This is a genomic window from Nonomuraea sp. NPDC005983 (assembly GCF_040614375.1).
Taxonomy (GTDB): Bacteria; Actinomycetota; Actinomycetes; order Streptosporangiales; family Streptosporangiaceae; genus Nonomuraea.
Window position 1 is genome coordinate 1 of the sequence record NZ_JBEXUP010000078.1, and the last position, 41774, is coordinate 41774.

Genomic DNA, 41774 nt, shown 5'->3' on the forward strand with positions numbered 1-41774 from the left:
GTCTTGGTGTGGGCTGGGGCCCCCCTCGCCTCCCCCGCCCTCAGGGTCGCGGCCGAACCGCTCATGGCCGGCCGTGGTGGGGCTCACCTTGGGGGGGGCGGTGGGGCCGGGCCAACCGGCCACCACGCCGAGCGCGCCCAGGTGGGCCAGGTCGAACAGGGAGGTGTCGGAGACGATCACGTCGTCGGCGCCCCTGATCCACAGGATCGGCGGCTTGGGGTCGATCTCGTGCAGGTCGTCCAGCCGGAAGTTGGTCGGGGCGATGGCGTTCAGCACGCCGCGCTTGCCGGGCGACACGCCGGGCCACTCGGCCGACCCCGCGGCGTCGCCGGGGTAGTTGGCCTCGCCGACGTGCGTGGTGAGCATCGACCGGACGTAGAAGCCCTCGTCGGGGACGGGGTTCTTGACGTAGGAGCTGCGGAAGACCGACAGCGGGGAGGTCGGCGCTTCGGCGGAGACGTCGCCCGCGCTCAGCCGGGCCACGAAGTCGGGGTTGGCGGCGCCCGCGCCCGCGCCCGTCCCGTCGGGGTGCGTGAGGCGGCCGTCGGCGCCCTCGGTCCCGCCGAACCCGTACGGCGAGATGGGGTTGACCAGGGTGACGGACCTGACGGCCGCGGGGCGGTCGCGCAGCATCTGCAGCACGACGCCGCCGCCCAGGCTCCACCCGACCAGGTGGACGCCGTCCAGCTCCAGCGCGTCCACCAGCTCCAGCACGTCGTCGGAGAAATCGCGCAGCCCGCGCGAGGCGTCGACGGGCGCGGGGTCGGTGCCGCCGAACCCGCGCAGGTCCACTGCGAGCGGCCGGCAGCCCTGCGGGAGGGCGGCCATGCTGTCACGCCAGAAGGCGGCGGACGAGACGTTGCCGTGCACGAACAGGACGGCCTCGCCGCTCCTGCCCTCGACGGTCATGACGTGCTGCGTGAGCCGGGGGGTGGTGACGTTCACGCGTGGATCCTCTCAGCAAGGTCGCGGCCCTGGGTCTCCCTGGCGGCGAAGACCGCGACGAGGGTGAGCACGGCCGCCAGACCGAGGTAGACGGAGATCGGCAGGCTGCTGGAGTAGCTCTTGAGCAGGGCCACCGCGATGATCGGGGCGAGGGCTCCCGCCACGATCGCCGACAGCTGGGCGCCGATCGACACCCCGGTGTAGCGCATCCTCGTCCCGAACAGCTCGGAGAAGAAGGCCGCCTGCGGGCCGTACATCATGCCGTGGAAGAGCAGGCCCACGGTGATGGCGAGCGTGATGGCCAGGAAGTTGCCGGTGTCGACCAGCGGGAAGAACGCGAAGATCCACAGCCCGATCCCGGCGGCGCCCGCCAGGTAGATCGGGCGGCGGCCGATCCGGTCCGACAGCGCGCCCCACATCGGGATCGTCGCGAAGTGGATGGCCGAGGCGATGAGCACGGCGTTGAGCACGGTGGAGTTGTCGAGCTTGTTGGTCTTGGCGTAGGTGATGACGAAGACCGTGAGCAGGTAGAAGGAGATGTTCTCCGCCAGCCTGGCACCGATCGCGGTGATCACGTCCCGCCAGTGGTGGCGCAGCACGCCCACGATCGGCGCGGTCTCCACCGGCTCGGCCTGCTGGAACACCGGCGACTCGGTGATCGACAGCCGGATCCACAGGCCGATCAGCACCAGCACGCCCGACAGCAGGAACGGGACCCGCCAGCCCCAGGCGAGGAACGCCTCGTCCGACTGCCATGCGGCCAGCGCCGCCAGCACGCCGGTGGCCAGCAGGTTGCCGCCGGGCGCGCCCGCCTGCGGCCAGGAGGCCCAGAAGCCGCGCCGCCTCGCCTCGCCGTGCTCGGAGACGATCAGCACCGCGCCGCCCCACTCGCCGCCGAGCGCGAAGCCCTGCACCAGCCGGAGCGTGGTCAGCAGCAGCGGGGCCGCCGCGCCGACGCCCGCGTAGGTGGGCAGGCAGCCGATGAGGAAGGTGGCCGCGCCCATCGTCAGCAGGCTGACGACCAGCAGTGTCTTGCGGCCGAGCCGGTCGCCGAAGTGGCCGAAGACCAGGCCGCCGAGCGGGCGGGCGATGAATCCGACGGCGTAGGTGAGGAACGCCAGCAGCGTCCCGGTGAGCGGGTCGGCGTCGGGGAAGAAGAGCTTGTTGAACACCAGGGCGGCTGCCGAGCCGTACAGGAAGAAGTCGTACCACTCGATGGTGGTGCCGATCAGGCTCGCGGCGACGATCTTCTTGATGGAAGTGGCCATGCCGGTCACGCTAGGGAGTGACCGGCGTCACTCATATGGGGCCGGAGCCCACAGTCTGTCAGGTGGATGTGTGGCCGAGCCGGTGCAGCCGGAGGGCGAGCTGGATCTCCAGGGCCCGCTCCGGCTCCTGCCAGCCGTCGCCGAGCAGCTTGCCGACGCGGTCGAGGCGCTGGGTGACGGTGTTGACGTGGATGTGCATGGCCTCGGCGGTCCGCGAGGGCGAAGCGCCCGAGCCGAAGTAGGCCGCGAGGGTGCCGGCCAGCGCCGTGCCCCTGCGCGCGTCGTAGTCGATCACCGGGCCGAGCACCGAGGTGACGAAGCCCGTCACGTCCCGTCCGTCGCCGATCAGCAGGCCGACGAAGCCCAGCTCGGACGCGCTCGCGCCGTCTCCCACGCGGCCCAGCGCGTTGAGCGCCTCGGCGCAGCGCCGAGCCTCCAGGTAGGCGGTCCCGACCCCTGCGGTGCCGTTCCCCGACGCCCTCGACGCGCCCGCCGTGGCGGGGCTGTGCAGGGACGCGGTCAGGTCGGCGGCCACGCGGCGAGCCGCGGCGCCCGCGTCCTGCCCCGGCAGCAGCAGAACCACCTCGCCGGCCCTGGCGGCGGCGAGCCCGTGGCGGAGCGCGGCCTGGGAGGAGGCCCAGAAAGCGGCGCGCTCGCGCTGCCCGTCGTGCCTGACCACCACCACGATGTGCGGCGCGGACAGGTCGACGCCCAGCCTGCGCGCCCGGTCGGCCAGCCCCGGCGAGCCGGGCCGGGAGATCAGGTCGTCGAGCAGCTCGCCGCGCACCCGGCCCTCCGCCTCCGCGACGCTCCTGCGGAACAGCAGCAGCAGCGCGCACACCAGCGCGGCGCGCTCCAGGATGCGCTCGTCGGCGTCGTCGCTGCGCAGGATCAGCGTGCACAGCGGCTCCCCGCCGACGTCCACGGACGCGATCAGCAGGTCCGCCCTGCGTACGGTGCGGCCGAGCGCCCGCGACGCCTGGGCGGCCTCGAACACGCCCGCGTCCAGCTCGCCCACGCTGCCGCCGAGCGGCCCGTTGATCGGCCTGCCCAGGTCGTCGAGGACGGCCAGCGAGCCGCCGAGCACGTCGGTCACCACGGCGGCCACGTCCTCGATGCCGCCGCCGCGCAGCACCAGCGAGGTCATCCTGTCGTGGGCGAGCGCGGCCCGTTCGACGGCGTCGCCGTGCTCCCTGGCGGTGCGGTGCGCGGCCGACAGCTCCTCCAGCGCGTTCCTCGTCTCCTGGAGCAGCCTGGCGTTGTCGATCGCGACCGACGCGTGCGCCGCCAGGCTGGCCAGCAGCGACACCTCCTCCTGGTGGAACGGCCTGGCGCTGCGGTTCGCCGCGAACAGCACGCCGATCACCCGCTGGCCCAGCCGCAGCGGCACGCCCAGGATCGCGACCAGGCCCTCCTCCTCGACGGCCTCGTCGATGTGGCTCTTGTGCCGGAAGCGGGCGTCGGCGAAGTAGTCGGCCGTCGAGTACGGTGTCGCCGTCTGCGCCACCAGCCCGCCCAGCCCCGCCCCCATGGCCAGCCTCAGCGTCCGGAACTTGGCCGAGATCGAGCCGTCGGTGACCTGCATGTAGGTGTCGCCCCTGGCGGGGTCGTGCAGGGTGAGGTAGGCGGTGTCGGTCGCCAGCAGCTGCCTGGCGCGGTGCACGATCGCCTCCAGCACCGCGTCGAGGTCGCGCAGCGCCGACAGGTCGCCGGCCGTGTCGTACAGCGCCGACAGCTCGGCCTCGCGCCTGGCCCTGCGTTTCAGCAGCGCCCGCACCTGCAGCGCCTCGACCTTGGCCTTCTCCAGCTCCTCGATCGTCGCGGGGTCGGCGCCCTCGGCCCTGGCCTGGATGATCGGCCCCTCGAACTCCACCGCCGAGGCCTCCCGGGCGAGCAGTTCCAGGAAGCGCCTGCTCATGGCCTCACTCCGTGAGGCGGGCTCGGTCGCCGGATGCCGCCGCCTTCCCCCGTCGCTCTGGTCGCTGCGCTCCCTCGCACCACTAGCGCGCCGTCCAGCCGCCGTCTACGGGCAGCGACACGCCGGTGATGAACGACCCGCTCGGCCCGCACAGATAGGCGACCAGCTCGGCCACCTCCTCCGGCTCGATCAGCCGCTTGACGGCCGCGGGTTCCAGCATGATGTCCTCGACCACCTGCTCGGGCGGGATGCCGTGCACCTTGGCCTGGTCGGCGATCTGCCCCTCCACCAGCTCGGTCCGGACGTAGGCGGGGCACACGCAGGTGGACGTCACGCCGTGCGCCGCCCCTTCGAGCGCCAGCACCTTGGACAGGCCCTCCAGCGCGTGCTTGGCCGTCGTGTAGGCCGACTTGTACGGCGAAGCCCGCAGCCCGTGCACCGACGAGATGTTGACGATCCGGCCCCAGCCTCTGCCGTACATCCCCGGCAGGACGTGCCGGGCGATCAGGAACGGCGCCTCGACCATGACCCTGAGCATGGCGGAGAACACCTCGGGCGGGAACTCCTCGACCGGCGCCACGTGCTGGAACCCGGCGTTGTTCACCACGATGTCCACCGGCCCGTCAGGCAGCCGCTCCAGGAAGCCCGGCTCGCCCAGATCGGCCACCACGGGCAGCCCGCCGATCTCGGCGGCCACCTTCTCGGCCGGCTCCGCCCTCCGGTCCACTACCAGCACCTTCGCCCCGTCGGCGGCCAGCCGTCTCGCGCACGCGGCCCCGATCCCGCCCCCGGCCCCCGTCACCAGCGCAGTCCGCCCAGTCAGCTCCTTCGCCATGCTCCGACCCTAGGCGGTCGCGAGGCATGGACGCATGGGTGTGGGCGACATAGATCTTCGCCGTCCTATGTGGTCTTCGCCGGATGGCCCACCCGGGGTCGGTCTGCTCAGGCGCCTGCTACGGTTGGCCCATGAACGCGTTCGCGTACTCGTGGTGGCCCGCCTCCTAGGCGGTCTCACCGGCGCACGCGCATCCCGGCCGCCTCGACGAGGCGGCCGTTGGCATTTCCGGGCGTCCCGTCGGGCATCTCAGACAAAGTCGAGCACCTCAGACGAAAGGGCGCCACGTGACAACCTGGCCAGCACTGCTCAGCACGCTCCTCGACGGCGCATCGCTCACCTCCCACCAGGCCTCCTGGGCCATGGGGGAGATCATGTCCGGCGCGGCGAGCGACGCCCAGATCGCCGCCTTCGCCGTCGCCCTGCGGGCCAAGGGCGAGACCGTGGCGGAGGTGGCCGGGCTCGCCGACGGCATGCTCGCCCGGTCGGCGGCGATCCGGATCCCCGGCGACCCAGTGGACCTCGTCGGCACGGGCGGCGACCGCGCGAACACGGTCAACGTCTCGACCATGGCGGCCATCGTCGCGGCGGCGGCCGGGGCCAAGGTGGTCAAGCACGGTGGAAGGTCGGCGTCCTCGTCGGCGGGCGCGGCGGACGTCCTGGAGGAGCTCGGCGTCCGGATCGACCTGTCCGCGGCGGGCGTGGCGCGGGTGGCCGAGGAGGCGGGGATCACGTTCCTGTTCGCCCCCACCTTCCACCCAGCGTTCAAACGGACGTCGAGGCCGCGCCGCGAACTCGGGGTCCCCACGGTCTTCAACTTCCTCGGGCCGCTCACCAACCCCGCGCTACCGGCGGCGCAGGCGGTGGGCACCTTCCACCCGCGCATGGCCGAGGTGATCGCCGGCGTCCTCGCCGAACGCGGCGGCTCGTCCCTGGTCTTCCACGGCGACGACGGCCTGGACGAACTGACCACCACGGGCCCCTCGACGGTCTGGGTGGTGCGCCGGGGAAGGGCCACCCGGACTCGGTTCGACCCGGCCGACCTGTCCATTCCCCCGGCCACCGTCGAGGCTCTCAGGGGCGGCGACGCCCGGCACAACGCCGAGGTGGCCCGCGCCATGCTGGCGGGCAGGCCGGGCCCGGTGCGCGAGATCGTCCTGCTGAACGCGGCGGCCGCCCTGGTGTCCGCTGACGGCGCCCCGCCCCCGGCCGAGCTCACCGCCGCCCTGGCGGACGCCCGCAAGCGCGCCGCCGACGCCGTCGACTCCGGAGCCGCGGCCGCCCTCCTGGACCGCTGGAGCCTCGCCACCCAGCGCGCCGCCTAGTCCCGCGACTGCCGGGGCCGCGTCATCGACATCACGTCGAGGAGGTCGTCGAGCTGGGCTTCCGTGACCTTGCCCGAGGCCACGTGCCCGCGCTCGACGACCACCTCGCGGATCGTCCTGCGCTCCTTCAGCGCCTGCTTCGCCACCTCGGCCGCCTCCTCGTAGCCGAGGTACCTGTTCAGCGGCGTGACGATCGACGGCGACGACTCGGCGTACTCCCGCAGCCGCTCCACGTTCGCCGTGATGCCCGACACGCACCGGTCCGCGAGCAGCCGTGAGACGTTCGCCAGCAGCCGGATCGACTCCAGGATGTTGCGCGCGATCACCGGGAGCTGCACGTTCAACTCGAAGCTGCCCGAGGCCCCCGCGAACGTGATGGCCGCGTCGTTGCCGATGACCTGCGCCGCCACCATCGCCGTGGCCTCGGGGATCACCGGGTTGACCTTGCCGGGCATGATGGACGAGCCGGGCTGCAGATCGGGCAGGTTGATCTCGCCGAGCCCCGCGCGGGGGCCCGAGCCCATCCAGCGGAGGTCGTTGGCGATCTTGTTGAGCGAGACGGCCACCACCTTGAGCTGGCCCGACAGCTCGACGATGGAGTCCTGGGCGCCCTGCGCCTCGAAGTGGTCCAGCGCCTCGCGGAAGGAGATGCCGGTCGCCTCCCGCAGCTTCGCGATCGCCTTCTCCGCGAACCCGGGCGGCGTGTTGATGCCGGTGCCCACCGCGGTGCCGCCCAGCGGCAGCTCAAGCACGTGCCCCAGCGCCGACTTCACGCGTACCGCGCCGTGCTCCACCTGCGAGGCGTACCCGCCGAACTCCTGGCCGAGCGTCACCGGGGTGGCGTCCATCAGGTGGGTCCGCCCGGACTTCACCACCCCGTCGAACTGGATCGCCTTGGCCCGCAGCGTCGCCGCCAGGTGTTCCAGAGAGGGCAGCAGGTGGTAGGCCACCTCCGTCGCCGCGGCCACGTGAATCGAGGTCGGGAAGACGTCGTTGGACGACTGTGACGCGTTCACGTGGTCGTTCGGGTGCACGGGACGGCCCAGCCGCTCCTGGGCCAGTGTCGCGATCACCTCGTTGGCGTTCATGTTCGACGAGGTGCCCGAGCCGGTCTGGAAGACGTCGATCGGGAAGTCCGCGTCGTGCTCGTTGTCGGCGACGTCCGCGGCGGCCTGCGCGATCGCCTCGGCCATGTCCTTGTCGATCACGCCGAGCTCCGCGTTGACCTCCGCGGCTACCGCCTTGATCAGCCCGAGCGCGGCGATGTGCGACGGTTCCAGCGGCCGTCCTGAGATCGGGAAGTTCTCCACGGCCCGCTGGGTCTGAGCACGCCACCTGGCCCCGGCAGGGACGCGGACCTCGCCCATCGAGTCATGCTCGATTCTGAACTCGCTCATGCCTCCCAGTCTGGCCCACACCTTGTGGATCAGCCGGAAATGATCGCCACGATCAGGATGGCGATCACCACGGCCGCGCCCGCCGCCACGCCCATGAGCACGAGCATGCCGTTGCGGTTGCCGCCGTCACGCTGCTCCGGCTGCCCGGCGATGGCGAACAGGTCGGTTCCCAGGCCCTTCGGGACGGGCAGGTCGGGCATCATCGGCTGCGGCATGGGAGGCGACATCGGCGGCGCGGGCAGCGGGTAGACCTGCTGGCCCGGCGACCCGTTCTGCGGCAGCGGCACACGCCTGGTGGTGACGGCCCCCTCGTCGCCCGTCCGCTGCTGAGGCGGCGGCTGGGGCGGCCTTGCCTGCGGGGGCGCCGGCTGGGGCGGCGCGCCGCGCTGCGCCATCCCCTTCGGGATGGGCGTTTTGGGACGCGCCACGGTGATCGTCTGCTCGGGGTCATACGGCTGGGGAGCGGCTCCAGGGTCGAACGCCCCGGCGGGGGACACGCCCCCCTGGGCAGGGCCGAACGCCCCGGCGGGAACCCCGCTCGACGGGGCCGAGCCGAACGCCCCGGCGCGGGGCACGCCACCCTGAGGTCCTGCCGCGGGTGGCCGGGAGCCCGGCGCGCCCCTCATCGGGCCGGTGGCGGCGGGACCGCCCTTGGAGACGGGGGAGGACGGGACGCCGGGCGCCGCGTCCTTCGCGTTGGGCACGGGTGGCTCCTGCTTGTTGGATGCCTCGACGTTGATCACCGGCATCTCGCTCGTGGGCGTGTCGGCGACCATCCGCAGCATGGTCTCGGCCTGGGCGGCGCCCAGCCGTTGCCGGTAGTCCTTGTTCAGCAGCCCGGTCAGGACCGGCCGCAGCTGGCCGGCCTGGGTGGGCGGGTCGGCGTTCTCGCTCAGCAGCGCCGCCAGCGTCTCGGCGATCGTGGCCCGCTCGTACGCGGGACGCCCCTCGACGGCGAAGTACAGCGTCGCGCCCAGCGACCAGACGTCGGACTCGGGCCCGGTGTACTCGCCCCTGGCCCGCTCGGGCGCCGTGTACCCGGGGGACCCGATGACCATGCCGGTCTTGGTGAGCCTGGAGTCGCCCTCGGCCTTGGCGATGCCGAAGTCGGTCAGCACCACACGCCCGCTCTCGGTGATCAGCACGTTGCCCGGCTTCACGTCGCGGTGCGTGATGCCCGCCGCGTGCGCCGCGCGCAACGCGCCGAGCAGGTCCACGCCGATCTCCGCGACCAGCCGGGGCGGCAGCGGCCCCTCCTCGTCGATGACCTGCTCCAGCGAGCGGGCCTCGACCAGCTCCATGATGATCCACGGGCTGTTGTTCTGGATGATCACGTCGTGAATGGCGGCGACGGCCGGATGGCTGATCCGTGCGGCGAGGCGCCCCTCGCGGACCATGCGTTCCCGCAGTTCGCCGCGCTGCTCTTCGGTCAGGCCAGGGTCCTGGCGGATTTCCTTGACCGCTACCTCGCGCCCCAGGGCGCGGTCGCGGGCGCGCCACACGGTGCCCATGGTCCCCCGACCGAGCGGTGCGATCAGCTCGTAGCGATCCGCGAGCAGGCGTTTCTGCTGTTCCGGCATGAGACGACGATATCGATTCTCGGTTGGGAAGTGCTTTACCCTCGCTTGCGAAGGTCCTTGGGCCAGAACCTTCGCGGAAGGCACAACTTTATCACCGTCGCCTTGAAACGGGCGTAAGTGGACGGGGTTGGCCTGGGTTCGACCCGCTTCCTGTGGACGCCCTCGCCCGGCCTGCGTTCCTGCCGGGGCGGGGGCACCGCCATCGTCGCCGTGGTGCTCTCGGCCCGGTGCAGGCCCCGGTGCGACGGCCTGCGGGCGAACGACGGCGTCGTGATCGCCGGTGCCGTCCGCCCAGGCTTGCGCGGCGTCAGCGGCTCCTCGGCGGAACCACCCGCCGCCACCCGCGCGAGCAGCAGCGAGGCGCGGACGGAGTCGAGCCGTGTCTGCGGGTCGATGCGCAGCAGCGCGTCGAGCACCGGCGCGAGCGGGCCCGCCTTGGTCATCGGGATCGGCTCGCCGCTCGTCAGGGCGGCCAGCGCGGCGGCCGCCGTGCGCCGCCCGTGCAGGCCCCGCCCCTCCACGGCGGTGTAGAGGGTCGCGCCCAACGACCACAGGTCGGCCGCGGGGCTGGCCTTCGCGCCGAGGACCCGCTCGGGCGCGATGTACCCGGCCGAGCCGAGCACGATGCCCGCCTGCGTGATCGAGACGTCGCCCTCCAGCGCGGCCAGCCCGAAGTCGGTGAGCACCGCGCGGTCCTCTGTCACCAGCACGTTGCTGGGCTTCACGTCGCGGTGCAGGATCCCCTTGGCGTGGACGGCGCGCAGCGCCCCGAGGATCTGCCGCCCGATCTCGGCGGCCTTGCGTGGGTGCAGCGGGCCGCCCTCCTGGATGAGCTGCTCCAGGGACCTGGCCTGGAGCAGCTCCATCACGATCCACGGCCGGTCGTCCTCGGTGACCACGTCGAACACCGTGATGACCGAGGGGTGCGCGACCATCGCGGTGGCCCGGCCCTCGCGCTCGGTCCGGTGGCACAGCTCGGCGCGCAGCTCCTCGTCGAGGACGGCGGGCAGCCGTACCTCCTTGACCGCGACGTCGCGGTCGAGCAGCTCGTCGTGCGCCCGCCAAACGGTGCCCATGCCGCCGCGTCCAACCGGTTCCAAAAGCCGGTAGCGCGCGGCGAGTAGGTAACCGGAAGGCGCACGCATGCCTGGCAGCTTACCTATTTGTGTAAACCGACCAGTAGAGGCGGGGCCGATAAAATGTTGCGAACTTAAGTCAACCCGTCTGACTCGTCACGTCAGCAAAGCGCCTGGCCACATCGGTCCAGTTGACCAAGCCCCACAGCTTCTCGACATAGTCCGGGCGCACGTTACGGTACTGCAAGTAGTAGGCGTGCTCCCAGGCGTCGAATACGAGCAGGGGAGTGGTGTTCATGCCGATGTTGCCGTGGTGGTCGTAGACCTGCTCGACGACGAGCCTGCGGCTCAGCGGCTCCCAGGCCAGCACGCCCCAGCCGGAGCCCTGCACCGACGCCGTGGCCGTGGTGAGCTGCCGCTGGAACGCCTCGAACGTGCCGAAGTGCTCGTCGATGGCGTCCCTCAGCGCTCCGTCGGGCCGGTCGCCGCCGTCGGGTGAGAGGTTCTCCCAGAAGATCGAGTGCAGCACGTGGCCCGACAGGTTGAACGCGAACGTCTTCTCCAGCCCCACGAGGTTGCCGAAGTCGCCTCCGTCGCGGGCCTCGGCGAGCCGGTCCAGGGTGTCGTTGGCGCCCTTGACGTAGGCGGCGTGGTGCTTGGCGTGGTGCAGCTCCAGGATCTCGCCGGTGATGGCGGGCTCAAGGGCGGCGTAGTCGTAGGGCATGTCAGGAAGGGTGTACTTCCCCATGGTGTCCTCCTCGTCGATCTCTGCGACCTCGACACTATTGCAACAAGTTCGCAACTGCATCAGCCTTGCGACCTAGGTCCACGACAGGGCAGTCTGGGGTTGTCAGTAAGGTCCCGGGTCCGCGCGGGTGGCGACGGCCGCCCGCGCGGACGCCGTTCAGGGGGCAGGGAAGATCGCCGAACCGCAGGTCGGGGCGGATACGCGGTGCGCGGCAAGGTCGCTGACAAACGGATCCGTGGATTTCGTCAGCAAGTTGTAAGGACCTGGTAAGGCTGCGGAGGCAAGGTGGTGAGTAAGGAAAATCAACCGCCCCCCAGGGAAGCCGCCAAAGCGTCAGTAGCGGGCGTCAGAATGGGGACAAGCGTCACAGGAACCGAAGACCGCCGAGACTTCGTTGAGGGACGTGATGAGATGCGCCAGACACAGGTTCGCCGCCGGCCGCAGAAGCCGACAGGGGCCACTCTGGATCTCCGCACGCCGTCAGGGCGAAAGCTGCCCTTCTAGGAATCCAGCGTCATCTGCGAGGTGCGCGATGTGTAGTCACACCCCCACCTGTCCGACCGCCTACTCCGCCGACCGTGAGGCGTCGCACGTGATCTCGTCCCACCCCGACCAGGGGTGGAGCCTCCTCTGCAACGGCATCGTGCTGTTCGAGGACACCGGCCTGCTGCTGCCCGACGGCTCCGTCGTCGCGCCGCACCGGGCGCCGGTGGCCGCCTGAGCACGAGGCCGTCGCCGGCCGACGGGTACCGGCCGGTGCCGGGCGACGTGATCGCCCACCCGGCACCCTCCGGGAGCCCGTCTACCTACGGCCGACAGAGAGCACCGGGCCCGTGCGGTCGGTGAAGAAGTCGTCGCCCTTGTCGTCGACGACGATGAACGCGGGGAAGTCCTCGACCTCGATCTTCCACACCGCCTCCATGCCGAGTTCCGGGTACTCCAGCAACTCCACCTTCTTGATGCAGTCCTGCGCCAGCCGCGCGCCGGGGCCGCCGATGCTCCCCAGGTAGAAGCCGCCGTACTGCTGGCACGCCTGCGTCACCTGCTTCGACCGGTTGCCCTTGGCGAGCATGACCATCGAGCCGCCCGCCGCCTGGAAGCGTTCGACGTAGGAGTCCATGCGGCCCGCCGTGGTGGGGCCGAAGGAGCCCGACGCGTAGCCCTCGGGCGTCTTGGCGGGGCCCGCGTAGTAGACCGGGTGGTCCTTCAGGTACTGAGGCATCTCGCCGCCGTTGTCGAGCAGCTCGGCGATCTTCGCGTGCGCGATGTCGCGGGCGACGACCAGCGGGCCGCTCAGGGAGAGCCGCGTCTTGACCGGATATTTCGTCAACTGGGCGAGGATCTCCGGCATGGGACGGTTGAGGTCCACCTGGATGACGTCATCCGACAGGTGGGCGTCGGTCGTCTCCGGGAGGAAACGCGCCGGGTCCGTCTCCAGCTTCTCCAGGAAGATGCCCTCCGGCGTGATCTTGGCCAGCGCCTGACGGTCGGCCGAGCACGACACGGCGATCGCCACCGGGCAGGACGCGCCGTGCCGGGGCAGCCGGATGACCCGCACGTCGTGGCAGAAGTACTTGCCCCCGAACTGCGCCCCGATGCCGAGCTTCTGCGTCAGCTCGAACACCTTGGCCTCCATCTCCAGGTCGCGGAACCCGTGCGCGGACGCCGAGCCGGACGTGGGGATCGAGTCGAGGTAGCGGGCGCTGGCGTACTTGGCCGTCTTCAGCGCGTACTCGGCGGACGTGCCGCCCACGACGACCGCCAGGTGGTACGGCGGGCAGGCGGCGGTGCCGAGCGAGCGGATCTTCTCCTCCAGGAAGGCCAGCATCCGCTTCTCGTTCAGCACGGCCTTGGTCTCCTGGTACAGGAACGACTTGTTGGCCGAACCGCCGCCCTTGGCCATGAACAGCAGCTTGTACTCGTCGGGGTGGCCGTGCGGGTCCTCGGCGTAGAGCTCGATCTGGGCGGGCAGGTTGGAGCCCGTGTTCTTCTCCTCCCACATGGTCAGCGGGGCCATCTGGGAGTAGCGCAGGTTCAGCCTGGTGTAGGCGTCGTAGACGCCGCGCGAGACGTGCTCGGCGTCGCGGCCGTCGGTCAGGACGTGCCGGCCGCGCTTGCCCATGACGATCGCGGTGCCGGTGTCCTGGCACATGGGCAGCACGCCGCCGGCCGAGATCGAGGCGTTCTTGAGCAGGTCGAGGGCGACGAAACGGTCGTTGCCGCTGGACTCGGGGTCATCGACGATCTTGCGCAGCTGGGCGAGGTGCGAGGAGCGCAGGAAGTGGGAGATGTCGTGGATCGCCGTCTCGGTGAGCAGCCGCAACGCCTCGGGCTCGACCTCGAGGAACGTCCTCCCCGCTGCTTCGACCCGCCGCACCCCCTCCGTCGTGATCAGCCGATACTCCGTGTCGTCGGCTCCCAGTGGAAGAAGGTCGCTGTAGTCGAACTCGCCCATGTCCATCCTTTCGGTCTCCTAGAGGTTACGCGTCCCGCCGCCCCCTCCCGCCTCCGAGTGGCCTGCGGGCACGGGACGCGCTCAGGCCGACCAGGATGCCCGCGATCACCAGGGCCGCGCCCAGCAGGTCGTACGCGGACGGCGTGGCGACGCCGAGCACCAGGCCGGTGACGATCGCCCCCACCGGGATGAGCCCGGCGAACAGGCCCGCGCGCCCGGGGCCGAGCCTGGGCAGCGAGGAGTACCAGAGGAAGAAGGCCACCACCGTGACCACGACCGCCAGGTAGCCGAAGCCGAGCGACTCGGCGGCCGTCGGCACCCTGAACATGCCCGGGCCCTCCTGCGCCAGCCCGATGGCCGCCAGCATCGGCACGGCCAGCGCCGTCGAGTACGCCGACACCCGGATCGCGCCCAGCTTCGGCAGCAGCGGGATGGCCAGCATGGAGAAGCTGATCTCCCCGATCCAGGCGCCGAGCGCCCACAGCAGGCCGGTCAGGTTGCCGCTGCCGAGGCCGGTGGCCAGCGTCGCGCCCGCCACCACCACGGCCGCCCCGGCCAGCAGCCGTGGCGCGGGCCGCCCCTCGAGCAGCGCCAGGCCCAGCGGGACGGTGCCGAGCACGGTCCCGACCAGGGCGGGGCCGGAGGCGCGGGCCGACTCGACCACGCAGACGTTGAACAGGGCCAGGCCGAGCAGCGCCAGCCCACCGAGCAGCAGGCCTTCGCGCCAGGTCAGCCGGACGAAGCGCAGGCCGAGCGCCCGGGTGACGGCGAGCAGGATGGCCGAGGCCACCAGGTAGCGCACCAGTTGCCCGCCGTACAGCGGGTAGTCCTTGATCAGGCCCGACACGCCCGCCAGCGTCCCGACGACGAACATGGCGGTCGCCGCGCCGGCGACTCCGTTCCCGTTGACCGCGGCGAGCCTGGGGGGCGTGGCTGCGTCGGCGACTGCGTTTCTCATGGCAAGGATGCTAGGGAGACAATGGTTCCCATAAAGGGTCCAATAGCGCGATATTAAGGGGGGCCAATGTGGGCGACCTCCATGTGCCGATAGACCGGGATCGAGGGGGGATCGCTGGGCAGATCGCGTCCGAACTGCGCGCGGCGATCCGCCTGGGGCGCCTCGAATCCGGCACCCGCCTGCCCGCCAGCCGCGAGCTCGCCGCCGACCTCCAGGTGTCCAGGGGAGTGGTGGTCGAGGCGTACGAGCAGCTCGTGGCGGAGGGCTTCCTGATCTCCCGCGTCGGCCACGGCACCCACGTGGCGCCGGCCGCCGCCCGCGACGTCCCCGCCCCCGAGCCCCTCGCCGAAGCGCCCGCGACGGCGTGCGCGCCCTACTACGGTCACCGGCCCACCTCGCCCGACCTCGGGGGATTCCCGAGAGAGCGGTGGCTGGCCGCGGTGCGCCACGTCCTGGCCACGATGCCGTCGGACGCGTTCGACTACGGCGACCCTGGAGGCGTCGCGGAGCTGCGCGAGGAACTGGCCGGGTACCTGCGGCGGGTCAGGGCCGCGGACGTCCGGGCGGAGAACCTGGTGATCGTCGGAGGGGTGGCGCAGGGGCTGAGCCTGGTGCTGCACGTCCTCGCGCAGCGGGGGCCGCTGCGACTGGCCGTCGAGGACCCGACCAGCCACCGCCAGGTGCCGCTGCTGCGCAGATCCGGCGCCGAGCTGGCGCCGGTGCCCGTCGACGACGAGGGCCTGGACGTGGCCGCGCTCGGCCGCGCCGACGCGGTGCTCGTCACCCCGGCGCACCAGTACCCGACCGGCGTGGTCCTGTCGCCGGCCCGGCGCGCCGCCCTGATGGAGTGGGCCGCGGCCGGCCGGGCCACGATCCTGGAGGACGACTACGACGCCGAGTTCCGCTTCGACCGTGACCCCGTCGGCTGCCTGCAGGGCCTCGCACCCGACAGGGTGGTGCTCTCCGGCAGCGTGAGCAAGGCGCTCGCCCCCGGGCTCAGGCTGGGCTGGGTGGCCGCCCCCGCCGACCTCGCGGACGCCATCCGCCATGCGAGGAGCGAACTGGACCTCGGCTCGCCGGTCATCGAGCAGTACGCGCTCGCCCGCTTCCTGCGTACCGGCGCCTACGACCGGCACCTGCGCCGCATGCGCAGGGAGTACCGCCATCGCCGGGACTCCCTGGTCAGGGCGCTGGCCGAGCACCTGCCCGAGGTGCGGGTCCGCGGCATCGAGGCGGGCCTGCACGCCTACCTGGACCTGCCGGAGGGCTGGGACGAGGGCCAGGTGGTGGCGCACGCCCAGGCGCTCGGCCTGGCCGCGGAGCCGCTCGGCCCGATGCGCTTCACCCCTGGCCCCCCGGCCGTCGTGGTCGGCTTCGCCCGCCTCCCCGCCCACCGGACGACAGAGGCGATCCGAGCCTTGAAGACCAGGATGGCCGCCCCGCGCACTCCCGCGGGCTCCTCCCTCACGGCCCCTCCTCTCGCGATCTCTCCTCCCGCGGTCCTTCCTTCTGCCGGAAGCCTTCTGCCGAAAGACGGAGGCCGTCCGAGGCATAAAGGTCAGAATGTCAGGACAAAATATTGACTGAAGCCAAACGCGTCACTCAGAAAGAGACCCCACCCCCCGTTTGGAGGCGCCATGCGCGTGGGACTGCTGGGCTTGGGCAGGATCGGGGCGTTTCACGCCGCCACCCTGGCCGCACATCCGCTGGTGGACGAGCTGATCGTGTCCGACCCCGTGCGCACCTCGCCGCACGGCCGGCCCGGTGACCCCTTCGACGCGGACGCCGTGATCATCGCCACCCCGACCAGCACGCACGCCGAGCTCCTGACCAAAGCCTGCAAGCTGGGCGTCAAGGTGTTCTGCGAGAAGCCCGTGGCGGGCAGCGTCCGCGAGACCATCGAGGTGCTGGAGGCCGGCGCGGGGAACTTCGTGCAGATCGGGTTCCAGCGCAGGTTCGACGCGGGCTACGTACAGGCGGCCGTCGCCCTGGGCGGCGGCGAACTGGGGGAGCTGCACCGCGTCCACCTGCTCACCGCCGACCCCGCGCCACCGCCCGCCGAGTACATCCCGATGTCCGGCGGCATCTACCGCGACTGCCACATCCACGACTTCGACATCCTGCGCTGGGTGACGGGCCGCGAGGTGGTCTCGGTCTACGCGACGGGCGCCAACCGGGGCGCCGACTTCTTCCGGCAGGCAGGCGACGTCGACACCAGCGCCGCGCTGCTGACGCTCGACGACGGCACCCTCGCCACGCTCCAGGGCTCCCGCTACAACGGCGCGGGCTACGACGTGCGGATGGAGCTGGCCGGCACCAAGGGCACCTGGGCGGTGGGCCTGGGCCCGCGCGCCCCGCTGCACGCCACCGAGGGCCTTCGGCCGACCGGCGAGCCCTGGCCCGACTTCGTCACCCGGTTCGCCGACGCCTACGTCGCCGAGATCGACTCCTTCCTGCGCGCCGACGAGAGCCCCTGCTCCATCGAGGACGCCCTGGCCGCCCTCTACGTCGCCGAGGCCGCCGAACTGTCGCGCCGCGAAGGACGTCTCGTCGAGGTCGCGGAGGTGAGGCGATGAAGCTCGCGGGAGCCCCCATCTCCTGGGGCGTGTGCGAGGTGCCCGGCTGGGGCCACCAGCTCGAACCCGAGCGGGTGCTCTCCGAGATGCGCGCGCTCGGCCTCACCGCGACCGAGCTGGGCCCCGACGGGTTCCTGACGCCCGCGCTCATCGAGCGTCACGGCATGCGGGACGTGGGCGCCTTCGTCCCCGTGGTTCTGCACGAGCCCGGCCACGATCCGCTGCCCGCGCTGCGCGCCGCCTATCCCGGCAGGCTGGTGCTGGCCGCGGCCACCGGACGCGACGGCTACGACGCCCGTCCGGTGCTGGACGCCGAGGGCTGGGCGACGCTGCTCGGCAACCTGGACCGCGTCCACGCCGAACTCGGCCCGAGGGCCTGCCTGCACCCGCACGTCGGCACCATGGTCGAGACTCGCGAGGAGGTCGCGCGGGTGCTCGGCGGCAGCTCGATCCCGCTCTGCCTCGACACCGGCCACCTGCTGATCGGCGGCACCGACCCGGCCGAGCTGGTCAGGTCCGACCCGGGCAGGATCGCGCACGTCCACCTGAAGGACGTCGACGCGCCGCTCGCCCAGCTGGTCGCCCGCGGCGAGCTGACCTACACGCAGGCCGTGCGCGAGGGCGTCTACCGGCCGCTCGGCCAGGGCGACGTGGACGTCGCCGGCATCGTGCGGGGCCTGGACGGCAGCGGATACCAGGGCTGGTACGTCATGGAGCAGGACGTCGTCCTGTCGGGGCCGCAGGACGAGCCGGTGGAGAACGTCCGGCAGAGCCTCGCCTACCTGGACGGGGTGCTGCGGGTTGGCTGACTACCACGAGCTGCGCGAGATCCGGGCGAGGAACCCCGAGCGGGTCGCGGAGGCCGCGGCGGCGCGGCGGCGCAGGCCCCTGCTCGGCGACCGCCAGCTCATGATCATCGCAGCCGACCATCCGGCGCGCGGCGCGCTCGGCGTGGGAGCCAGGCCGCTGGCCATGGGCAGCCGGGTCGAGCTGCTCGACCGGCTCCAGGTGGCGCTCGCCCGTCCCGGCGTGGACGGCCTGCTCGCCACCCCCGACGTGGTCGAGGACCTGTTGCTGCTCGGCGCGCTCGACGACCGGATCGTCATCGGCTCGATGAACCGCGGCGGGCTGCACGGCGCGGTCTTCGCGTTCGACGACCGTTTCACCGCCTACGACACCGCCACGATCTCCAGGATGCGGCTGGACGGCGGCAAGATGCTCTGCCGCATCGCACTCGGCGACCCCGCCACCGCCTCGACCCTGGAGGCGTGCGGCCGGGCGATCACCGAGCTGGCGGGGAACGGGCTGGTCGCGATGGTGGAGCCGTTCTGGTCGCAGCCTTCGGGGCACGACCTGTCGCCCGAAGGGATGATCCGCGTGATCAACGTCGCGCAGGGGCTCGGCGCGACCTCGGCGTACACCTGGCTGAAGATCCCCGTGGTGGCGGACATGGAACGGGTCATGGAGGCCACCACGCTTCCCTCGCTGCTGCTCGGCGGCGATCCCGGCGACACGCCCGACCTGGCCTTCGCCGCCTGGCGCAAGGCGCTGCGGCTGCCGGGTGTGCGCGGTCTGGTGGTGGGCCGCGCGCTCCTCTACCCGCCGGACGACGACGTGGCCGCCGCCGTCGACACCGCCGTCACCATGCTGGGACGGGCCGACGGCGACCCCGCCACGCCCTGACACGCGGGCCGGTTCAGGCGGCCGACGGTTCGGCCGTCTGCTTCGGCTGGAAGCCTCGCGCGAGGACGATGATCACACCTGCCAGCAGGAGCGGCGCGGCGAACGCCACCCGCATGTCGGTGGCGTCCGCGACGCCGCCGACCAGGGCCGCACCCACGATGAAGCCGACGTAGTTGAACAGGTTGACCCGGGCGATCGCCACTCCGGTGCCCGCCGGGTCGAGCCTGCCGGCCGCGGAGAACGACTGCGGCGCGACCACCGACAGGCCGACGCCGGTCAGCCCGAACGCCACGATGGCCAGCGGCTGGTTGGGGGCGAGCACGACGCCGAGGAAGCCGAGCGTGGCGATCGCCCCGCCGACCCTGACGATCGAGGCCGGTCCGTACGTCCTGACGGCGAGGTCGCCGCCGAGCCTGACGGCCAGCGTGGTGGCCTGGTAGGCGGCGTAGGCGAGCGGCACCACCCCGGCGTTGGCCAGGAGGATCTTCTCCATGTAGACGGTGCTGAAGTTGGAGACCGCGGCGTCGCCCACGTACAGGAAGCCCATCGCCAGGCAGAGCGGGATGATCGGCTTCCACGGGAAGTGGCCGGTGGCCGCGACGGCCGTCTCCGCCTTCTCCTCGTCGACGGTGCACAGCTTCGGCCCGGCGTAGAGCGAGCCCGCCCCGGCCAGGACCATCGGCACCGCCATGATCACGCTCAGCGGGAGCGAGGACGCCGCCGACGCCCAGAGCGCCCCGGCCAGGCTGAAGACGCTCCACAGGCAGTGGAAACCGTTCAGCACCGCCCTGCCATAGCGGCGTTCGACCGCGACGCCCTGCATGTTGATGCCCGCGTCTACCGCGCCGACCGCCAGCCCGAACAGCAGCAGGGCGGGCACGAGCAGCGGCACGTTCGGAGCGAGCCCGGCGAGCACCACGGCGACCGCCACGATCGGCTGGGCGACGCGCAGCAGCAGCATGCTGCCGCGCCGCGCCGCGAACGTGCCCGCGGCCACGCTGCCCACCCCGGCGAAGACCGGCACGATCAGCAGCAGCAGTGTGAGCGTGCCCTCGTCGAGGTGGTGCTTGTTCTGGAGGTTCGCGACCTGAGTGAGGAGCGTCGCGAATGACAGGCCCTGGACGGCGTAGACGACGAACGTGGCGCTGCGGGCCTGACGGTCACGCGGGGTCGGCACGGTGGCCTCCTGGTGGGGGGAGTCAAACGTGAGGCGCCGTCAGGTTAGTGCTTCGACACGCCCCTACGCCAGCAGTTGGGGACGCTGAGTGAAGGCCGCGCGACCCGAGCCCGGAGACCCGCTCCAGCGGCGGATCGAGCGCTGCGTACGCGCTCTGGTCAGGGTTCGGCCGGGCGGTGTTCCTGGCCCTGCCCGCCGACCTGGACCTCGCCCTGGCGGTCGACGTGTTCTTCGGGGTCATGTGGTACCGGCTGCTGAACCGCCACGCCGAGGCGGACGACGAACTGTCCGGAGAGATCGCCGGGTTGCTCGGGCGAATCAGGTGATAGAGGTCTCCGGGGAGGAGCGAATTCCCCGGTTGCCGGATATCGTCGAAAGCGTGAATGAGCGCGCGGGATCCTGGTTGCCTCGGTTGCAGGAGGTCGGAGAGCGGCTGGCCGAGGAGTGGGTCTCGGCGCGCCGCCCCAAGCAGAGCGAAGGGCCGCAGCCGCACGAGCTGCGCGCGTCCGACGCCGACAGGGAGCGCATCGCCCAGGTGCTCCAGGACGCGCACGCCGACGGGCGGCTCAACCTGGACGAGCTGGAAGAGCGGCTCGGCGTGGTCTTCTCCGCGCGCACGCTCGGCGATCTGGCCCAGCTGACCGCCGACCTGCTGCCCGCCGACCAGCAACCGCTGAATCTCGACGGGCGGCCCGTGTCGGCGTTCTTCAAGCAGGAGCAGCGCGGCGGGCGCTGGGTGGTGCCCGCGGAGCTGGACGTGACCGCCATGTTCGGCATGACCAAGCTCGACTTCCGCGACGCGATCCTGCAGAACCGGCGCATCGTCATCAACGCCACACTGGTCTTCGGCGGGCTGGAGATCCACGTGCCGGAGGGGCTCGAGGTGATCCGCGTCGCGAAGGGCAACACCGTCCGGCTCACCAAGCAGCCGGCCGAGCCCGACGCGCCCGTGGTGGAGATCCGCACCACGAACTTCGCGGGCGACGTCACGGTCAAGGAGCCCCCGCGCCGCAAGCGCCGCCGCTGAACCACCCCGCTGAGTCACCCCACGGCGAGCCGGCCGGCCCTCTGAGTCGCCCCGCGCTGAGCCGCGGTCGACCTAACCCGCGGTGTCGAAGTTGATCGCGCTGTAGGCGCGCAACTTCCAGAGCTGGTGCTCGCTCTCGACCTTGCGGATCGTGCCCGAACGCCCCCGCATCACCAGCGAGTGCGTCACCGCGACCCCCGCCCGGAAGCGGACGCCCTGCATGAGCTCGCCCTGCGTGATGCCGGTGGCGGCGAAGAACACGTCGTCGGAGCTGACCAGGTCGTTGGTGGTGAGCACCTGGTCCAGGTCGTGCCCGGCGTCCAGCGCCTTGCGCCGCTCGGCGTCGTCGCGCGGCCACAGCTTGCCCTGGATGACGCCGCCGAGGCACTTGAGCGCGCACGCGGCCACGATGCCCTCGGGCGTGCCGCCGATGCCCAGCATCAGGTCGATGCCGGTACCGGCGCGTGCGGCCATGATCGCGCCGGCCACGTCGCCGTCGGGGATGAACTTGATCCGCGCGCCCGTCTCCCTGATCTCCTTCACCAGCCGCTCGTGCCGGGGACGGTCCAGGACGACGACCGTGACGTCCGCCGCCGAGATCCCCTTCGCTCTGGCCACCGCGTTGATGTTCGCGGACACCGGAGCGTTGATGTCCACCACGTCGGCCGCGTCGGCCCCCGTCACCAGCTTCTCCATGTAGAACACCGCGGACGGGTCGTACATCGAGCCGCGCTCGCTCACCGCGATCACCGACACCGCGTCGGGCATGCCGAGCGCGGTCAGCCGGGTGCCGTCGATCGGGTCGACGGCCACGTCGCAGTCGGGCCCGCTGCCGTCGCCGACCTGCTCGCCGTTGAAGAGCATCGGCGCGTGGTCCTTCTCACCCTCGCCGATGACCACCACGCCGTTCATGGAGACCGTGTTGATCAACTGTCGCATCGCGTTCACCGCGGCGCCGTCGGCCCCGTTCTTGTCGCCCCTGCCGACCCAGCGCGCGGCCGCCATCGCGGCCGCCTCGGTGACGCGGACCAGCTCAAGGGCGAGGTTTCGATCAGGGGCGTGCTCGCCCGTGGCCAGGGCTGCGGGTACAGACGTCTGATCGGACATGCGTGAGGCCTCCTCGTGGACAACTGTCTCGATGGTAGTTGTCCCTCTATCCCCGATCAGCGGAGGATAATGTGCCTCCCTTGCCGCACTCCCCTTCCGGCGCGCTGTCACGGGGGTGCCGAACAGGGGGAATCCGCCCCCCGCGCGGCAGGGCGGCGCCATGGAGGAGATCGAATGAGCGAAGAGGAACAGCCGGTGACAGAGCCGGTGACAGAGCCGGTGACAGGGCCGGTGACAGCGCCGCGGACACTGCCGCGCACGTCCGAGCGGGGCGCCGCCACGCGGGCCGCGCTTCTCACCGCCGCCAGGGACGTCTTCGTCTCCAAGGGCTTCGCGGAAGCGGGTGTGACGGACGTCGTGGCCAGGGCCGAGGCCAGCGTCGGCAGCCTTTACCACCACTTCTCCGGCAAGGCCGACCTCTATCTCACGCTGTTCGAGGAGTTCCAGGCCAGGCAGTCGCAGCGCACCAAGCAGGCCGCCCGCCAGGCGCGCGCCGCCGGGGAGAGCGACCCGATGCGGGTCTTCGTCAGCGCCGCCCGCGCCTACCTCGACGGCTGCCTGGAGGAACGCGAACTCGCCGCACTCTTCCTGAGGGGCGACGGCCCGCCCGGCTTCGAGGTCGTCATGCGCGACAGGCTCCGCACGTGGGCCCAGCGCAACGCCGCCCTCTTCGAAGAGGACGAGAGCGCGCTCGTCGTCGTCCTCACCGGCGCCCTCGCGGCGGCGGTCTCGGAGGTGACGCTCTCGGGCGACCGCGGCCTGGCCGAGGACGTCCTCGCCATCATCGGCCGGATCCGGCCCTCCGCTTCGGCAGGCGATGCCACCAGCCGGTAACCTCGCCAGGTGTGCGACGGTTCACCCAAGGTTTCTACGGCTACGCGGTAGCCCTGTTCGTCTGCCTGGCGGCGGCGGCGCTCTTCCTGCTGGTCACCCCGCAGAGCCGCGAGGAGCACATCCCCAGGCTCGACTACTCCATCACCGTCGCCAACTTCGGCCACGCTGTGCCGTACCAGGTCTGGGCCCCCGCCAAGGACCCGGCCGGCTGGGTGCCCAACAGTAACAAGATCGCCAAGGGCCAGAACGGCGCCCAGGCCCTCTACCTGGGGTACGCCACCGCCAAGAGGCAGCACGCCATGTTCGTGCAGAGCGACGAGAAGCCGCCGGCCGGGTTCGCCAGCCGGATGGCCAACTCCGACAAGGCGGTGGGCACCGAGCAGGTCAACGGCCAGCCGTGGGAGCGGCGCTTCCGCGAGGACAAGAACCAGCGCACGCTGGTCCGCACCCTGCCCGACGTCACCCTCGTGGTCACGGGCACCGCCGACTGGCCGGAACTGGCCGAGCTCGCCGCCTCCCTGCAGCAGCGTCCCAAGGGCTAGCGAGCGCCGGGCTTCCAGCTCAGGCCGGGGTAGTGCGTGGTGAACCCGAACGCGTGGTAGAGCGGCTCCCCGTCGGAGGTGGCGTGCAGGTCTGCGGCGGTCGCGGCGCGGACGGGCATGGGGCTCCTCGGCGGGCCAGGGGAGTGACTGTCGGTTTCTGACTCTAGGGTGGTGTTCGTGGCAGACGACAAGGCACCCTCATACGAGCAGGCCCGCGAGGAGCTGACCGAGGTGGTGCGCCGGCTGGAGACGGGCGGCCTCACCCTGGAGCAGTCGATCGAGCTGTGGGAGCGCGGCGAGAAGCTGGCCGCGATCTGCGAGGAGTGGCTGCAGGGCGCCAGGGTGAAGCTCGCCGCCGCGATGGCCCGCCGTTCCGAGCCGACCAACGGCGAAGCCGACGGCGCCCCGTTCTAGCCGCCCCGTTCTGGCCGCTCCGTTCTGGCCGCTCCGTCCGGGTGCTCCGTCTGGCCGCTCGGTACGGCCGCTCCGTCCGGGTCGTGGTTCCGTCTGATCGGCGGCTGGGGCTGATCAGCGGTCAGGCGGTCGTGCGGTGCAGGGCCGCGATCGGGATCCTGCGGGTGGTGCCGGCCTGGTAGTCGGCGAAGCCCGGTGCGATCGAGACCACGTGCGCGAAGAGCCTGTCACGCTCCTCGCCCTCGACGAACAGCTCGGCCTTGGCCGTGAACGACTCCGTGCCGATCTCGACGGTGAGCGCGGGGTTGGCCCGCAGGTTGTGGTACCAGGCGGGGTGGTGGTCCTGGCCTCCGTTGGAGGCGACGACGTAGATGTTGCCGCCGTCCTGGAAGTACATCACCGGCGAGGTGGTCTGCTTGCCGCTCTTGGCGCCGGTGGTCGTGAGCAGAGCCAGAGCGGCGCCCTCGAAGGGCCCGCCGACCACGCCCCCGTTCGCGCGGAACTCCTCGATCACCTGCTTGTTGAAATCGTCGGACATCCTCGGCTCCTTCCTTGGCTCCGTCAAACCGGAGGTCTCTCCGGTTAACAAGCGGAGCCTAACCGGAGATTCCTCCGGTTACAACGGCTATGCTCATCGCGTGTGCGGACGTCACCTCCTCCCTCTCCTCGGGCAGTCACAGCCGGAACGGGCCGACGCCGCGCGCAACAGGCAGAAGATCATCGAGGTCGCGTTCCGGATGATCGCCGAACGGGGGGCCGACCAGCTCTCCCTGGACGAGGTGGCCCGCGCGGCCTGCGTCGGCGTCGGCACGGTCTACCGGCGCTTCGGCGACAGGGCCGGCCTGGTGTGGGCGCTGATCGACGAGCGGGAGCAGCGGTTCCAGGCGTCCTTCCTGAGCGGGCCGCCGCCCGTGGGGCCCGGCGCGCCGCCCGCCGACCGGATCAGGGCGTTCCTGCGCGGGCTGGTCGATCGCATCGTGGACCAGCACGACCTGTTCCTGCTGATGGAGAAGGGCTCGCCCGAGGCCAGGTTCACCGGCCCCTACCGCGTCTATCACACCCACCTGGCCGCCCTGCTGGCGCAGGCGCGCCCGGAGACCGACCGCCACTACCTGGCCGACGCGCTGCTCGCCGCCGCCAACGCCCACCTGGTACGCCACCAGCGCGAGGAGCGCGGCATGACGGTCGAGGCGATCAAGGACGGGCTCTCCGAACTGTCAGACGCCGTCACGCGCCCGGCACCATCCGCCCGCGGCCACGCGGCTTCAGGCTGACCCGGCGGTCAGCCAGGGCGCTCCTGGCCGAGCCGGCCGTCATCCGGACGTTTCCGGCTCCTCCGTACGCACCGTCAGCCGGTCGTCGGTGAGGCGGACGGTGAGGACGGTGCCGGGGGAGACGTCCTTGGCCAGCCGGACCACCTCGCCCGACGGATACTGCACGATCGCGTACCCCCGCTCCAGCGTGGCCGCCGGGGAGAGCGCCACCAGCCGGGCACGCAGGTGCGACAGGGAGTCTTCAGCGCGGTCGAGCGAGCCCGCCAGGCAGCGCCTGGCCCGGTCGCGCAGCGCCTCCGCCTGCTCGGCCCGCCGCTCCAGCTCACGCACCGGATCGGCCAGCGACGGACGGGACCGGACGGACGTCAGCCACGACGTCTCCCGGTCGAGCCAGCCGCCCAGCACCCTGCGCCCCCGGTCGCGCAGCTGCCGCACCAGCGAGAGCTGCTCCCCGACATCGGGGACGACCTTCTTCGCGGCGTCGGTGGGCGTGGACGCGCGGACGTCGGCCACCAGGTCGAGCAGCGGGCTGTCCTGCTCGTGCCCGATCGCGCTCACCACCGGGGTACGGCACGCGGCCACCGCACGCACCAGCGTCTCGTCGGAGAACGGCAGCAGATCCTCCAGCGACCCGCCGCCCCTGGCGATGACGATCACGTCTACGGAGGAGTCGGCGTCGAGCCGGCCCAGCGCCTCGCTGACCTCGCCCACCGCGTACGGGCCCTGGACGGCCACCTCCTCCACCTTGAATCGCACCGCGGGCCAGCGCCGCCTGGCGTTCTCCAGCACGTCGCGCTCGGCTGCGGAGTCGCGACCGCAGATCAGGCCCACCGTGCCGGGCAGGAACGGCAGCCGCCGCTTCCTGTCGGTGTTGAACAGGCCCTCGGCGGCCAGCAACTGGCGCAGCCGCTCCAGCCGGGCCAGCAGCTCGCCCACGCCGATGGGACGGATCTCCAGAGCGGTGAAGGCGAACGAGCCCTTGTTGACCCAGAAGTCGGGCTTGACGTGCATCACGACCCTGGCGCCGTCGGACGGGCGCGGCACGGTCGCCTCGTAGACGCCGCGCGGTGCGGTGACCCTGGCCGACACGTTGGCCACCGGGTCGCGCAGCGTCAGGAACACCGTTCCGCCACGGGCGCTCAGGTCGGTGATCTGACCCTCGACCCAGACCGTGCCGAGCTTGCCGATCCACCCGCCCACCATCTGCAGGACCGTGCGGATCGGCAGCGGAGACTCGGGTGAGGTCTTCGAGGTCATGGCGGAAGACTACGGTGCGCGGCCGACTATTCGGCTGCCTGGAGCTTGGCCAGGCGGTTCTCGAACATCCGGATGACCTCGGCCCGCGCGGTCGTGGCCTGCTCGTACGCCAGGAGCTCGCCGATCTGCTCGGCGGTCTTGCCGCGCATCCTGGCTCGCAGCGACGCGACGGTCATGCCGGAGTAACCGGGCAGCGGCTCCGCCGGCTCGCCCGCCTTGCCGGGCGCGGCGTCGACGACCTCGGCGGCGGCCTTCGGAGCCGCCTTCGGCTTCGCGGCACGCGCCTTCGGCTTCGCCTCGGCGGCGGGTGCCGCCTCGGCAGTCGGCTCCGCCGCAGCGGCGGCCTTCTTGGTGGTAGGCCGGGCCGCAGGTGCGGGAGCCGCCTCAGCAGGAGCGGCCTCGGGGGCGACCGTGGGCTCGGCGGCGGCCTCAGGAGCGGCGACGCCGACCGGCTCGGCGGCAGCGGCGGGCTCGGGCTCGGCGGCCTCGGCGGCGGGCTTGGAGGCGACCACGGGCTCAGCGGCGACCTCAGGGGCGACCACGGGCTCAGGGGCGACCTCAGGGGCGGCGGGCTTGGACGCGGCAGGCTCGGCGGCCTCGGGCTTGGCCGGGGCGAAGATGACCAGGTCCGGCTTGGTCTTGGAGGTGCCGTTCTGCTCGGCCGCGCTGGGACTCTGCTCGCCCTTGCCGGGACGCGGCGCGAAGATGACCGGCTCCTTGCGGGCGGGCTTGGCCTCCTCCGCCGGCGGCGTGGCCAACTGCTCGACGGCGGGGCGGGAGTCGTGCTCCTCCTCCTGCTCCTCCTTGCCGCCCAATCCCTTGATCGAGTTCTTCACCCGGTCCACGAGCAGCAGCGCCTGCCCTGCGGCGCTGAGCGTGGTCTGGACGACGACGAGAGGAAAGTCCTTGATCTTCGTCTTCAACTCGTCCTTGTCGGTGACGGTCTTGGTGATGTTGCGTATCACGTCGCTGAGGGACATGACGACTCCCTGGGAGGTCAGTATTGGACGGCCAGTCTGGCAAACCGCGGCTAACCATGCACGCGCGGCCTTGTTGGTCGCTCCACGTAGCATAAGAAGTATGGAGCCCAAGACCCCCACTACCCGCAGAGTCCTCGTAGCCAAGCCGCGCGGCTACTGCGCCGGAGTCGACCGCGCCGTCGTCGCGGTCGAGAAGGCTCTCGAGCAGTATGGTGCGCCGATCTACGTGCGCAAGCAGATCGTGCACAACACCCACGTGGTCCGTACGCTCGAAGCCAAGGGCGCCATCTTCGTCGAGGAGACGGAGGACGTGCCCGAGGGGGCGATCGTGGTGTTCTCCGCCCATGGCGTCTCGCCCACCGTGCACGCCGAGGCCGAACAGCGCCGGCTGCGCACCATCGACGCGACGTGCCCGCTGGTCACCAAGGTGCACAACGAGGCGAAGCGGTTCGCCGGCCAGGACTACGACATCCTGCTCATCGGGCACGAGGGCCACGAGGAGGTCGAGGGCACCTCGGGTGAGGCCCCCGAGCACATTCAGCTGGTCGACGGCCTCGACTCGGTCGAGAGCGTCCAGGTGCGCAACCCCGACAAGCTGGTCTGGCTGTCGCAGACCACGCTGTCGGTCGACGAGACCACCGAGACGGTCGCCAAGCTCAAGGAGCGCTTCCCCACCCTGATCGACCCGCCGAGCGACGACATCTGCTACGCCACCCAGAACCGCCAGGTGGCGGTCAAGGAGATCGCGGCGCAGTCGCAGCTCGTCATCGTGGTCGGCTCCGAGAACTCGTCCAACTCCAAGCGCCTGGTCGAGGTGGCCAAGGACCACGGCGCGGCGGCGTCCTACCTGGTCGACAACGCCTCGTTCATCCGCGACGAGTGGCTCGAAGGGGTCACCACGGTCGGCGTCACCAGCGGCGCGTCCGTGCCGGAAGAGCTGGTCGACGAGGTGCTCGCCCGGCTGGCGCAGCACGGTTTCGACGACGTCGAGCAGGTCGAGTCGGTGCACGAGAGCATGCGGTTCGCGCTGCCGCACGAGCTGCGCAAGGACCTCCGGGGCGTCTCCTAGTCGTCGGCGCGCGGCGTGCCGTACACCTTGGGCTCGAAGTAGCCCTCGGGCTCAGGCGCGTAGAGCTGGCGCGTACGTGGCACGTCCGCGCCGGCCCGCAGCTCCTCGCGCAGGTCGCGGACGTTGTCGCGCAGGCCGCGCCGCCAGGCCACGGCGAGTACGATCGCCGAGCCCGCGAACAGCCACGGCGCGCCGCGCGACAGCGAGCTGTAGAGCCCGAGCGCGAGCGACTGCACGACCGACACCGAGCCGAGCGCCCGGCCCAGCTCCACGAAGAGCGTGGCCGCGAAGAACACCAGCGGCGGGGTCACCACCATCGACAGCAGCTCGCGCGGGTTGACCAGCAGCACGCCCAGCAGGCTCGCGAGCACGAACGCCAGGCCGATCAGGATCGGCAGGTTCACCAGTGCCGCCACGATGTAGCCCGCCAGGGTGGCGACCAGGGCGAGCGCGATGGCGCCGCGAGCGGTCAGCTTGACAGCCGAACGCCTGCCTTTCTCAGTCACTGGCCCCGCCCCCCTTACTGCGCCCCGTTGGCCAACTTACCGTTCACCTGAGAAATGAGAGACGGAGTTTCGAGCAGTTCGGGCGAGGCGAGCGGTCTGGGCAGGCCCTCCAGCATGGCGGGCGCGTCGAGGTCGCCGTCGACTACGCCCAGATCGTGCAGTTTGCGGGCACTGACCAGGACGCGGCTCTCGAGCGACCCCACCGTCTTGTTGTACGCCTCCACCGCCCGGGTCAGCGACCTGCCGAGGGAGTCGACGTTCCGTCCCAGCGAGGAGAGCCGCTCGTACAGCTCCTTGCCCAGCTCGAACACCGCCCGCGCGTTCTCGCTGAGCGCGGCCTGCTGCCAGGCGTAGTGCGCGGTGCGCAGCATCGTGATCAGCGTGGTGGGGGTGGCGATGTGGACGCGCCGCGTCATCCCGTACTCCAGCAGCCCCGGGTCGCGCTCCAGCGCCGGAGCGAGGAACGCCTCCCCGGGGATGAACAGCACCACGAACTCGGGCGACGGGTTGAACCCCTGCCAGTACGCCTTGGCGGCCAGCCGGTCGATGTGCTCGCGCACGTGCCTGGCGTGCGCGTCGAGCCGCACCGTGGCCAGCGACTCGTCGGACGTCTCCGCCGCCTCCAGGTAGGCCGCCAGCGACACCTTGGAGTCGACCACGATGTTCTTGCCGCCCGCCAGCCGCACCACCATGTCGGGACGCATCGCGCCCTCGGTCACCTGCTCGTCGAAGTCGCAGTACCGCTGCATCCCGGCGATCTCGGCGACCCTGCGCAGTTGGAGCTCGCCCCACCGCCCGCGCGCCTCCGGCCGTTGCAGCGCGCGCACCAGCGCGGTGGTCTGCGAACGCAGCTCCTGGTTGCTCTGCCGGACGAACTCCATCTGCTTGGCCAGCTCGGCGCGGGCCGCGCGCTGGCCGGACTCGGTGTCGCGGAGCTGCGTCTCCACCCGCGCCAGCGCCTCGCGCAGCGGCTCCACCAGGTGCTCGACGGCCTGCCTGCGCTGGTCGAGATCGCCCGCCGCCTCCGCGCGGCTGGCCGCGAGCCTGGTCTCGGCCAGTTCCAGGAAGCGGATGTTGTTGACGTCCAGTGCCCGCGTGGACAGCGCCTGGAAGCGCTCGGCGAGCTGCTCCTCGACGTACACCAGCTTGTCGGCGGACGCCTTGGCCCGCGCTTCCGCCTCGGCGACCCGCACCGCCGCGCGGGTCCTGGCGAGCATGAAACCGATGGCCAGCCCGGCGGCGAGCCCGATGAGAAGCGCGACGACATCCACTCCATCGATGATGGCAGCAACCGTGCGTGCGGATCTTCCCGACACGCCTGTGCAATCCGCTTGTGCCTACGCCCATCGTCACGCAGAGTATCCATATGGTGACAAGAATTCTGGCTCCCCTCGCCGCGGCGCTGGCCGTGGTGGGTGTCGTGGTCGCGCTGACGGCCACCGCCCGGCACTCCGCGACGGCCCCGGCGCAGCCGCTGCTGTGGACGCCGGGCGCCTGCGTGAGCAGGTCGGACGCCAGGTACGACCTCACGCAGTGCAACGGAGGCAACGCCGAGGTGCTGACCATCACCGCGGACCCGCCGGGGGTCGGCGCCTGCCCCGACGACACCGACGACGTCCTGCGCCTCGACGGCGGCCGCGCGGCCTGCGTGCGCGACTTCCTCGAACCGCACGCGGGCGCGCCGGGCGCCGGCGGCGGCGTGATCAGGCCGGGCGACTGCGTCGCCTTCGACGGCCGCGAACGCCCGTGCTCGGCCCCCAGCTGGTACGGACGGGCCGTCGCGGTCGTCCAGGACGCGGCGAGCTGCCCCAAGGACACCCTCGACACCCGGGGAGCCACTGGCGTGGTCTGCCTCGGCCGGGGTGGGCGGGTGCTCGCCGAGGGCATGTGCGTGGCGGAGCCGGCGCGGCACGTGATGAACAGATCGGCGATCTCCCAGGTGCGCTGCGGGTCGCGGGCGGCCTGGGCGCGGGTGACCGCCCTGGAGACCTCCGCCAGGAACTGCCCTGACGACTCCGAGCGGTACCTGGAGGCGCGCGGCGCCTTCCGTCCCGTGACCTGCCTGCACCTGGTGAGCAATTGACACCCTCCTCGGCGTGAACGCTGAGGACTGCCCCACGTCGCCGCAGGGTTCTTACTGCTTCCTCTACGCCGCTCGCGCGTCGCAGGTTTCGGGCGGTGCCGGGGTCGGAGTTGCCTTGCCCGGTCTTACCTGCCCTTCTTCGTTAACGGTTAGCTGCCTTGCGCATACTCTCTGCAACTCGAACATATTATCGCCATCGCCTTGAAGGGCGGGGCCTTCTGCGGCTTCCAGGTAAACTCGCTCGACGTGAGCCTCTCTATCGGCATCGTCGGCCTGCCAAACGTCGGCAAGTCCACGCTCTTCAACGCGCTGACCAAGACCGGCAACGCGCTCGCCGCGAACTACCCGTTCGCCACCATCGAGCCCAACGTGGGCATCGTGGGCGTGCCCGACGACCGCCTGCCGAAGCTGGCCGAGATCTTCAGCTCGTCCCGTGTGCTGCCCGCCAAGGTGGAGTTCGTCGACATCGCGGGCCTGGTCAAGGGTGCCTCCGAGGGGCAGGGCAGAGGCAACCAGTTCCTCGCCAACATCCGCGACACCGACGCGATCTGCCAGGTCATCCGGGTCTTCAGCGACCCCGACGTGACGCACGTCGACGGCGAGATCTCCCCCAAGCGTGACATCGAGACCATCAACACCGAGTTGATCATGGCCGACCTGCAGACGGTCGAGAAGGCCGTCCCGCGCCTGCAGAAGGAGGCGCGGAACAACAAGGACAAGAAGGCCGCGCTGGAGGCGGCCGAGGAAGCGCTGAAGGTCCTGGAGACCGGCAAGACCATCTTCGAGAGCGGCCTCGACCGCGAGGGGCTGCGCGAGCTGCACCTGCTGACCGCCAAGCCGTTCCTGTACGTCTTCAACCTCGACGCCGACGAGCTGATCGACTCCTCGCTCAGGGAGCAGCTCTCCACGCTGGTCGCCCCCGCCGAGGCGGTCTTCCTCGACGCCAAGATCGAGTCCGAGCTGGTGGAGCTCGACGACGAGGAGGCGCTGGAGCTGCTGCAGTCGGTCGGCCAGGACGAGTCGGGCCTGTCGCAGCTGGCCAGGGTCGGCTTCGAGACGCTCGGCCTGCAGACGTACCTGACGGCGGGGCCCAAGGAGACCAGGGCCTGGACCATCCGCCGCGGCGCCACCGCGCCCGAGGCGGCCGGTGTGATCCACACCGACTTCCAGCGCGGCTTCATCAAGGCCGAGGTGGTCTCGTTCGACGACCTGGTCGAGGCGGGCTCGATCGCCAACGCCCGGGCCGCGGGCAAGGCCCGCATCGAGGGCAAGGACTACGTCATGCGCGACGGCGACGTCGTGGAGTTCCGCTTCAACGTGTGATCGGCGATAGGTGAAGGCGTCAACCACCTGGGGGCCCCGCGCGTCGAATCGTCACGGCGTTCACGCTGACTCGGGAGGCCTCATGATCCGTCGCATCATCGGGAAACGACGCCCCGCGCCCTCGCTCGCGGGCATCAGCTTGGAGGAGGAGCTCGCCCTGCTGCGGGTGGAGCTCATGTACGGCCTGCGCGTCAACCGCGAGGCCTACCTGCGCAGGAAGGTCGACGAGCGGGAGGAGCTCGCCGTCCGGATGCTCGACAGCGAGCCCACCGCCATGCTGGCTGAGCTGCGCGGATCGTTGGAGCGGTCGGTGCGTCCGACCGTGGTGGACCTCCAGAGCAAGCGGGCGCTTCCCCGCCAGGATCCCGAGCCCGCCTGAGGCCGTCATCGCGTGGACGGGCCGCATGCCACACGGCGTGCGGCTTGTCGCGTCTTATACCAAATGCGCAGGTCGCGACTGTCCCTACGCCATTTGGACAGGAATCTCTGGCCATCGAGTTATGTGGCACAGTGCCGTTGGCCTGGGCAAATACCTATTTCGTCACCAGGTGTTGGGGATGGGCGTGCCGGGGCGCAGGCTGCGGCAGGTTTGCCCCTACACGGCGATGCCTGCAGCATGGGCGTGGCTTTCCTGGAACAATGGCAAGACCGGATAGGGTGATTGCCTCACCGCGGATGATGGGGATCGGCAACGGACGACACCGCGCCAGGCCGGGGGGGTTGGCGCGAGCGGAGGCGTGATGGCTCGTAGGTCAACCGTCCAGCACGGTCCTCGGATCGCTGGCGACCCCGAGCTTTCGGCGCGCCCTGACTTGGCCGACTTCGACGCGCCGCCTTCCCGCAGGCCGCGTCGCGGCGGCTGGTCGGGTGGCGGCGGCCGATGGCTGGTCTGGACGGGCCGCGTCATTCTCTGGGCGCTTATCGTAGTTATCGTAGTGAATGGGGTCCGTGCCCCATTTGAGAGGTTTACCCAGGAAAACGTGGCTGCTCCGAATGGCGCCGCACAACCGAACCAGGGATTCCCCACCGACCGTGGCATGGCGTTCGCCGCCCAGTTCGCGGGGGTTTATCTGAATTTCAGCCCGGCCGACGCGCAGAGCAGGGCGAGCAAGCTCGCCGCCTTCGTCGCCGACGGCTCGCAGCCGCAGTACGGCTGGGACGGTTTCGGCAAGCTGGCCGCCGTCGCCATCCAGCCGTACGACATCGAGACCACCGACTCCCAGAACGCCGTCGTCAGCGTGGCCTTCCAGTCGGGAGCCCGCAGGTTCCTGCTGTCGGTGCCCGTCTACTACTCCGGCGACGACGCGGGCAAGCGGTTCGTCGTCTCCGGGCGGCCCGCGATCCTGCCCGCCCCGACGCCCGCCGACCTGCCCCAGGTGGCCGGCCCGGAGGTCGACGAGGCGGCCGCCACGGAGCTCAAGCCGCAACTCGAGGACTTCTTCAAGAACTACGCCTCGGGCGACACGGCCGGGCTCGCGCGCTACCTCGCCGGAGGGAAGAGCCTGCCCAACTTCGGCGGCGCCCTCACCTTTGTACGGCTTGAGAAGCTCGTGGTGCCCGTGGGGGGAGCCACGCGAGACGTCCAGGCGGTCGTGACGTGGCTCGTGCCGGGTGGCGCGACGCCGACCGCCGACGCGAACGCCAACGGCCAGGGCAACGGAGACGGCCACCTGGAGCAGGCCTACCGGCTCACCGTCGAGAAGCAGGGCGACAAATGGTACGTCAACGACATCCGCGGCGCCGGTCGGGCCGTTGGATAGCCGCAACCGCGCTGCTGATCGGTACCCCGGGAGGACCAAGAAGTGATCTTGAAGACCATCGTGCTCGACCTCGTCGCGCTGTCGCCGACACCGACCCCGACCGGCGTGAACACCGAGGGGCTCGCCAGCTTCCTGCGCGCGTTCTTCGCCCCGCTCTTCCTCGTCGTCGTCTCAGTCGTCGCGCTCTTCTTCCTGTTCACCCGTGAGATCACCAGGTTCGTGCAGTTCCTGATCCTGGCCGTGGCCATCGGCGTGATCTTCTACGTTCCCAACATCATCGAGGTGACGGCGAAGGCGATCGCGGGCGCTCTGGGCATCAAGTAGAGGGTTGAGGCCGCGTCTCAGCGGTCATGAACGAGCGGGTGGAAAGGAGGACCGCGTGGACCTGCCTACGTATACGAATATCTGGCGCATCGAGAAGCGGCTCTACAAGCTGTACGACCTACGGCTGCCGATGCCGCTCCCGATCGTCTGGATCGGCGTGTTCGTCGGCGTCCTTGCCCCGTGGTCCCTGCTGCTGTGGCTGGTCGGCATCGACTTCGTCGCGCCGTGGCACGTGCTCTACCTGGTCCCGCCCGGTATCGTCACGTGGCTGTCCACCCGTCCCGTGATCGAGAACAAGCGGCTGACCGAACTCCTGCAGTCGCAGGCGCGCTACGTCGGCGAGCCGCGCGTGTGGTGCCGGATGGCTCCGGCCGCCGAGCCTGAGACGATCGCTTTCTCCGGGCGCGTCTGGCGCGCCGTGCCCGCCAGGGTCCGCGTCAAGGCGACCCGCAAGGCCCGCCACTCGCAGCGCAGGCGCGCGGCCGAGCGTCCCGCCGGGCCCCGCCAGGTCCGCCCCGCCGTCGCCGCGGCTGCCGCAGCCGCCGCCCAGGCCCCTCTCAGCGAACCCGCGACCGCGGGCCGCACCGGCTGGGGCTCCATCACCCGCCGCGGCACCGCCCCCGCCCTCCTCCAGGAACTGGACGTACGCAACGACGCGGCGCCGTCCCACCTGCCTGACGGTCAGGGCTCCTCGCCCGCGTCGGCACGCCGCCCCGACCCGGAGCGCGCCGCCGACCGTACCGGGGAGACCGCTCGGGAGGCGGCACCGACGTCCGAGACGCGCACCTCCGGAGAGCCGGCTCACACGCCGGAACGGCCGGCCGCGTGGGGAGCGGTCCCGATGCCGGGGCGCACGGAGCAGCGTGACGTCCGGGAAGCGGAGGAGCGTGGCGTCCGGGGCGGGGGCCTTGACGCGCCAACGCCGAGGGAGACGCAGGCCGGGGGTGGCGCGCCCGCCTCGCAGAGCCGGAAGCCCGCCGATCGGCCGGGTCCCGTGGTGGGGAAGCCGATCGACACGGAGGCCCTGCGGCGGCTGCGCAGGCTCGCGGCAAGTGCCGACACGAAGCCTTCCACCCCCGCACTCCCTCCGTCCCCGCCGCCAACCGCCTCCACGGACGGCGCCAACGCCGCGGACACCGCCGCCCCCGCGGAAACCGCCGCCGCTGGCGGCGCCGTCCCAACGGCATCCCCTTCAGCGGCGACCTCGACTGTTGAAGACCCCACGCAGAAGTCCCCGTCTGTGGCGGGTGAAGCGGTGGCGTCCGCGCCTGCGGAGGGCGGGTTCGCGGAGGAGACCACGCCTGCGGAGGGCGAATCTGTGGAGGAGCCTGCGTCCGTGGTGGGTGAAGCGGCGGTGACCGCCCTCGCCGACGAGGCTGCGCCCGCAGTGAGTCCGTCATCGACGGAGCCTGGTGAAGGCGTTCCTGCGGGAGTCGGTGACGGTGGCCTTGAGCGCTCTGGTGACGGTGCTGCCGGGGGAACTCTGGAGGACGAGGCTGCGCGGATCCAGCACAGAAAGGGGCAGCCACCCAGGCAGAACCGATCACTGGGGGTGCCGGACACGCCGCCGGTCTGGCCGCTGCTGCGTCCCGACACGAAGCTGGTGACGAAGCCGGTGACTCTGCGTCCGATCGGCGGGGGTGCGCGTGACACCTCTGCGCCCGCACAGGCGGCCCGACACGACGAGCCGTCCTTGCCTGTGCCATCGGGCCGTGACGGCGAGGGGGCGGCTGATCAGGGGCGGCAGCGCGAGCCTGAGGGCGCGTCTGCGCTGGGTGAGGGCGTGCGTGTTCCTGCGGCGCGCCGCGACAGTGAGAGCGCGCCTGAAGCGCGTCCTGACGCCGTGCAGGCGTCTGAGGCGGCTGGTAGCGAGGTGGACGGCGCCCGCGAGGTCGGTGGTCGCGGGGAGTCCGGCGTTCGCGAGGCCGGTGGTGGCGCGGAGCCTGGTGTGCGGGTGGCCGGTGGGCGTGACGGTCGTGGCGAGGATGTGGCCGCCAGGCGAGGCGAGGGGGCGCTTGCCGGGCGCAGTGAGGGCGCCGGGCGGGATGAGCGTGTTGGCGGGCGTGCTGAGGCGCGGCGTCACGGGGGCGACGGGCGGGCCGGGGATGCGGTGGTTCCGGGGCCGCGGTTCGGTGAGCGAGAGGGGCGGGTGCGACGGGTCGAGTCCGTCGTCGGACGCGACTCCGGCGGCTGGCGGCGGATCGCGCAGGTGGTCGTCGGCGGCGGCGGGGTGCGAACCGACGGGTCGGAGATCGACGAGGCCAGAGCGCGGGGCGTGTTCAGCGGCAGTCGGAGGGTCGTGGTGCTCGGGTGCACCGGCGGCGCCGGGCAGAGCACCACGGCGTTGATGCTGGGCCACACGTTCGCCAGGTACCGCGACGACCGAGTGGTCGCGGTCGACGCGAGCACCGGCGGCAACACGCTGACCAGCAGGGTCCGGACGGAGACCCCGGAGACGCTCGCCTCGCTGCTGTCGGGGCTGGACCGGGTCAGCGGGTACCTGACGATGCGCGGCTACACGACCCGGACGGCTTCGGGCCTGGAGGTGATCGGGGCCGACACGGACGCGGAGGCCGAGCGGCGGCTGACCGACAGGACCCTCCTGTCCGACCACCGGCTGGGCCAGACCATGCACCTGCTCGACCGGCATTACAAGCTGGCCGTCATCGACCCGGCCGCCGCGCTGGCGGCCCGGGTGCTGCCGTACGCGGACCAGCTCGTGCTGGTGGTCCCGGCGAGCGAGGAGGCGCCGGAGGCGGTGGCGATGACGTACGAGTGGCTCGACGGGCACGGCTGCGCGGACCTGCGCAGGCGTGCGGTGATGGTGGTCAACGGCGTGAGCAGGCGTTCGATGGCCGATGTCGAGCAGGCGGAGGCGGTGGCCAGGGGCAGGTGCCGGGCCATCGTCAGGGTGCCCTGGGAGGACGACCTGGCGCCGGGCGGCGCGGACGTCGTCGATCCCGGGCAGTTGCGAGCGGCCGGACGGCGGGCGTATCTCGCGCTCGCCGGGGTCGTGGTCGCGGGCTTTGCGGCACAGACGATCCGTCCGAGCGAAGAGGAGTTGGCGAGTGACCCCCCGGGCACGAGAATCGGTGAGCGATAAGTGAACGAGCGAGCAGGTCTGGCCGGTTCATGCGCCGAGGGGGCGGCATGAGCAGGGCGTCCCGAGCGCATCAGCGCCTGGCGGTCCGGTACTTCGACGACCGCATCCTGCTCACCGAAACCTGCGCATGGGCGTACTTCCGCCTGCCGACGGTCAGCTACGAGTTCGTCACGCCGGACGAGCGCGAGGCGCTGGCCACGAACATCACGATCGCGCTGGCCGCGATCAGGATGCCCGACGCCGAGGTGCACCTGAGGGTGGCGCACCGCACCTATCCGGCGGCCGAGTGGGCGATGGCGCTGAACGCCACCTCCGACGAGGGCCCCGGCTGGCGCGACTACCTGGAGGAGATGTACCGCCACGTCTGGGCGAAGGACTTCTGGTCGAAGGAGGTCTACCTGGGGGTGCGGCTGGGCCCGCGCGGCAGGCAGATCGGGGCCGGGATGTTCTCGCAGCTCTTCGGTTTCTACCAGAAGACGGAGAAGACGCTCGGGCTGGAGGACGACCACGTCCCCGAGGGTGAGATCTCCAAGTGGACCGAACAGGCCGAACGGCTCGGCAGAGCACTGGCGTCGAGCGCCTTGTACGCACGTCACGCCACCTCGGTCGAGGTGGCGTGGCTGTTCCAGCACTCGGCGGCGGGCGCGCTCGGCGATCCGCCGCCGTCGGCGAGCCCGAAGCGCCGCTGGGGGCAGGGCGAGATCGAGTCGCTGGTCGAGGGTGAGATCCACAACGGCCGGTCGCTGCTGCGGATCGTGCAGCCGCAGGGCGACTCGTACGTGGCCAACCTGTCGTTCGCCCGCTTCCCCGACCTCATGCCGTTCCCCGACGGCGAGCCGTGGTTGCACTTCGCCGACCAGCTGCCGTTCCCGGTGGAGATCTCGTCCAGGATGCGGCTGATCCCGCCGGTGAAGGCGTCCAAGGACGTCGCGCGCAAGCTCGCGCACGCGCGTGACATGGACATCCACATCCGTGAGGCGGGGGCGGAGGCGCCGCTCGCGCTGGCGGAGCAGATCGACGCGGCGCGGATGCTGGAGCACGGCATCACCAAGGAGCGGCTGCCGTTCGTGTACGGGTGGCACCGGCTGATCGTGTCGGCGCCCACCGAGGAGATCTGCGTGCAGCGGGTCGAGGCGGTGGTCGAGCACTACCGCGACATGGGCATCGACGTGGTCAACTCCACCGGTGACCAGTTCTCGCTGTTCTGCGAGGCGCTGCCGGGCGAGAAGGTCAGGGTCAACGCGTACGCCCAGCGCCAGCCGCTGCGGACCATCGCGGGCGGCATGGCCACGGCCACCGTCGATCTCGGTGACCGGCTCGACGACGGCAGCGACGGCTGGCTCGGCCCGTACATCGGCGAGACCGTCGGCAGGGCGCGCAGCATCGTCCACTTCGACCCGCTGGTGGCGGCGACCCGCAACCGGCCGACCGCCATCGCGATCACCGGCGAGCCGGGCGGCGGCAAGACCACGCTGGCGCTGCTGATGATCTACCAGATGTCGTTGCGCGGGGTCACGGTCGCGGTGATCGACCCGAAGGGCGACGCCGAGTCGCTGGTGCAGCTGCTGCAGAAGCGGGAGCGGAAGGCGCGGATCATTCCGCTCGGCTCGGCCGCGCCGGGCCTGCTCGACCCGTTCTCGTTCGGCGACGACATCGCGGCCAAGAAGACGATGGCGACCGAGACGTTGCGGCTGCTGCTGCCCCGCATGTCGGAGGAGCGCGAGTCGGCGATGATCCAGGCGGTGGCGGCGGTCTCCAACGCGCCCGACCCGTCGCTGGGCAAGGTGGTCGACTTCCTGGAGAAGTCGGAGGACGCCGCGTCCAAGAATCTGGGCGCGGTGCTGCGTTCCATGTCGGAGATGCATCTGGCCAGGCTCTGCTTCGACCCGTCCGGCGGCGAGCAGATCGACAGCGAGGGCTGGACCACCGTGTTCACGCTGGGCGGGCTGACGCTGCCCGACGTGGCCACCGGCCGCGACGACTACTCCTACGAGCAGCGGCTGTCGGTGGCCCTGCTCTACCTGGTGTCGCAGTTCGCCCGGCGGCTGATGAACGGGCTCGACCGCCGCGCGCCAAAGGCGATCTTCCTGGACGAGGCGTGGGCGATCACGTCCACGCCGGAGGGCGCCAAGCTGGTGCCCGAGGTGAGCCGGATGGGCCGCTCCCGTAACACCGCGCTCGTGCTGGTCTCGCAGAACGCCGGAGACCTGCTCAACGAGCAGGTGACCAACTGCCTGTCGTCGGTGTTCGCGTTCAGGTCGACGGAGCGGGTCGAGGTCGAGCACGTGATGTCCCTGCTCGGGGTGGAGCCGTCGGAAGAGCACAAGGCCGCGCTGCGCGCGCTTGGCAACGGGGAGTGCATTTTCCGCGATCTGGATGGCAGGGCCGGTCGCATCGGAGTAGACCTGATCTCCGATGAGCTGCTCCGGTGGCTCGACACGAACCCGACACACGACAAACCCGACGACAGCGGGCATGATGATCTTCAGGGGGGCGTGCGCAGGGCGCAGGAGGTGCGGTCATGAAGATCCGGCTACCCAAGCGGCTGGCTCTGGTCCTGGCGTTGCTGGCAGGCGTCCTCGTGGTGCCGATCGTGGTGGGCGGCCTGTCGTCGCCCGCCGCCGCGGCCCCGTGCGACCTGTCGGGCCCGCTCTACCCGGAGGTGATCGGCGGCGGCACCGACGGCATGATCCAGCCGCCGCCCCCCGAGGGCGGGGCGTCCGCGCCGACCACCAACTACGCCCAGTTCGGCATGGCCGGCCAGTTCTGGCAGACCCATGACCTGGGCTGCTCCGACTACGTCGCGGTGCTGGGCAACCTGTGGGCCAACGGGATCTTCAGGTTCGCCAAGGCGATCGACCGGCTGACCATCACCACCTACCAGGCCGCCGCCACGGAGGGCCCGCTCGCGTCGATCAAGGACGTGGTCGACGACATCGTGACGAACCTGTCGAACGCGATGTACTGGCCGTTCCTCCGCCCGATCGTGATCCTCGCCGCCATCTGGCTGGCCTGGTACGGCCTGATCCGCAAGCGGGCCACCACGACCCTCGAAGGCGTCGTCTGGATGGTCCTCGCGGTCACGGTCGCCACCTGGTTCTTCAGCAGGCCCGGCGACTTCACCGGGCTCGGCAAGATCGTCACCGACAAGACCGGCGAGGTGGTCAACTCGGCCTTCGCCGGGCTGCCCGGCGCGGGCGGCGCGTCCTGCCTGCCCGCCTCCGGGCAGGCCAGCCCGCAGGTCAAGGCCGGTGGCTACGCGCAGGCCGGCACTCCGGGCGTGGACCAGAACGCCGACGCGCTCTGGTCCACGCTGGTCTGCAAGCCGTGGCTGATGGGCATGTTCGGCACCGCCGACCCCAACCAGCCGATCGTGCGCGACTTCGGCCGGACCATGCTGGAGATCCAGTCCATCCCCGCGGCCACGGCGGGCCAGCCCACGCCGAACGTCGGCGACCGGCAGGCGAAGTACACGGAGATCGCGGAGAAGCTCAGGAACGACCCGCGCTACACCGTCTTCTCCGGACGCGACTGGGGCAGCAGGCTCGGCGTGTCCATCAGCGCGCTCATCGCCGCCCTGGTCGCCGGGCTGCTCATCTTCCTGGTGGCCGTCTCGCTGCTGGTGCTGAAGGTGGGCTTCCTGCTGTTGCTGATCCTCGGGCCGGTGTTCCTGCTGATCGGCGTCCACCCCGGCAGCGGGCGGATCATCGCCATGCGCTGGGTGGAGATGCTGGTCGGCACGCTGCTCAGGCAGGCGGTGCTCGCGCTCGTGCTCGGCGTCCTCGTGTACGGGTACGCGCTGATCATCTCTACGGCCATGCCGTGGGGGCTGCAGATCCTGTTCATCGCGTTGCTGACGATCGCGGTGTTCTTCTACCGGCGGCCGTTCCAGCATCTGTTCGCGTCCATGAACGGGCACACGCTCGCCACCCGCATGCTGGGCGAGGCGGCCAGCTCGCCCGTGCTCGAACGGACGGGCACCGGCGTGCAGGGCATCACCCGCTGGGGCGTGCGCAAGGCCAGGCCGATCGTGACCGCGGCCATGAGCGGGAACCCGGCGGCCGTGGTGGCCGCCACCGCGGCGCAGGGCAGAGGGCGCGGCGAGGAGGGCGAGGGCGCGGCGACACCGTCGGGCACCAGGGTGCCCGCCACGGCCGCGCCGCTCAACACCGACCAGCAGGGCGGCAAGGCCGCCGGGCGGGCCGTGCCCGCGCCTCGCCAGGGGGCGGC

39 protein-coding genes are annotated in these 41774 nt (G+C 71.4%); 21 read left to right on the forward strand and 18 right to left on the reverse strand.

The window, feature by feature from the left end; genetic code table 11:
* From ABZ297_RS29105 to ABZ297_RS29120, 4 genes are all read right to left on the reverse strand, one after another.
* On the reverse strand, positions 1 to 945 hold a 945-nt coding region (locus ABZ297_RS29105), incomplete at its 3' end, for an alpha/beta hydrolase (RefSeq protein WP_355352229.1).
* Complete coding sequence (locus ABZ297_RS29110) at positions 942 to 2213, reverse strand: MFS transporter (RefSeq protein WP_355352232.1); 1272 nt, start codon at positions 2211 to 2213, stop codon at positions 942 to 944. The genes ABZ297_RS29105 and ABZ297_RS29110, both read right to left, overlap by 4 nt.
* Positions 2214 to 2271: 58 nt before the next feature.
* Positions 2272 to 4131, reverse strand: a complete 1860-nt coding sequence (locus ABZ297_RS29115) for a GAF domain-containing protein (RefSeq protein WP_355352235.1) — start codon at positions 4129 to 4131, stop codon at positions 2272 to 2274.
* Positions 4132 to 4213: 82 nt separating this feature from the next.
* A complete protein-coding gene (locus tag ABZ297_RS29120) occupies positions 4214 to 4966 on the reverse strand; it encodes a 3-hydroxybutyrate dehydrogenase (protein ID WP_355352238.1) in 753 nt (250 codons plus the stop codon).
* 287 nt (positions 4967 to 5253) lie between these two features.
* On the opposite strand from ABZ297_RS29120, the gene trpD reads away from it, so the two are divergent.
* Positions 5254 to 6291: an anthranilate phosphoribosyltransferase gene (trpD, locus tag ABZ297_RS29125; RefSeq protein WP_355352241.1), complete on the forward strand. Its 1038-nt coding sequence runs from the start codon at positions 5254 to 5256 to the stop codon at positions 6289 to 6291.
* On the opposite strand, the gene ABZ297_RS29130 is transcribed toward trpD, so the two are convergent.
* The 4 genes from ABZ297_RS29130 to ABZ297_RS29145 all read right to left on the reverse strand — a co-directional run bounded on the left by ABZ297_RS29130 (position 6288) and on the right by ABZ297_RS29145 (position 11092).
* A complete protein-coding gene (locus ABZ297_RS29130; protein ID WP_355352244.1) occupies positions 6288 to 7688 on the reverse strand; it encodes a class II fumarate hydratase in 1401 nt (466 codons plus the stop codon). The two genes, trpD and ABZ297_RS29130, sit on opposite strands and share 4 nt — an antisense overlap.
* Before the next feature lie 29 nt (positions 7689 to 7717).
* Positions 7718 to 9268, reverse strand: a complete 1551-nt coding sequence (locus ABZ297_RS29135; protein WP_355352247.1) for a protein kinase — start codon at positions 9266 to 9268, stop codon at positions 7718 to 7720.
* Between the two features lie 35 nt (positions 9269 to 9303).
* Positions 9304 to 10413, reverse strand: coding sequence for a serine/threonine-protein kinase (locus tag ABZ297_RS29140; RefSeq protein WP_355352250.1), 1110 nt, complete (start codon positions 10411 to 10413; stop codon positions 9304 to 9306).
* Between the two features lie 70 nt (positions 10414 to 10483).
* The gene (locus tag ABZ297_RS29145) at positions 10484 to 11092 is read right to left on the reverse strand and encodes a superoxide dismutase (RefSeq protein ID WP_350807511.1); all 609 of its coding nucleotides are present in this window, start codon (positions 11090 to 11092) and stop codon (positions 10484 to 10486) included.
* Between the two features lie 532 nt (positions 11093 to 11624).
* Between ABZ297_RS29145 and ABZ297_RS29150 the strand changes: the two genes are divergently transcribed.
* Positions 11625 to 11813, forward strand: coding sequence for a DUF5999 family protein (locus ABZ297_RS29150; protein WP_355352253.1), 189 nt, complete (start codon positions 11625 to 11627; stop codon positions 11811 to 11813).
* Between the two features lie 81 nt (positions 11814 to 11894).
* On the opposite strand, the gene ABZ297_RS29155 is transcribed toward ABZ297_RS29150, so the two are convergent.
* Both ABZ297_RS29155 and ABZ297_RS29160 read right to left on the reverse strand, forming a co-directional pair.
* Positions 11895 to 13547 carry a fumarate hydratase gene (locus ABZ297_RS29155; RefSeq protein WP_355352328.1) on the reverse strand — a complete coding sequence of 551 codons (1653 nt, stop codon included), beginning with the start codon at positions 13545 to 13547 and terminating at the stop codon, positions 11895 to 11897.
* A gap of 25 nt (positions 13548 to 13572) precedes the next feature.
* Complete coding sequence (locus ABZ297_RS29160; protein ID WP_355352256.1) at positions 13573 to 14505, reverse strand: DMT family transporter; 933 nt, start codon at positions 14503 to 14505, stop codon at positions 13573 to 13575.
* Positions 14506 to 14573: 68 nt separating this feature from the next.
* Between ABZ297_RS29160 and ABZ297_RS29165 the strand changes: the two genes are divergently transcribed.
* The 4 genes from ABZ297_RS29165 to ABZ297_RS29180 are packed head-to-tail and all read left to right on the forward strand — an operon-like array spanning position 14574 to position 18764.
* The gene (locus tag ABZ297_RS29165; protein ID WP_355352259.1) at positions 14574 to 16088 is read left to right on the forward strand and encodes a PLP-dependent aminotransferase family protein; all 1515 of its coding nucleotides are present in this window, start codon (positions 14574 to 14576) and stop codon (positions 16086 to 16088) included.
* A 54-nt stretch (positions 16089 to 16142) separates the two neighbouring features.
* Positions 16143 to 17081 carry a Gfo/Idh/MocA family oxidoreductase gene (locus tag ABZ297_RS29170; RefSeq protein ID WP_355352262.1) on the forward strand — a complete coding sequence of 313 codons (939 nt, stop codon included), beginning with the start codon at positions 16143 to 16145 and terminating at the stop codon, positions 17079 to 17081.
* Positions 17078 to 17890, forward strand: a complete 813-nt coding sequence (locus ABZ297_RS29175) for a TIM barrel protein (RefSeq protein WP_355352264.1) — start codon at positions 17078 to 17080, stop codon at positions 17888 to 17890. Before ABZ297_RS29170 ends, ABZ297_RS29175 begins: the two co-directional genes overlap by 4 nt.
* Positions 17883 to 18764: a deoxyribose-phosphate aldolase gene (locus ABZ297_RS29180; RefSeq protein ID WP_355352267.1), complete on the forward strand. Its 882-nt coding sequence runs from the start codon at positions 17883 to 17885 to the stop codon at positions 18762 to 18764. The genes ABZ297_RS29175 and ABZ297_RS29180 overlap by 8 nt, the downstream gene beginning before the upstream one ends.
* A gap of 13 nt (positions 18765 to 18777) precedes the next feature.
* Here ABZ297_RS29180 and ABZ297_RS29185 read toward each other — a convergent pair whose 3' ends face one another.
* The gene (locus tag ABZ297_RS29185; protein WP_355352270.1) at positions 18778 to 19941 is read right to left on the reverse strand and encodes an MFS transporter; all 1164 of its coding nucleotides are present in this window, start codon (positions 19939 to 19941) and stop codon (positions 18778 to 18780) included.
* Between the two features lie 176 nt (positions 19942 to 20117).
* Between ABZ297_RS29185 and ABZ297_RS29190 the strand changes: the two genes are divergently transcribed.
* Together ABZ297_RS29190 and ABZ297_RS29195 are read left to right on the forward strand one after the other, a co-directional pair.
* Complete coding sequence (locus ABZ297_RS29190; RefSeq protein ID WP_355352273.1) at positions 20118 to 20267, forward strand: hypothetical protein; 150 nt, start codon at positions 20118 to 20120, stop codon at positions 20265 to 20267.
* Positions 20268 to 20320: 53 nt separating this feature from the next.
* Complete coding sequence (locus ABZ297_RS29195; protein ID WP_355352276.1) at positions 20321 to 20968, forward strand: DUF1707 domain-containing protein; 648 nt, start codon at positions 20321 to 20323, stop codon at positions 20966 to 20968.
* A 72-nt stretch (positions 20969 to 21040) separates the two neighbouring features.
* Here the strand turns inward: ABZ297_RS29195 and glpX are convergent, their stop codons facing one another.
* Positions 21041 to 22075, reverse strand: a complete 1035-nt coding sequence (gene glpX / locus ABZ297_RS29200; RefSeq protein ID WP_350807499.1) for a class II fructose-bisphosphatase — start codon at positions 22073 to 22075, stop codon at positions 21041 to 21043.
* Positions 22076 to 22249: 174 nt separating this feature from the next.
* Between glpX and ABZ297_RS29205 the strand changes: the two genes are divergently transcribed.
* Positions 22250 to 22909, forward strand: coding sequence for a TetR/AcrR family transcriptional regulator (locus ABZ297_RS29205; protein ID WP_355352279.1), 660 nt, complete (start codon positions 22250 to 22252; stop codon positions 22907 to 22909).
* A gap of 11 nt (positions 22910 to 22920) precedes the next feature.
* Positions 22921 to 23451 (forward strand): DUF4245 domain-containing protein, encoded by a 531-nt coding sequence (locus ABZ297_RS29210; RefSeq protein ID WP_355352282.1) that lies wholly within the window; start codon positions 22921 to 22923, stop codon positions 23449 to 23451.
* On the opposite strand, the gene ABZ297_RS29215 is transcribed toward ABZ297_RS29210, so the two are convergent.
* Positions 23448 to 23570 (reverse strand): hypothetical protein, encoded by a 123-nt coding sequence (locus tag ABZ297_RS29215; protein WP_355352285.1) that lies wholly within the window; start codon positions 23568 to 23570, stop codon positions 23448 to 23450. The genes ABZ297_RS29210 and ABZ297_RS29215 overlap by 4 nt on opposite strands.
* Before the next feature lie 58 nt (positions 23571 to 23628).
* Between ABZ297_RS29215 and ABZ297_RS29220 the strand changes: the two genes are divergently transcribed.
* On the forward strand, positions 23629 to 23865 hold the full coding sequence (locus ABZ297_RS29220; RefSeq protein ID WP_350807496.1) for an exodeoxyribonuclease VII small subunit: 237 nt from the start codon (positions 23629 to 23631) through the stop codon (positions 23863 to 23865).
* 121 nt (positions 23866 to 23986) lie between these two features.
* Here ABZ297_RS29220 and ABZ297_RS29225 read toward each other — a convergent pair whose 3' ends face one another.
* Positions 23987 to 24403, reverse strand: a complete 417-nt coding sequence (locus tag ABZ297_RS29225; protein WP_355352288.1) for a nitroreductase family deazaflavin-dependent oxidoreductase — start codon at positions 24401 to 24403, stop codon at positions 23987 to 23989.
* A 100-nt stretch (positions 24404 to 24503) separates the two neighbouring features.
* On the opposite strand from ABZ297_RS29225, the gene ABZ297_RS29230 reads away from it, so the two are divergent.
* The gene (locus ABZ297_RS29230) at positions 24504 to 25139 is read left to right on the forward strand and encodes a helix-turn-helix domain-containing protein (protein WP_355352291.1); all 636 of its coding nucleotides are present in this window, start codon (positions 24504 to 24506) and stop codon (positions 25137 to 25139) included.
* 39 nt (positions 25140 to 25178) lie between these two features.
* Here ABZ297_RS29230 and xseA read toward each other — a convergent pair whose 3' ends face one another.
* Together xseA and ABZ297_RS29240 are read right to left on the reverse strand one after the other, a co-directional pair.
* Positions 25179 to 26396, reverse strand: a complete 1218-nt coding sequence (gene xseA, locus ABZ297_RS29235) for an exodeoxyribonuclease VII large subunit (protein WP_355352294.1) — start codon at positions 26394 to 26396, stop codon at positions 25179 to 25181.
* 26 nt (positions 26397 to 26422) lie between these two features.
* Positions 26423 to 27376, reverse strand: a complete 954-nt coding sequence (locus ABZ297_RS29240) for a hypothetical protein (protein WP_355352297.1) — start codon at positions 27374 to 27376, stop codon at positions 26423 to 26425.
* 100 nt (positions 27377 to 27476) lie between these two features.
* On the opposite strand from ABZ297_RS29240, the gene ABZ297_RS29245 reads away from it, so the two are divergent.
* Positions 27477 to 28445 (forward strand): 4-hydroxy-3-methylbut-2-enyl diphosphate reductase, encoded by a 969-nt coding sequence (locus tag ABZ297_RS29245; RefSeq protein WP_355352300.1) that lies wholly within the window; start codon positions 27477 to 27479, stop codon positions 28443 to 28445.
* Here the strand turns inward: ABZ297_RS29245 and ABZ297_RS29250 are convergent.
* Together ABZ297_RS29250 and ABZ297_RS29255 are read right to left on the reverse strand one after the other, a co-directional pair.
* Positions 28442 to 28951, reverse strand: a complete 510-nt coding sequence (locus ABZ297_RS29250; RefSeq protein ID WP_355352303.1) for a DUF6542 domain-containing protein — start codon at positions 28949 to 28951, stop codon at positions 28442 to 28444. The genes ABZ297_RS29245 and ABZ297_RS29250 overlap by 4 nt on opposite strands.
* 14 nt (positions 28952 to 28965) lie before the next feature.
* The gene (locus ABZ297_RS29255) at positions 28966 to 30231 is read right to left on the reverse strand and encodes a DNA recombination protein RmuC (protein ID WP_355352331.1); all 1266 of its coding nucleotides are present in this window, start codon (positions 30229 to 30231) and stop codon (positions 28966 to 28968) included.
* An 86-nt stretch (positions 30232 to 30317) separates the two neighbouring features.
* Here ABZ297_RS29255 and ABZ297_RS29260 point away from each other — a divergent pair, with 86 nt between their 5' ends.
* From ABZ297_RS29260 to ABZ297_RS29295, 8 genes are all read left to right on the forward strand, one after another.
* Complete coding sequence (locus ABZ297_RS29260) at positions 30318 to 31034, forward strand: hypothetical protein (protein WP_355352306.1); 717 nt, start codon at positions 30318 to 30320, stop codon at positions 31032 to 31034.
* A gap of 246 nt (positions 31035 to 31280) precedes the next feature.
* The gene (ychF, locus tag ABZ297_RS29265; protein WP_355352309.1) at positions 31281 to 32357 is read left to right on the forward strand and encodes a redox-regulated ATPase YchF; all 1077 of its coding nucleotides are present in this window, start codon (positions 31281 to 31283) and stop codon (positions 32355 to 32357) included.
* A gap of 82 nt (positions 32358 to 32439) precedes the next feature.
* A complete protein-coding gene (locus tag ABZ297_RS29270; RefSeq protein ID WP_355352312.1) occupies positions 32440 to 32736 on the forward strand; it encodes a hypothetical protein in 297 nt (98 codons plus the stop codon).
* 601 nt (positions 32737 to 33337) lie between these two features.
* The gene (locus tag ABZ297_RS29275) at positions 33338 to 34117 is read left to right on the forward strand and encodes a conjugal transfer protein (protein WP_355352315.1); all 780 of its coding nucleotides are present in this window, start codon (positions 33338 to 33340) and stop codon (positions 34115 to 34117) included.
* Between the two features lie 48 nt (positions 34118 to 34165).
* Positions 34166 to 34441 carry a hypothetical protein gene (locus ABZ297_RS29280; RefSeq protein ID WP_350807483.1) on the forward strand — a complete coding sequence of 92 codons (276 nt, stop codon included), beginning with the start codon at positions 34166 to 34168 and terminating at the stop codon, positions 34439 to 34441.
* Positions 34442 to 34496: 55 nt separating this feature from the next.
* Complete coding sequence (locus ABZ297_RS29285; protein WP_355352319.1) at positions 34497 to 37544, forward strand: TcpE family conjugal transfer membrane protein; 3048 nt, start codon at positions 34497 to 34499, stop codon at positions 37542 to 37544.
* A 47-nt stretch (positions 37545 to 37591) separates the two neighbouring features.
* On the forward strand, positions 37592 to 40069 hold the full coding sequence (locus tag ABZ297_RS29290) for an ATP-binding protein (protein WP_355352322.1): 2478 nt from the start codon (positions 37592 to 37594) through the stop codon (positions 40067 to 40069).
* The coding region (locus ABZ297_RS29295) for a type IV secretion system protein (protein ID WP_355352325.1) at positions 40066 to 41774 on the forward strand (1709 nt) is incomplete at its 3' end. The genes ABZ297_RS29290 and ABZ297_RS29295, both read left to right, overlap by 4 nt.

What these genes read in the sequence shown, in the direction of transcription:
- ABZ297_RS29110 (WP_355352232.1), bottom strand. Translation starts at nt 2,213, where the DNA reads ATGGCCACTTCCATCAAGAAGATCGTCGCCGCGAGCCTGATCGGCACC.
- ABZ297_RS29115 (WP_355352235.1), bottom strand. Translation starts at nt 4,131, where the DNA reads ATGAGCAGGCGCTTCCTGGAACTGCTCGCCCGGGAGGCCTCGGCGGTG.
- ABZ297_RS29120 (WP_355352238.1), bottom strand. Translation starts at nt 4,966, where the DNA reads ATGGCGAAGGAGCTGACTGGGCGGACTGCGCTGGTGACGGGGGCCGGG.
- ABZ297_RS29130 (WP_355352244.1), bottom strand. Translation starts at nt 7,688, where the DNA reads ATGAGCGAGTTCAGAATCGAGCATGACTCGATGGGCGAGGTCCGCGTC.
- ABZ297_RS29135 (WP_355352247.1), bottom strand. Translation starts at nt 9,268, where the DNA reads ATGCCGGAACAGCAGAAACGCCTGCTCGCGGATCGCTACGAGCTGATC.
- ABZ297_RS29140 (WP_355352250.1), bottom strand. Translation starts at nt 10,413, where the DNA reads ATGCGTGCGCCTTCCGGTTACCTACTCGCCGCGCGCTACCGGCTTTTG.
- ABZ297_RS29145 (WP_350807511.1), bottom strand. Translation starts at nt 11,092, where the DNA reads ATGGGGAAGTACACCCTTCCTGACATGCCCTACGACTACGCCGCCCTT.
- ABZ297_RS29150 (WP_355352253.1), top strand. Translation starts at nt 11,625, where the DNA reads ATGTGTAGTCACACCCCCACCTGTCCGACCGCCTACTCCGCCGACCGT.
- ABZ297_RS29155 (WP_355352328.1), bottom strand. Translation starts at nt 13,547, where the DNA reads ATGGGCGAGTTCGACTACAGCGACCTTCTTCCACTGGGAGCCGACGAC.
- ABZ297_RS29160 (WP_355352256.1), bottom strand. Translation starts at nt 14,505, where the DNA reads ATGAGAAACGCAGTCGCCGACGCAGCCACGCCCCCCAGGCTCGCCGCG.
- ABZ297_RS29170 (WP_355352262.1), top strand. Translation starts at nt 16,143, where the DNA reads ATGCGCGTGGGACTGCTGGGCTTGGGCAGGATCGGGGCGTTTCACGCC.
- ABZ297_RS29175 (WP_355352264.1), top strand. Translation starts at nt 17,078, where the DNA reads ATGAAGCTCGCGGGAGCCCCCATCTCCTGGGGCGTGTGCGAGGTGCCC.
- glpX (WP_350807499.1), bottom strand. Translation starts at nt 22,075, where the DNA reads ATGTCCGATCAGACGTCTGTACCCGCAGCCCTGGCCACGGGCGAGCAC.
- ABZ297_RS29205 (WP_355352279.1), top strand. Translation starts at nt 22,250, where the DNA reads ATGAGCGAAGAGGAACAGCCGGTGACAGAGCCGGTGACAGAGCCGGTG.
- ABZ297_RS29215 (WP_355352285.1), bottom strand. Translation starts at nt 23,570, where the DNA reads ATGCCCGTCCGCGCCGCGACCGCCGCAGACCTGCACGCCACCTCCGAC.
- ABZ297_RS29225 (WP_355352288.1), bottom strand. Translation starts at nt 24,403, where the DNA reads ATGTCCGACGATTTCAACAAGCAGGTGATCGAGGAGTTCCGCGCGAAC.
- xseA (WP_355352294.1), bottom strand. Translation starts at nt 26,396, where the DNA reads ATGACCTCGAAGACCTCACCCGAGTCTCCGCTGCCGATCCGCACGGTC.
- ABZ297_RS29240 (WP_355352297.1), bottom strand. Translation starts at nt 27,376, where the DNA reads ATGTCCCTCAGCGACGTGATACGCAACATCACCAAGACCGTCACCGAC.
- ABZ297_RS29245 (WP_355352300.1), top strand. Translation starts at nt 27,477, where the DNA reads ATGGAGCCCAAGACCCCCACTACCCGCAGAGTCCTCGTAGCCAAGCCG.
- ABZ297_RS29260 (WP_355352306.1), top strand. Translation starts at nt 30,318, where the DNA reads ATGGTGACAAGAATTCTGGCTCCCCTCGCCGCGGCGCTGGCCGTGGTG.
- ABZ297_RS29270 (WP_355352312.1), top strand. Translation starts at nt 32,440, where the DNA reads ATGATCCGTCGCATCATCGGGAAACGACGCCCCGCGCCCTCGCTCGCG.
- ABZ297_RS29290 (WP_355352322.1), top strand. Translation starts at nt 37,592, where the DNA reads ATGAGCAGGGCGTCCCGAGCGCATCAGCGCCTGGCGGTCCGGTACTTC.